Source organism: Actinotignum sanguinis (genome assembly GCF_003957255.1).
Taxonomy (GTDB): Bacteria; Actinomycetota; Actinomycetes; order Actinomycetales; family Actinomycetaceae; genus Actinotignum; species Actinotignum sanguinis.
In genome coordinates, this window is sequence record NZ_QDIE01000015.1 from 1 (window position 1) to 50,694 (window position 50,694).

Here is a 50,694-nt window from a genome sequence, read left to right on the forward strand (position 1 = left end):
CCTTACCGCCACACCATTCACGTGGGTAGCTGACGTGGATAGCCTCCTGGAGAAAATAGCACGCGCGAGAACAGTCTTAGAACAAACCCCCACCCCATAACCGGAAACCTAAATCGCGGACGGTGCACTAGTGCTCCTGTTTCCAGCGTTTCCCTCTCCGGCGTTTCGGGCTCCGCCGGTGCTTCGCCGGCACCTCTCATCTCCGCGATCCCCCGCGAACTCGTCTCCCTGACCTACCAGCATGAGGAGACGGTGCGCGAGGTGGAGGCCGTTACGGAATTGGCAGGAATACAGGTGGCGCGCGGCTCGCCGGGGGTAGCTCCGCCACCGGCCGTACTCGAATTAGAGGAACTCTCGGCGGCCCTGCCCACGGTCCGCGCGCGTTTCCACCCGGTCCTCGCCAGTTATTTTCCGCGCGGATCAGTGGTCGTGGAACTTCCGCGCCAGGCCGAAGATCTGCTCGAACTAGTTTTGGCGGCCGGGCAAACTCGGCGCGGGCGCATTATCGGGCTGGCCGGGGTGCGCGGCGGGGTCGGGGTATCGATGCTGACGGCCTGGCTTGCCTCGTTGAGCATCACGCGCACCGCCGTGGTAGATGCGGATCCGCTCTCGGCCGGGCTCGAACTTCTCATGGGATTTCAGGAAAAACGCGGGGCGCGCTGGGCTGATATCGCCCAAGCGGAAGGCATGCTCATACCGCAACGGCTCCGGGCGGCCCTGCCGGCACGCGGGCAACTGAGTCTTCTCAGCGCGGATGTGCGCGGCGGAGCGCCCGCGAATGGAGATGCGGTGCCCCATGCCATCGATGCGCTTTCCCAAGCTAGCGACACCACCTATGTGGATCTCCCGCGCAGCGCCTTGCTGCTCGGGAGCGAGCCGGCACGGTGGCGGGCCTGGTGCGATGCGGTGGTGCTCGTTACCGAGGTGACTGGCCGCGATGCCCAGGCCATCCCCAGAATCCTTCGTGATCTGGGGGAGACTACTCCGGTGGTGATCGCAGCGCGGTGCGCACACAAAGTGGAGGCACAAGCCTTCGGTGTAGATATCGGCCAGGAGGTGATCCCCGTGCGGCGCCTGCGCGGCTTGGATGAGGACCTCGCGCACGGAGTTGTTGTGGGCGAACAGCGGCGATCCGGGACCGCGCGTGACGTCACGCAGCTCGTCGCGCATCTCGATGCGGTGCTGGGAGGTGGCTCAGGGGTGAATCAATGGACAACACGAAGGAGTTAAATCTGGCCCGTACCCGTGGGAACTTGGCTCGTGCCCGCCGGGAGCTAGCCCGCGGCATCAGCGTGCCCGGGGTGCTCACCACCGTGGCACCACACGCCGTTGGGATAAAAAATGTGCTCGGAGCGGCGCGTGATCTAGACGCGGTGGCCCGTGGCTGGGGCCCGCAGCTGCGGCGCGTGATAGAGGACCCATCCGTCACAGATATTTTGATCAACGGTGGTACCGGGGTGTGGCTGGATCGCGGAAATGGACTGGAACGTGACGAAGAATTAAGCACCCTGCTTTCCGACGCGGGGGAAGTACGCGCGCTCGCGGTACGTTTAGCTGCCGGTGCCGGCCAGCGTCTGGACGACGCCGCGCCCATTGCCGATGGCACCTTCTCCAATGGAACGCGCCTGCATGCGGTCCTCGCTCCGCTGGCCGCGGAAGGAGCCGCGATCTCACTGCGTACCCAACGGGCCCGTACCTTTACGCTCGCTGAGCTTCAGGCCGCTGGCACGTTCCCCGCAGCGCTTATGCCGGTGTTGCGAGCCCTGGTGGAGCAGCGCGCTAACGTCATGGTGGCCGGCGCTACCGGATCGGGGAAAACCACATTATTAGCCTCGCTGCTCAGCTGCGTACCGGCCACGGAACGGCTCATCATAATTGAGGAAGCTTCGGAATTACGGCCCGCACATCCGCATGTGGTGCATCTGCAAATCCGCCGCCCCAATGTGGAAGGCCACGGTGAAATTACCATGAGCCAATTGGTGCGGGCCGCCTTACGGATGCGCCCGGATCGGATCGTGGTGGGGGAATGCCGCGGAGAAGAAGTGCGTGAAGTCCTCACCGCGCTCAATACCGGGCACGAAGGCGGATGGGCGACCATCCATGCAAATTCGGCGCGCGATGTTCCCGCCCGGCTCGTTGCTCTCGGGGCATTGGCAGGAATGTCCGCCGCGGTGGTTGCCGCTCAGGCGGTCGCGGCCCTCGATGCCGTTATTTCCATTGAACGCCACGGGCCACTCCGGCGCATTACCCGCGTGGCGATCCTCCACAGCCGAAATGGCGTTCTTGAAGCCCCGGATGCCTTGGCGATCAGTGCCGATGGCACTATTCGTGCCGGTCCCGGGTGGGCCACCCTGGGTTCACGTTTAGGGCTGGAGGAACCGTGGTAATTCTGGTGGTGCTCGGCGTTCTTCTGAGCGTCTGCACGTATGCTGGCGTGCCGCGGGGCCGCGCCAGCAAGACGGAGTTTCGCTCACTTTTCTCTCGGAGAAGTGACATATCCCGGCACGGGCGCGCGGAAGAACCGGGTGCCCGGCGCGGCAGGCGTGGCGGGTGTGGCAGGCGTGGCCCGCGCGTGCCACGGGGCCGGAGCAAGCGTGACCCCCTGCCCGGTTTTGACGCCGGCCTGCTCGCGGTGGAAGTCGCGGCCCGTATAGATTCGGGCGCTGATCACCGCCGCGCGTGGCTCACCGCGCTCGCCCGCTTCGAGCCGAATAGGGAAAGGTCAGGAGCCGGTGGGGACAGTGAGCTCCGGCGTGACCCTGCCGGTCAGATTGACGATGTCGGAGTCCCGGTACTCCTCCGGGAACTATGGGAACGGGCGCCCCGCAATCCGCGCCGCGCCCGCGGCCTCCTCGGTATCCCCGCACTCATAGCGGTGTGCCGACTCACCCACCACACCGGAGCATCTGCAGCCCGCATTCTCGAGAACTGCGCGGCGGCGCTCTCCGAATCCAGCGATGCGCTAGGCGAGCGCCGCATCGCGCTAGCCGGACCGCGTTCAGCCGTGAAAATGCTGGCCACCATGCCACTTTTCGGCATGTTATTGGGTTCATTCTTTGGAGGTAATCCCTTGACTTTCCTTGTCGGCACCGTGATCGGGCGATGCTGCCTCGCGCTGGCGCTCATATGCGAGGTGGCTGGAATCGTGTGGATGCGTCGCCTCGTACGGAAAGCCGAGCAATGGGGCTGATCCTGTGTCTCCTGGTTCTTCTTCTTGCCCGGGTGTGGATGCCCGTTGCCGGGCAGGGTGCGGGTAGGCAGGATGCCTCATCCCGGCCGGGTGCGGCGCGGCGATCCGGGCGGCGCTTACCGCCCTCCGACCCGGCGTTTCTGGCCGATCTCGCGCGGGTGGCTCTCTCCTCCGGGGCCTCACTTCCGGCCGCGCTCGAAGCGGTATCTTTCGCCGTTGCTGAAGAATATGCCCACCTTGATGTCGGTACGACGGCGCAGCTCCTTCTGCTGGGCGCCCCTTGGGCCGAAGCGTGGGACGGAATACATCCACGCGCCGAGTTGCTGCGCGAGGCCCTCCAGCCAGCTTGGGAAAATGGGGTAGCTCCGCTCACCCTGCTTGGCACAGCTGCCCGCAGCTACCGGCGTCGTCGTTCTAGAGAAGCGCGCCGCGCGGCGGCCGAACTTGGAAATAGCCTCGTGGTGCCTTTAGGTGTGTGTTTCCTACCGGCATTTATCCTCGTGGGAATTGTTCCGGCAGTGGCTGGCGCAGCCATCGGTCTCTTCCAATAAAAACAGGGCGAACGAAGCCGGCTAAAGAAAGCCATATGGACGAAGCTGGGGCGTGGTGGGGTGCCAGGCTCGTTCCCGCTTCATCCCCTGTATCCCCAGGATGCTCAGACGGGGCAATTATCCACAGGCACGCGGGCGCTGGATGTGGGAGGGAGCGCGGCGCGGGAGACTGACAGCGCCGGACCTAGCACGTTCCGAGCAGCCCGCAACCCACCCCCCGGGCGGCGGGCGGCGAGGTCCGGCACCACCTAGCCATAACCACGGCGTAGTACGTCACAAATAAGAAAGGCACCATTATGACCACGGCAGTTAGCACCCTCAGACCAGCTCTCCCCACCCACCCGGGCAGCATTTTCCTCGAGGGAAAATCCCATCCGGAAGCGGGGATGACCACCACCGAATACGCCGTCGGAACGCTCGGCGCCTGCGCTATTGCCGGCATCCTCTACTGGCTCTCCCAGCAGGACTGGATGCGTGAGCTTATCGCGGGGATTTTCCGGCGCGGACTCAATATCGCCTAAACCAAAGTCCCGGGTATCCACCGGTGCCGGTGGGAGGCCCGCGGCTCCACCGAAAAGAGAAAGATCCGTCATGATATCGAAGCAATTCCCCGAGCAATGCCAGGAGTTACCTTCTTTCCCGCGGGGCGGGGCAGGTGAGGGTGCTCTTATCGCCAACCAGCCCACCCAGCGGCCCCACCGGGGCTTCCGGTCCCACCGGTCGCGGGAACGCCGGCGTTTGTGTGCGCAATGCCATGAGGTCATCGAGGCACGCGGGCATATAGCAGTTCCCTGTGCTTGCCGCCGTCGGGAGATCCGTTCCCGCAAACTCTCCCGCATCTTGCGCCGGCCTTACGGGGCTGAGAACCGGGAAGCCGGCATGGTCACGGTAGAAGTGGCCCTCGGGATTGTCAGCACGCTTATTATCGTGCTGCTCGCGCTCGGGGCGCTGAGCGCCGGAGCCCAATACCTCTCTCTGCGCGGTGCCTCCCACGATATTGCAGTCCTTGCCGCACGCGGAGAAAGTGAAGAGGCCTTGCGCGCTCGCGAACTCCCACCCCGGGCCATGCTGCACGTGCAACGCGCGGAAGACCACGTGAACGTGGTGGTGCGGGCCCAGGCAGCCGGTCCGCTACGGGCCCTGGGTATCACCATGGAAGCACGTACCTCGGTGGATGTGGAACCCGGAGTACTGGGAACATGAGAGTCTCCTGGAGGGATAGCTGGCGGGAATGGCACCGGCTCTACCTGATGTGCCGGAGGGAAATCCGCGTCCGGCACCGGGATCCGCCCCGGGCCTCTGAGCGGGGAGCGGGAACGGTACTCGCGGTCGGGGCGATGGCTCTTGTGCTTGCCTTGACCGGGGTGGTGCTCACCGTTTTTACCGTGGTCATCGCACGAATGGAAGCCCGTGCCACGGCGGACGTTATTGCTCTGCAAACAGCCGAGCGGGTAATCAACCAGGGCTGGTCGTTAGCCGAAGCCTGCACCAAGAGCGAACGCAGTGCGCAGCGCAACGGCGCGGTTATCGAAGAATGCAGCGAATCCGAAGAAATATTTTCGATTCGGGTTCGCACCCGCGCTCGCGCGGTGCCGGTAGCGGTCCGGGTGACATCGCGCGCAGGCCCCATTGATCGGGGTCACGGTTCCGGCGCCGTGCCCTCCAGCTCATCGAGTGCGCAACTCAGGGCGCTGAGCACCAGCACCGCGCCCTCTTTCCACAGGGGCTCATTGTTATTACCGCATTTCGGGGACTGGACGCAGCGCGGGCATCCGCTCTGGCACGGGCAACCGGCCACGGCATCGCGTGTGGCGCGGATCCACTCCCGGCCGGCCCGGTATCCCCGCTCGGCACAGCCTGAACCGCCGGCCGCAGCATCGTGGACAATCACGGTGGCAGCTCCGGTATCCGGGTGGTACGCGGTGGACAGTCCTCCCACATCCCATCGGTCGCAGATCGCGAAGAGGGGAAGTATTCCAATTGCGGCATGCTCAGCAGCATGCAGAGCACCGGGAACATCCGCGGGAGGGATCCCGAGCGCCTCCAGATCCTGGGATGACATCGTCCACCATGTCCCGCACGTCTCCATACTGCGCTCGCGCGGAGTAATGGGGTGAAACCCGAGATACATGCCATCACGGGCCCGGCGCAGGTGGTATCCGACAACCCGATTGAATACCTCCACATCGCCCCAAGCCCAGGTCCCAAACCGAGTTGCGGTACTGGAGCGCGAATGGAGGATCTTCACGGTTGTCTCTTCGGAGGCAAAAGTCCGCAGATCATCCCGGGGGCGATGCCGCACGATAGCCACCTCGCCGTCACATGTTTGCACATCGAAAGGAACACCCTGATGTATATAGATAGCCCCCGGGTACACGGTGGTATCTGCCCGTGCGGCATCCACGGTCCCCAGAATGTTTCCGTCTTCCTCGTCAACAATGGACACGGTGCTTGCCTCGCCGCGCAGATCCACCAGGTCGTGGGCGCTCAGCCCCGCATGCCCCCAGAACCACCCGCCGGGACGGCGGCGCAAGAGCCCCTGTTCGCTCAATTCGTCGAAAAGCGACGTATTGGGGAGCCCAAAAATTGCGGCATCTGCCTCGCTAAGAGGATGCTCAGCGGCGGCCGCGCACACCTGCCCGGTCAAAACATTCGGATTGAGAGGATCGAAAACGCTGGCCTCCGCGCCCGCGCTCAGTACCGTATCCGGATGGGCCAGAAGATACTGATCCAAAGGATTCGAGGTTCCGATAAAAACAGCCAGCCCCGAACTTCCCGCCCGTCCGGCGCGCCCCGCCTGCTGGTTAAAAGAAGCCGTGGTTCCAGGCCACCCGGTGAGAATAACCGCGTCCAGCCCGGAAATATCGATACCCAACTCCAGGGCATTGGTTGTTGCCACGGCTCGCAACGCTCCGGACCGCAGTCGTTGCTCCACATCACGGCGTTCCTCAGGAAGATACCCGCCGCGGTAAGCCGCCACCGCCTGAGCCAGGGGATTGTGTTCCTCGCGCAAAAAATCTTGGGTCAGCTCGGCTACCCGTTCGGTTCCGGCCCGCGAACGCACGAAGGTGAGAACGCGCGCCCCTTCCGCCACGAAACGAGCGGTGAGAGCGGCCGCCTCCACATTGGCCGAGCGGCGCACGATATCTCTCTCACTTCCCTGTACTTCCCCGGAAAGAACGTGGCCGGTTTCGTCGTCGGCCACAGGAGAGCATTGCCACAGGGCCACGGTACATTCGCCGCGCGGAGAGGCGTCATCTGTTACCGCTTCGATAGGGCCAAAGGCTGTTCCGATGAATCTGGTGGCGGTTTCCTGGGGCTCGCCTGCGGTTGCCGACAGGAAAACAACGGTGGGTCGGGCGCCATACAGCGCCGCAATACGCAAAATCCGGCGCACCACATGGCCAACGTGCGCTCCGAACAATCCCTTATACGAATGAAATTCATCGACGACGATCATCCGCAGCCCGCGCCAGATCCGCTGCCAGCGGTCTTTCTGGGGCAGCATCGCGTGATGCACGAAATCAGGGTTGGTCAGCACAATGTCGGCATGGTCGCGCGCGAAGGTTTTTTCTTCCGCGTCGGCATCCCCGTCCGCGGTCGCCACCGTGATCCGGGAATCGACATCTCGCGCCAGGGCCCGCAGCGAGGTGTATTGGTCCGCGGCCAAAGCCTTGGTTGGGGAAAGGTAAAGCACGGTGGGAGGTGCGCTCAACCGCGCCAAACTCGTCGAGCTACGCGGAGCCAGCATCTCGGTGAGTGCAGGCACCCACGCCGCCAAAGATTTCCCCGAACCGGTTCCGGTTGCCACCACCGTGTGGGTACCCGCGTGAATGAGATTCGCAGCGCGGACCTGGTGTTCCCACAGGTGTGGCACGCCGTGGTTAGCGCAGGCACTCATCACCTGAGGGCTGACCCACGCGGGCCACCCGGCTACCTGCGCGGGGCGAGCATCTTGTTTGCGCAGCGCTACCAACTGTCCCGCGGTGGCGGATTCTTCAAGAACGGAAAGGAGGCGCATATGTGTAGTGTGCCCGATGGAGCACCCAAGACCAAAGAATTGAAGGCCAAAGAACTGAGATCCACGGAGCTGAGGGCCAGAGATCTAAGGACCAAAGAAAACCGCGCGAGTTCCCGTTTCCCTACCCGGGGCTTTCCTCAACGCGGCCGGGCAGTTTACTGTTATGGCATGGAGCTCTTTGTCCCGGGCGCCCCCGAGCGCCTCGCCACCACGTTACGTCAAGATCTCACAGGTTATACCACCGCGCATATCTCTCCCCTGCTCGGTCCCGAGGCTACCGCCGCCATGCGCCGTGAACAGCGCGTGTGCGCACTTCTCGCATGTGAAAAAGTGTGTCACCAGGGTGCTACGCCGCATACCGAAGCGGAAATCCTGGCCTGCCAAGTCCGCCTCCTTATTCTCGGGGATACCTTGAGCGCGGAGGAACTCGAGGGTGCCTTTCCCGCCACTTTCGGTGACCGGGTAACGCGCGATGCGCTGCTCGCGGTCAGCAACGCGGGATATCGAGCCCGTTTCCAAGTGGTTCCCGTTCCGCTAGACATTACTCGGAAGGGCACCCGCCGGATCACCCGCACCGAGGTGCTCATCGCCTCCGATTTTGGGGAACTAGCCGGCCGAGTCCCCGGAGCCCACCACGTTATGCCGGTGGGTGGGGCCACCCGCACTCTCGCAAATATCGTCACCTATACCGGGGGCCGGGTTCTAGATGTGGGAACCGGATGCGGAATCCATGCCATTAGCGCCGCGCTGCAAGGCTGCGAGGTGGTCGCCACCGATATTTCTGCGCGAGCTTTGCAATTCGCCGCCCTAAATATCGCGCTCGCGGCCGTGCGGGTCGAGTTGCTCCAGGGTTCCCTTTTCGATCCGGTGGAGGGGCGTTTCGACACCATCGTGTCCAATCCGCCTTTTGTTATCACCCCCGCTGCCGTCCGGCAGAAAGTCGATTTCGAGTACCGCGATGGTGGATTCGGTGGGGATACACTCCTGTCCGAACTCATCTCCGCACTTCCCGCCCACCTCACAGATACCGGCACTGCCTATATTTTGGGGAATTGGGAAGTGGAAGATGGCTGTTCCTGGGATACTCACCCGCAGGTGTGGGCCCGGGTGGCGGGCCTCGATGCCTGGTTCATTGCGCGCGATGAAGTCGATCCAGCCCACTATGTAGAGATGTGGCTCCGCGATGGTGGCCTGCGCCCGCGCGATACCGGATACGAGGATGCCTACCGCACCTGGCTCGATGATTTTGCCGCGCGGGGGATACGCGCGATCAGCCTGGGTTACGGGATCTTGTCACGCCCGGCTGCCGCTCGCGAACCCATGATCCGCACCGAGGAAATACCGGGCCGCCCCCAGGGTGATATCCGCCAGCATATTCAGCGGGTCTGGAAGAACCGGCACCTGGTGGCCGCCTCCGATGAGGACTTAGCACAGCGCACCCTGACTCGAACCGAGGTGATCGAACACCGTTTTTACGATCCGGGGGCGGCAGATCCGCTGCGCATTGTTCTCGCCCACACGGGTGGATTCCAGCAGACCCTCCCGGCCGATTCCCAAGTTGCGGCCTTCGTGGGCGCCTGCGATGGCGAGTTGAGCGTGGGTGCCCTATGCCAGGCGATTGCGCGTATTTACGGAGAGGAGAGCGCGTCGGTCCAAGCCCGTCTCCTTGAGACGGTGCGCGAGCTGATCGCCACCGGGCTATTGACCGAGGGAACGGGAACCGAGATCTAGGAGATAGGTTGAGAGCTCCCGTGACGAGCATCGGTTTTCGGCGCGGGCGTGCTACCGTGTGACAACAGGGCACAAAATATGTGTCGGAGGCGTGGTCTGGTCACGCCGTGAGTAGTGAGGGATGCAGTTGTGACGAAGCTGGTTATCGTGGAGTCTCCCGCCAAGGCGCGCACGATCGGCAGGTACCTGGGTGAAGATTTCGAGGTGCTGGCGTCCGTAGGGCACATTCGAGACCTGCCGCAGCCCTCGGAATTACCCGACAATATGAAGAAGGGCCCCTACGGGCGCTTCGCTGTTGATGTGGACGGTGATTTCTCGCCCTACTACGTTATTTCTGCCGGGAAGAATAAAACGGTTGCCGAGCTGAAGAAAGCTTTGAAGAACGCCGATGAACTCTTCCTGGCAACCGATGAGGACCGCGAGGGAGAAGCGATCGCCTGGCATCTCTACGAGGTGCTCAAGCCGAAAGTTCCCACCTCGCGCATGGTCTTCCATGAAATCACTCCCGAAGCGATCTCCCGTGCCCTGGAAACACCCCGCGCGCTCGATACCCAGTTGGTAGACGCCCAGGAATCGCGCCGTATCCTTGACCGCCTGGTCGGTTACGAAGTTTCGCCCCTGCTGTGGCGCAAGGTCGCCGCGGGGCTTTCCGCAGGTCGCGTCCAATCGGCCACCACTCGCCTTGTTGTGCAACGCGAACGCGAACGCATGGCTTTCGTTTCCGCATCGTATTGGGATGTGACCGCCACCTTTGGTTCCGCCGAACAATTCGAGGCAGCCCTCCATTCCCTCGACGGTGCGCGTATTGCGTCCGGTAAAGATTTTGGCGACGACGGCGCACTATCCGCCAAGGCGACCAAGGAAGGTGTACGGGCCCTCAACGCCGAGCTGGCTGGCCAGCTGGCAGAAACACTCGAAGGCGCGCGGGGTACGGTACGCACCCGCGAGGAAAAGCCGTATCGCCGTCGCCCTGCCGCACCTTTCACCACCTCGACTTTGCAGCAGGAAGCCGGGCGTAAACTACGCCTATCTTCGCGTCAAACAATGCGTATCGCCCAGTCGCTCTACGAATCGGGCTATATCACCTATATGCGTACCGATTCCACGAACCTGTCCGCGCAGGCAATCAGCGCGGCCCGTAGCCAAATCAAGGAATTGTACGGGCAGGCCAGCTTGCCGGAAAAGCCGCGTTTCTACGGTAAGAAGGCGAAGGGCGCGCAAGAAGCACACGAAGCTATCCGCCCGGCCGGCGATCATTTCCGCACTCCGCAGATGGTGGCCGGTGAACTCTCGGGGGCGGATTTTCGACTTTATGAACTTATTTGGAAACGTACCGTTGCGTCCCAGATGGAAGACGCGCGCGGGCAGACGGTCTCTCTGAAAATTGATGTGCCGGTCGGCGGTGCGGCCGGAGCGCACACCGCCACTTTCTCCGCGTCTGGCACGGTGATTACGTTCCCGGGGTTCCTTGCCGCGTACGAAGAAGGCCGGGATGCCAATCGTTACGAAGCCACGGATGCGGCCCGGCTCCCGGACGTGAAAGAAGGGGAGGAACTGCCGGTGAGCGCCCCGCAGGCCACCGGCCACGAAACTCTCCCTCCGCCGCGGTACACCGAAGCATCGCTGGTGAAGAAGATGGAAGAACTGGGTATCGGGCGTCCCTCAACCTACGCTTCCACGATTTCCACCATTACTGATCGCGGGTACGTGGAGCATCGCGGTCAGGCGCTTGTTCCTACCTGGACGGCTTTCTCCGTGGTGCGTCTCCTGGAAGAAAATCTCCCCGACCTGGTGGATTACGATTTCACCGCCCAGATGGAAACCGACCTCGACCGGATTGCGGAGGGCAGCGGGGATCGGGTGACCTACCTGTCGAAATTCTGGCGCGGAGATGGCGATAAGCCGGGCCTGGAAGGCCGGGTGGAATCCCTTGGCGATATCGATGCGCGTGCTATTAACTCCACCCCCATCGGGGAGGGCATCACCCTGCGCAATGGAAAATACGGGCCTTATCTGGAAGTGGAAGGCTCCGATAAGCGCGCCTCGGTGCCGGCAGGCATGGCACCCGATGAAATGACGGTGGAGGCCGCCCACGACATCCTGGAGAAAGCATCCTCCGATGGACGTGAACTGGGCGAGGATCCCGAAACCGGGCGCCGCGTCGTCGTAAAATCCGGGCGTTTCGGGCCGTACGTGACTGAAATTATTCGCGAGGGTGAAGTCGCGCTTACCCCCACCGGGAAAATCTCCAAAAAAGCACCTAAGCCGCGCACGGCGTCGCTTTTGAAATCTATGCAACCGGAAACTGTTACGCTCGAAGATGCCCTGCGTTTGCTGCATCTGCCGCGCGTGATTGGGCAGGGCGAAGACGGGGTGGATATCACTGCAACGAACGGGCGGTACGGTCCGTATATCACCCACGGGAAAGATACCCGCTCGCTGGAAACCGAGGAGCAGATTTTCACGATTACTCTGGAGGAAGCGCAGGCTTTGCTGGCCCAGCCCAAGCGGCGCCGCGGGCAGGCAGCAGCTAAGCCCCCGCTTAAGGAACTGGGAACCGATCCGGTGAGCGAAGCTCCGGTGGTGCTCAAGGAGGGGCGCTTCGGGCCCTACGTGACCGATGGGAAAACGAATGCCTCGCTGCGCAAGGGCGATGATGTAGAGAACATTACTCCCGAGCGTGCCTACGAGTTGCTCGCAGATCGGCGCGCGAAGGGCCCGGTGAAACGGCGTACAACGGCGAAGAAGAGCACGGCTAAGGCCCCCGCCGCGAAGAAAACGACGGCGAAGAAGAGCACGGCGAAAAAGTCCAGCTCGAAAAATTCCGCTTCCGGATCGACCACCGAGAAGGCATAAATGCGCGGGGTGTTCATTACCTTTGAAGGTGGGGATGGAGCTGGGAAAACAACCCAGTTGCAGCTGCTTGCCGCGGCGCTCTCCAAGCGGGGGTATACCGTTGTGCAAACCCGGGAGCCCGGGGGAACCATGCTCGGCACCCAGATTCGGGAGCTGCTCCTGCACGGGGGCGCGGTCAGCCCGCGCGCCGAAGCCCTTCTTTATGCCGCGGATCGCGCCCAGCACGTCGCATCTGTTATTCGCCCAGGCCTGGAGGCTGGGGCGGTGGTGCTCTCGGATCGCTATATTGATTCCTCCCTGGCCTACCAGGGTGGGGCGCGTGAGCTCGGCGCGGGCATCCGGGCGATGTCCGAGTGGGCTACCGAAGAACTCTGGCCGGACCTCACCGTGCTCCTCGATATCCCGGAAAACGAAGGTTTAGCGCGGGCGGACGACGGCCAGTATGACCGCATCGAGGCGGAAGGCCGCGAGTTCCACCGGGCGGTTCGTGAGAATTTCCTCGCGCTCGCGGAGGCTAATCCGGAGCGCTACCTGGTGCTCAATGCGCGCGAGACTGTTGCTGATCTTGCCGCGCAGATTATTGCGCGGGTGGAAACTCTGCTGGCAGGTCTGGAAGGTCGGGAACATCTGGCTGATTGCGGTGCGTGTCAGCCGGCCGCGGGAGAATCCTCATGAGCGTTTTCGATGCGCTTATTGGCCAGCGTCCGGTTGCCGAGCTCTTGCAACGGGCGGCCTGGGCCTCGCGGATCAGTGACCCGCAGCTGCCCGGTCCGGTAGTCGCCGCGGCCGATGCGAGCGGCGCAGCCAATTCGACCGCTGCTACCGATGCGAGCGGCGCTACCGATGCGACGAGCGCGGCGGATGCGGATACGGCTGCGGGTTTAACTACGGCACCGGATGTTAGTACGACGACGGATATCAGCAGCGCGGCGATGGCCCAAGCATGGTTGGTTACCGGGCCGCCCGGATCGGGGCGGTCGGTTGCGGCGCTGGCCTTCGCGGCTGCCGTGCAATGCACGGGTGCGGTGCCCGGCTGCGGGCACTGCCACGCCTGTACCACCACGCTGGGCGGTACCCATCCTGATGTGATCCGAATGGACCCGCGCTCGGTGACGATCTCGGTGGAAGAAACCCGGTCGCTGGTGGCCTCTTCCTATACGTTCCCCTCGGTGGGCCGGCGGCGCATCATCATTATTGAAGACGCGGACCGTATGCTGGAGCGCACCACGAATGTGCTTCTCAAAGCAATTGAGGAACCCCCGCGCGATACCGTGTGGATTCTTATTACCGCTTCGCCCGAGGACATGCTTCCCACGATTCGCTCCCGGTGCCGCCACGTGGCCCTCCAGGTTCCTAGCGTGGAGGCGGTTGCCCAGCTCCTGGCCGGAGAATTCGGGGTTGATGAACGCACGGCTCGCGCAACTGCACGCATTGCCCAATGCCATATTGGCCGTGCGCGTGCCTTACTACGGGACCCGCAGGTTGCGGCAGAGCGCGCGGCGTTGCTGCGGGAAACTCTCGATTTGGGTGGAACATCAGATGCGGTGCTCGCCGCTCAGCATCTCCTCGAGCACTACCCGGCCAGCGTGGGTGCGGCGTCGAAATCCGCAGGTTCTAGCACCGCGTCGAAAAAAGGGGCGAAGGTGGAAACTGAACCCGATACCGAGCTTGCGGAATTCCGGGCGAGTATTGGGTTGGGGGAGCGGGATAGCGGTTCGGCGTCGCAACGTGCCCAGATCCGCGCTTTTGAGGAACAGCGAAAAAAGCGGGCGGTGCGGGAGGATCGTGACTATCTGGACCGGGCCATGCTCGATGTGCTGGCGCTCTATCGTGATGTGCTAGCGGTGCAGGTCGATGCCGGCGTCGACCTCATTAATGCCGATTTCGAAACACAGATCATCGCGGCTGCGGCTGCCTCCACCCCGGAACTCTCGGTGGCGCGGATGGACGCGGTGGCGCGGGCGCGGCGGCGCCTGGCCGCGAACGTTGCTCCGCAGCTTGCCCTCGAAGCGATGTTTATCGAGCTCGCTTCGCCGTTGCTAGCGCAACCATCTCAAACAAACTAGCGGGCCGGCAGCAACCTTTCCTCATCTTCCTGTGAGAAGTCGGTTCTGTACCGGCCCGCCAGCTTGACGTTACCCTTATTTCATCGGGTTACTTCATTGAGACGAGGATTTTCACCTCGCCCGGGTTGCCCCGCAGGCGCTGGTAGCCATCCTCGACAATGCGATCAGCGGTGATCTTCGAGGTGATGAGCGGCTCCAGGTTGACCTTGCCTTCCTGCACCAGCTTGATGGCCGGTTCGTGATCATCACAGTAGCCAATGCACGCGCTGATGGAGCGTTCGGGCATCATAATGGCGCCCATAAGATCCAGCTCGAAGGGATGGACGTGCAGCGCCACCACTTCGAGGTGCCCGCCGGTGGTGAGCACACTGAGAAGCTGATCGGCCACCGCGGCAATGCCGGCGCAATCGAAAGCGAAGTCCGCGAGCACGCCGTCGGTAAATTCCTTCACCTTCTCCAGCAGATCCTCTTCCGCCGGGTTGACGATAAGATCAGCAACCCCCACTTCCGTGAGCTTCGCGCGGCGAATTTCGGAGGGCTCGGAAACGATGGTTTTCACGCCGTAGGCCTTGAGCACCGCGGCGGTGAGCAGCCCGATAGGTCCGGCCCCGCCCACCACGGCAACCTTGCCTGCAGCCTTCCCGAAAGCGGCGCCAGCGTGCGCGACCGCGTGATGGCCAACGGAGAGCGGTTCAATAAGAGCGGCCTGGTCCAGCGGAATATCACCAACGTTATGAACCCAGCGTTCTTCCACTACGATCTTCTCAGCCAGGCCACCGCCGCGCCCGGAAATTCCAATGAATCCCATCTTTTCGCAGAGGTTGTACATGCCCTTCTTACAGGCCGGGCATTCCCCGCACACCATAAAGGGTTCCACGGCAACGCGATCCCCGGCCTTCACCTTGGTCACACCCGCGCCGACTTCATCGACCACACCGGAAAATTCGTGACCGAAAACCACCGGGAGGGTTTCCCCGGAAAGGGGGTGCGGTTCATCGGCCGAGGGAGCCGGTGGCATGACTCCATCAAAATACAGATGCAGATCAGAGCCGCAAATACCGTTGTATGCCAGGGAAATCTTCACGGTTCCCGGCTGGAGTGCAGGTTCAGGAATATCCTCAAGCCGGACATCTTCCTTGCCGTAGTAGCGAATAGCCTTCATTCTTCCTCCTTTGTATGGGCACGCTTGCATAGCGCGCACGTGATACCCATCTACCTGCCGGGACGTTCCGGCACACCCCTTGCATCTGGGCCTTTCACGGCGGCGCCAGTGGACACCGTTCAGTGGCGTTGAAGATAAACGGCCGCGATACTCCGAAGGCGTGTAGTGAGCATCACATTCAGTGTGTCAGAGTGTGTGCACCCGCGCAATGCCTCGGACGCGAATATGCAGTAATTGCACGGCTAGCGAAATTACCGCGGCCTCCTGCCTATTACCAGCTTGCTCCCGTACGCTAGACACGTGAAAAGAACTCTTGCTGCTCTCGGCGCCGTGCTGCTTTTAGTCTCCGGGTGTGCCAATAATGCCCTGGTGCGTGGCGGCACCCCCGATACCTCCACCGGTGCGCTGCCGGAGTATCCGGCGCAGCTCGCCCGGTTCTATGAGCAGCGGGTGGAGTGGACCTCCTGCGGTAAAGACCAATGCGCTCGCGTCCAGGTTCCCATGAATTATGAGGATCCGGAGGGGGCGACCATCGAATTATCGATGCGTAAACAAGAGGCGAGCGGTAGCGCCGTCGGCTCTATTTTTATTAATCCTGGCGGCCCGGGTGGTTCGGGTCTTGATTTATTGCCCACGGCCTCGATTTCCCTGGGTGCGGATGTCGTCGAAAAATATAATGTCATTGGTTTTGATCCGCGCGGGGTGGGCGAGTCCACCCCGATTACCTGTTTTACGGATGCGGAATTGCAGCAGCTCGTGGATACCACCTACCCGGATTCTGATCCGGAGGCGGATGCTAAGCAAGCTGCGGATGCGCAGCGGGTGGCGCAGCGCTGTAAGGAGAAAAACGGCGAATACCTCAAGTATGTTGATACCCGGTCGGCGGCGCGGGATTTGGATGTGCTGCGCCACCTGGTGGGGGATCGTTCGCTCAACTACCTGGGCTACTCGTACGGCACGTTCCTCGGGGCGCAGTATGCGGATCTTTTCCCTGCTCAGGTAGGCCGCATGGTGCTCGACGGCGCCGTCGACACCACCCTGGGAACGGCCCGCCTCGCCACCGATCAAACGCGTGGTTTCGAAGAATCCGCGCGCCGTTTCGTGGAATGGTGTCAGCAGGAGCAGGGCTCGCGGTGCCCGTTGAAGGGGAGCGTGGATGAGGGCATCGCGCATATGCGCAGTATTATCGACGCCGCAATCGCCACTCCCATCCCCACCGGGAACCCGAGTATGCCGCTCACGGGAGCTCAGGCCCTATCAGCATTTACCATTCCGTTCTACAGCAAGATGCTGTGGCCGGTGCTGATGGAGGGCATTTCCGAGTTTGATAAGCAGAATAAGGGCACGGTTCTCCAGCTCATCGCCCTAACCGGGCAGAGCCGCGATCCGGGCGACGGGCATTTCCTGGATAATTCCACGGAGGCGAATTGGGCTATTAATTGTGCGGATTATCGGCCCGCCACGGATGCGGAGCTTGAGGAAGCTTCGCGGGCCACGAAGGGCGGCCCGTTGCTTGGGGATGCTTACGCGGGTTCGGATCTGTGCCAGGTGTGGCCAACCCAGGTGAAAGACAATCCGGGGCCTTTCCGTGCGGCAGGTGCGGCGCCCATTATCGTGATCGGTACGAAGTACGATCCGGCCACCCCGCAGGCATGGGCGAAGTCGCTCGCTGAGGATTTGGAATCCGGCGTGCTGGTGACCTGGGAAGGTGATGGGCATACCGCCTTCGGGACCGCGGGCCGGTGTATTGACGATCCGATTCGGCAGTTTTACCTCACCGGAACGGTTCCGGAAAATCTGAATTGCCCGGCGCGCTAGCGTGGTGATGATAGCCGGGGTAGGTGCGTAATATCGGCCTATCGTCCCAGGTCATCATGGAATTACTGCATATTTCACGATGTTACGGTGCCGTAGTGAAGTTGTACACATAAATAGGGAACGCAATTCTTTGCTCCCTTAGCAGCGGGGCGTTATGCTTGTATGTGCTGACGCGGCCGGGCTTGAATAGGCTTTCAAGCAGGGCTGATCGTCGAAAAACTTTATAGGCCTGAGCCGCCGGTTGTGGTGGTCGGTGTGCTCATTTGGGGATGTTGTAATCCCCATGTTGCTCCCCGAGGCGAGTTCATGTGACTCTCGCTCCGGGGAGCAACACTTTTCTTTCCGTTCCTTTACTTTTTACGACGACGCTGCTCCTGCCGCAGGGCGGCCCCACCCCGCTCTCAACGTTCGCTAGCTCACGGCGCCCGGGTTTGCGCGCCAGCGCACCGGCCGGGTAGTATGCATCTGTTGCCTTGTGAACTGGCCGCGCGCGTGGCTAGCCGCAGGTAGCGTGCCACCTTAGCTCAGTCGGCAGAGCGATTCACTCGTAATGAATAGGTCGAGAGTTCGATTCTCTCAGGTGGCTCTGGATGTAAGATACATTTTATCTCCCTTTATCTCCCTGCTTCGTGTTAGCTCGCAGTCGGGAAAGTAGCCCAGGCGGACTTTTTGGCATGGAGGGGCTTGTGACGACGTTGCTTGAAGGTTTCCCGCCGACCGTTGTAGAGAGGGCTCATGCGAGATTTTGTAGCGATAGACTTCGAGACGGCCAACGAGCAGCGTTGTTCTGCATGTGCCGTGGGTTTAACACTTTTTGACAGTGATGGGAATCCTGCAGACAGTTACTATCAGCTGCTAAAACCGCACCCGGAAGTTGCTTATTTTAATCCGGTAAATGTATGGGTTCATGGCATTACCGAGGCTGATGTACTGGACGCGCCTCAATGGTCGCAAGTGTCGGATCAGGTTGCGACTTTCGTCGGTGATAGGCCAATTATTGCTCACAATATGGCCTTTGACGGGTACGTTCTTTCCGATTTGGTAGATCTCTATGGTACCAAGCCGATTTTGAATAGACGGTTTTGTACTGCGCGGCTTGCCAGAAAGATTCTTGCAGGTAAGTTAGAACGAAAATCTCTTGATCAAGTTTTCTGCTATTACTTCCCGGATAAGTCTTTTGATCATCATCACGCTGGTTCAGACGCCCAAGCCGCGGGCATGATTTTCGCCAGGATGCAACAAGAATTCGGTTTCGAGAGACTTGAAGAATTATGCCCTCCAACCGGTGGCAACGGGAAGAATGGACGTGCTGGAGTGCTCGTTGATCAGCTCGTCCTTGATGATTTGCTAGAACGGTACGGAAAATCACGGGTCCTCGAAGGTGAACATGTGGCGTTCACGGGTACGTTGAGGCATGGGCAACGCGCTGCCGTGCAGCAACTTGTTTCGGCGGTAGGAGGTACTGCCGATAAAAACCTCACCAAGAAAACAACTTTGCTTGTTGTTGGAATTCCAAATCCCGGGGCTTGGACAGAAGGATCCTCGGCCTCGCGAAAGTTGCACAAAGCCAGGCAATTGCGTGAAAGCGGTTCGTCAATTGAGGTCATTAGCGAAGATGAATTCTTCAATCGATTAGCTGAAGGTTAGTGAGACTATCCCGTTTCCAAATTGCCTTTGTTAACACGCCAGTTGTGCAAGTTGGACCGTTTCTGTTGTGCAAGTTGGACCGCGGGGGCGAGAAAGGGAGGGGGCGGGAGCGGGCAGATTCCCGTGGCTCACTCCCGGAGCCAGCTACCCGACCCGCTAGCCACCCACCAGCGCGTCTATAATTTTGCATCAGTAACGTTATCGAGAATTTGAACGGTATCCGGAACCGGGAAACCCACGGGAAGGCGCTGGTGATATGGCACGGGGCAAAGCGATTGAGCTGTTCTTGGTGGATGGCACGCCCGGCGGGATTATGACGGCAAGCATCGCGGACTGGACGGGCGTCGTCGTTTCTGCGCGCCGCGACCAGTTATCCGAGCTGCTGCGGCGCGAGGACGCCCACGGTAACGGCGTCTACCTCCTCCTCGGCGCGGATCCGGACGCCATCGATAACACCTGGTGCTACATCGGCAAAACCGAGAATTTTGGCGAGCGGCTACGCACCCACGACCAGCGCAAACCGCAGTGGAACCGAGTTGTCATCATCGGCAGCATGCAAAAATCCTTCAACGAAGGGCATTGGGGTTACCTGGAATCGCGCCTCGTCGATATTGCTCAGGCCGCAGAACGCTGCTCTATGCCCGATAACAAGCAGGTCCCGCGGCTGCGCAAACTCTCAGAAGGTCAGCAGGCTTCGGCGGAATCTTTCCTCGATAATGTCAAGGTTATTCTCCCGATTCTCGGCGTGAATGTGCTGCGCTCACGCTCAACAATCGCCGCGGCTCCCGCTCCGGAAACGCCCGCGTCCACCTCCGCGCTTTTCCATCTGCGCCAAGCCAATAAAGGTGTCGATGCGACGATGCAGCTGGTTGACGGTGAGTATTTCGTTCTCAAAGGTTCGCACGTCGTCGCCGAATGGCACCTGCGTGGTGCCTCCGAATCGACCTTGCGTTCCTACACGTCCTACGCCGCGCTGCATAAAAAGCTCGTCGACGATGGCTCCATAAAAATTTCCGAAGGCGCCGCGGTTCTCACGCGCGATATTGCTTTCGGTTCGCCCTCCACCGCGGCCGCGGTGATCCTGGGGCGCTCCTCGAATGGCCGGCGCGAATGGCTCGCTGATGACGGCCGCACTTTCGGTGAATGGGAAGCGGATAACGCGTAGAAAGGCGCGGGGCGTGTTGTGATGGTACGACGACGCCGCACCTCCCACCCGGCGGGTCCGCTCGACTATCACCGCAACTCTCCGGTTCGGCAACCCTCCGGCTGCGCAACCCACCTCGCGCGTTTCTACAAGTTTTCTGCCGGGTCGTACACCGATAGGAACTTCACGATTCGCTCATTCTTCGAGGTAAAGAAATCTTCCGGGGCGCCTTCGTACTGGATGTGGCCCGCGTCCAAGAAAACCACCTGGTCCGCCACGCGCCTCGTGAAATTCATATCATGGCTCACCACGATGAGGCCCTGCCCCTGGCTGGCCAGTTCGGAAAGAACGTTGGAAACCTCAGCGGCGAGCTCCGGATCCAGCGCGGAGGTTGGCTCGTCGCACAAAAGATATTTCGGACGCATGGCTAGCGCCCTGGCGATTGCTGCCCGCTGGGCCTGGCCGCCAGAAAGCTCCGCGGGATAAGCATGCATCTTCGCGCTGAGTCCAACTCGCTCGAGCAATGACTCGCTGTCGATGCGCGCGGCTTTCTGGTCTTTTCCGTGCAGCCGTGGGGCAAGTTCAACGTTGTCGCGCACGGTCAGGTGCGGGAATAGATGAAAGCCCTGGAATACCATGGCTGAGTGCGAACGGATTTCTTCTTTGTCCGCCTTCGTTACTTGTGCTGGGAAGGCCAGGGAAAAATCCTCAACTTTGATGTGCCCGGAATCGGGAACTTCGAGCAGGTTGAGCGTGCGCAGCAGCGTGGATTTACCGGAACCGGAGGGGCCCACGATCACAGTTGTTTTGCCGGGTGAAAAGGCCGCGGTTACGCCCGCTAAGGCGTGGGTATCCCTGCCGAAGGTTTTAGTTAGGTCTTTTATCTCAATCATTTTTCACCACGTACTTAGAGGTTTTCTTTTCCAGATATGCCTGCAGCCACGCCAGCAGCGTGCAGATGGCCAGGTAAATAGCCGCGACTTCAACGTAAAGTATCAAGGGCTCATAGACGCGCGCTGTTATCTGCTGGCCGATCTGGAACACATCGGAAATGGTGATGACGGAGGCCAGGGACGTTGACTTCACCAGGTTCACGAATTCGTTACTGATGGAAGGCAGCGCGATTCGCCAGATCTGCGGGCCGATGACGTGGCGAAGCGTCTGCCAATGCGTCAGGCGCAACGTAGCGGCTGCCTCCCATTGGCCCGAGGGGATAGAGAGTTGCGCTCCGCGGATTCCCTCGGAGATATACGCGCCGGTGTTCAGCGAAAAGGTGATGATAGCGGCTAGCCAGGCTGAAAGCGTGATGCCGACCTTGGGCAGCCCGAAAAAGACGATGAAGAGCTGCACGAGAAGCGGGGTGCCGCGGAAAATCCACACATACAACCACGCTATGGCCCGAGCTATCCGACTCTTAGATAGCCTCAGTTGGGCAGTAATAATGCCCAAAACGAGCGCTATTGCGAAAGAAATCAGGGAAAGCGGAATCGTAACTTTTAACGTGGCCGCTAAGAGTTGCGGAAAAGACTCGAGCCATAGCGTGATCGTATTCATGACTTACCTTTTAGTTAGGCGAAATATCTTCGCCGATGTACTTCTCAAAGATCTTTGCGTAGGAGCCGTTGCTCAGGCCCTTGGCAATAGATTCGTTGAGTTTCTCCTTGAGTGGTTCAGAACCCTTGGCCAGCATGACCGAAATCTGCACCGGCTCGGCGCCGGGCACCTTGATGCCGTCCAGATCGGTAGCGGAGGTTTTCTTCAGGAAGTCAGAAACCGTCACGACGTCGTTAACCGTGCAGTCTGCCTGGCAGTTAATGACTAGCTGGGTTGATTCAGAAAAACCTTGGCTGGGCACGATATCGGCGCCAGCTGCGGCGGCAGTCTGGCCGTAGTCAGAAGACGGAGTCTGGGCGCACTTCTTGCCTTTAAGATCTTCCAGCTTGGTAATGCCGGAGCCCTTTTTAACCAGGATCTCTGAACGAGAAATAGCGTAAGGAGCGGTGAAATCATATTTCTTCCGGCGCTCCTCCGTCGGGTTGATGTTATTGATGACGATGTCATACTTGCCCGTGTCGAGGCCGGCAATGAGGGAATCCCATTTAGTCTCAACGAATTCGGGTTCAACGCCGAGGTCTTGGGCGATGAGCTGGGCGATCTCCACTTCAAAGCCCACCAGCTTGCCTGATTTGTCATGGTAGCCGTAGGGCACGAAGGTGCCCTCGATGCCTACTTTGAGTTTTCCGGTTTCTTCGATCTGGGCCAGCGAGTCTTTCTTGGCTCCGCAACCGCTCAAGACGGTCACAGCGGCAAGTCCGGCAGCCAGCACCTTAAATATTTTCTTCATTGCGGTTCCCTTAATTGATGGTTTGGGTACTTGATGGTTCGGATATTTGATGGTTCGGTTACTTGACGGTTCCCTTAGCTGATATGTGATAGGGCATTTTCTAGGTCGGCTTTGAGATCGTTGACGTCCTCGATGCCAACAGAGAGGCGCAGCAGACGGTCAGAGATTCCCGCCTTTTCGCGTTCTTCCGGGCTCAGATTTTCGTGGATCATGGTTGCCGGGTGGCAGATCAGGGTTTCCACGGAGCCCAAAGAAACCGCGAAGCGCATAAGCTTCAGATTCTTTGCGAAGGTATGGAAGTCGATGCCGTCAGCAAGTTCAAAGGCGAATAGTGCGCCGTCGCCCTTCGACTGGCGGGTGTGAATCTCCTTTTCTTTGGGTGAATACCAGCCGGGTGCTAATACCCGCGACACGGACGGGTGATTCTCGAGGTAGTTCCGGAGGATTGTGGCATTTTCTTGTTGGCGTTCGAGCCTGATAACAAGCGTCTTTAGCCCGCGCAGAATCGAATAAGAATCGAAAGGCGAGAGGGGATTGCCGAGTGCCTTGGAGGCTATCTTCAGGCTGGAATACCATTCGTCGTCATTGGTCAGTATAAAACCGGCTAAGACATCGGAATGTCCGCCAAAATATTTCGTGCCCGAGTAAACGACGGCATCTGCGCCCAGTTCCAAAGGCCGTTGCAGGTATGCGGTTGAGAAGGTGTTATCAACCACGACCTTGGCATTTACTTTTTTAGCCAAAGATACGACATGGGAAATATCGGTAACCCGGAGGGTGGGGTTGGTGGGCGATTCCAGGAATATCATCGCGGTATCTGCGGGAACTTCCGTCAACTCATTGAAGTCGTCTACGAACTCGGCGGTTATCCCGCGGCGGGTGAAAAATTCGTCGACCAGTAGGAAAGTGCCTCCGTAAACTGACGAGGTAAGTAATACGCGGTCGCCTGTTGTCAGAGAGGAAAAGACCGTCGCGGTGGCGGCCATCCCGGTGGCAAAAGCCAGCGCGTGCTTAGCGTTTTCCACGTACGCAACCGCGGATTCAACAGAGCCGCGGGTCGGGTTGGAGCTGCGCTGATACCCGTACGGCCCCGCGGAGCCGTCGGTGGGTTGCTCGAATGTGGATGCCAGATAAATAGGAGGTATGACAGCGCGGTATTGATCATCGGGGCGCGAGGCGGAGTAGTCGTTAACAACTCGGGTGGCAAAAGAATAGGGTTGAGGCATAGTTAATCCATTTTGGGTACGCGAAATTACGGATAGTGCTATCCGAAAAATAAGGGGGAATTGTGCCCGCTGCGGGCGATAAGAATGTGCTAGCTGAAATTAGCAGGACATGCACATAGGCATACACATGCACATGCAGGTACCCATAGCCATGGAGGCGGATACGAATGTGACGGTGTTATTAGCCATGGTTGAAAGGATAACGGCAAACTGCGTGAGACGCAAACCGGGTGAGGAAAGTCCGTTCGCGGCTTTCTACCGTGTTGAGCTGCGGTAATACGACGACGCCGCGCCTGCCGCCCCGCGCGGGTGCTTGGCTATCACCGCAATTCCCGCGCTTCCCGCACCTCTTGCGCCTCCCGCATCCATAGCTATACACTCAGTGACTAGCTGAACTAGTTACTGAGTGAATAGTTGGTGGTGGGATGGAAGTTCAGTACGCATTCCTCGGTTTGCTTACCCGCGAACCGAGTTACGGCTACGAGTTGAAAAAGCTCTATGACCGCTATTTCGCCGGGGATAAGCCGATTTTGGCCGGCCAGGTATACGCCACCCTCGCGCGGCTGGCCCGCGATGCCAAGGTGACGCAGGTGGATGATCATGAAAGCTCCGGCGGCCCGAGCCGCACCCGCTACGCACTCACAACTACCGGAGAGCACTCCTTACGCGAATGGCTGGCCACCCCGGAAGTCCCGGCGCTCGCGCTCCAGGAGGATCTCTATTTCAAAACGATTCTCGCGCTCCTCGTGACCGGGGATGCCTCCCGCTATCTCAAGGCGCAGCGAGCCACCCACCAGCAGCGTATGCGCGAGCTCACCACCCGCAAGCAGGGCGCCCCGCTGGCTGAAAAACTTCTTCTCGATAGCGCTATTTTCCATATCGAGGCGGATCTGCGCTGGATCCAACTGACTTCCTCGCGTCTCGACCAGCTCAAGGAGGAGCTATGAGCGATAATATTCTTTCCGCCCGGGATCTCAGGAAAAGCTACGGGAAAACGGCCGCGCTGCGCGGCGTGAGCCTGGAGATCCAGCGCGGGGAAATCCTGGCTATTATGGGGCCCTCCGGTTCGGGTAAATCTACTCTGCTCCACGCGCTGGCCGGTATCGAGCTTCCCGATAGCGGTACGGTCTCCTACTTCGGCCCGGTTCCGGCGGGTGCCGGAAACCAGCCGCGCGAACTCACCGCGCTGTCCGATAATGAACGCACTCGCTTGCGCCGCGAGGATTTCGGCTTCGTTTTCCAATTCAGCCAGCTCGTCCCGGAGCTCACCGCCCTGGATAATATCGCGGTGCCGCTTCTGCTGGGCGGCACCGCTAAGCGCACCGCCTACGCCACGGCGTATCACTGGCTCGAGCGCGTCGGTTTAGCGGACCACGCGAAGGCACTGCCTGGCGAAATGTCCGGTGGGGAAGCCCAGCGCATCGCCATCGCCCGGGCGCTGTGCCCCCGTCCCAGCATTCTTTTTGCCGACGAACCCACCGGCTCCCTCGATTCCCTCAACTCCGAATACGTGATGAGCGGCCTGGTGCGCCTGGCCCGCGAACACACCATGACCGTCGTCCTCGTCACCCACGAACCAACCATCGCCGCCTACGCGGACCGCGAGGTCATCGTCCACGACGGAATCCTGGAGGCCTAACCATGCACGTGGCCTGGATCGTGGTACGCCAATCCCTCACCCAAACCAAGGGACGCCTCGCTCTTATTACCGGCGCGGTTGCTTTCGGAACCGTCCTCTTGCTCGCTTTCGCCGCTTTCACCCACGCGACTTTCGACCGCACCGCCGAATCCTGGCAGGAGGCACTGCATAATGCACCGTATGTTGAGGATGTGCCCGCAGCTGCGGCGTCGTCGCATATAAAAATATATCGCCCCGGTATCGATGACCTCGCGGTGGTCGGTGGGGCGCAGGTGGAGGTTCTGTATGTGGACGCAGCCGGGGTGAGCGATCCGGCGCAGCTGCACGGTATCACCTGGCCGGGCCGCGGCGAATATCTGCTGTCGCGCGGGACCCGCACCCTGCTGGAAACCAGCGCGAATCCCGCGGTGGCCGGCCGCTTCGGAACCACCGATCGGGGCACGCTGCCGCAAGAATTCACCAACGGCCCGGACGACCTCCTCGCCGTGGTGGGTGCAGATCTGAGCGAGGTGGGTGTTGCGCACAGCGTGGCCTCGTTCGAGCCGGCCGGGTCGAGTGGCAGTGACCCGAATTTCATCCTGCTCCTCATCGGCCTGGTCGTCCTGCTTTTCCCGGTGCTTTTCCTTATTTCTATTTCGGCTGCGCTCGGCAGTGCCCAGCGCGAACAGCGTTACGCCACGTTGCGCCTAGTGGGGGCCACCACAGCGCAGGTGCGCGGGATTCTCATCCTCGAGGCGCTGGTAGGAGCGGCGGTCGGGTATGTGCTGGGTGTGGCCCTTTTCGTGGTAGCGCGGCCGCTGCTCGCGGAGATTCCGCTGGCGCGCGGGCGCTATTGGGCCGAGTCTCTCGCGGTCACGCCGCTGGCGTACGCCTTCGTCGCGCTCGCGATTATTGCGATGGTGGTGGGGGCGAATCTGTGGGGGCTGCGGCGTATTGATGCCACGCCCCTAGGGGTGGTACGACGCCGCCGTACCCCCAGCCGTCCCTCTCCTCTCAGTTTCGCCGGTATCGCGCTGGCCTGCGCGATCTTCGGCTATCTGTATGTCACCAGCGAAGCGGATAATGCCACGAACTCCGAACAAACTCTTTTCCTGGCGGCTGTGGTCATCATGATGTTTGGCCTGGTGGCGGCAGCGCGCTGGTTGATCTACGCGCTGGCTGGCCTGAGCGCGCGGTGGGCGCGGCGGGCTCCTATGATTATCGGCCAAAAATACGTGCGGGCGCATTCTGGGCGGATCGCCCGCTCGGTTTCCGGGGTGATCCTCGCGCTTTTCGCCGGTACCTTCTTTATTACGACGGTTTCCGAGGTGGATTTCCTGGGCGCGCAGGTTCCTACGGTGGCGGAGAAGATGCCGGCCACTACCGCGGTGCTGGCGAACCTCAGCCCGGAGCAGGCCGAAGCCGCGGCCCGGGCGATTCCCGCGAATGTCCCGGGCGCCCGAGCCCTTACGGTGCCCTATCTCGCGCGGTCCTGGGTGGTGCTTCCCTGCGATGGCACCGAGCGGTACGTGGGACTCACGTGCCAGGGCAGTGGGGTAGTGGGCGTGAATTTTTGGGACTTGGCCGATGCACCGGGCGCCGTCGTCGAAGCTCGTGATGCCACGCAATTAGCCGGAACCGTGCAAGAAGAGCACAGCGCGCATATTTCCGGGCAGGCCCGCGCGCTGCTGCTGTCCCTGCGCGAACCGGGCGATATTGAAGCGGTGCGCACGATCCTCATGAATGCGCAGCTGGGCGAGCCGGGCGATATCTATGTTTTCGCCGGTGGGAGGGGTATCGCGGTGGCGGTGGACAAGACCGTGGAAACGATGACCTACCTCGTCTACGCCGGAATTGCGCTGACGTTTGCAGTGGCGATTGTGTCGCTGCTGGTTTCTACGTACGCGGGGTTATTAGAACGACGCCGTTCTTTGCTGACCCTGCGCCTGAGCGGCATGCAGGTGCGCCAGCTGGCCGCGATGCTCGTGGTGGAGTCGGTGCTCCCGCTGGCGGTCATTGCCGCACTGACAACGGCGGCCGGTTTCGGCTCGGGCTGGCTGCTCATGGAGATGCGCTCGACCACCTTGGATGCCTCGTTCTCGCCTGTATTGCTGCTGGCCTTGCTGGCTGCGCTGGGCTTCTCCCTCCTCGCGATCCTGGCACTCGTACCCGCGCTGCGCCGGGTGAGCGAGCCGGCCAATAACGCGCGGGAGTAGCGGGCTCGGCGCTGTAGGTATTTCCTGGCTGAGCCCTGAGAAGAGATCGTCACGCTAAGACGGCTTCTCGAATCAGCTCGGAGCGTGTCACATTCCGCTCGCGTGCGCGGGCGTCAATAGCTTTAATTTCCTCGGGCGGAAGCTGTACTGCACACGTATTACATACGTAGTACAGGTGTGAAAACATATACCGCATCCTCTGGGAATGGTGCGGCTCTTGAGAAAAGCGAAACTTCACCCTGCTCGCCTCAACGTCTCCTGCCAGCGGTGCGGGGAGCCCCGCGAAACTCCACGCCGCCTTCCTGAGTGCCCCTTGCCAGGCTGGCGCCGTCGTGAAAAAAATAACTTTGCGCACGGCGAAGAAGGGGACATGAGTCCCGCGAAGTTGTCTGACTTTTACTTTTCGGGCTGGGCCGCGCGCGCAAACCGCGATTTTCTGAGGAATTTTCAGGGATTTTCAGCGCGGTTCCGGCGCGTAAAACCGCAGGTAACGGGCAGAAAGTCCCGAGTTTACCACCGGGAACCCCGCGGCGCGCCCGGTGCGAGCTGCGCTACAACGCAGGCATCTTTCATTCGCTAAAGTAAAGGCGCGAGCGACGATGGAGCCGGCAACCGGCATCACGGCTCGTACGGAAACGCGCATGGTTCGTCAAGAGCCGGCGTCGCTCCCGCACCGCGGGTCTCCCGCAGCGCGGGGCGCGCTATATGCCGAAGGTGACACAGGCGCGGATCCATTGGGAGAAAGCGAACTATGGCTACCACTCAGCAAACTGGTGACCGCACCAACGTTGGTGACATGATCGATCGCTTGGCATCGCAGGCAATATCCGCCCTCGAAGAATTCGATGCCTTCGATCAAGAAAAGATTAATGCGATTGTGCACGCGATGGCCCTTGCCGGGGTTGATCAGCACATGGTGCTCGCCAAGGCCGCCATTGAAGAAACAGGCCGCGGCCTCTACGAAGATAAGTGCGTCAAGAATCTTTTCGCCACGGAATATATTTGGAATTCCATCAAGTATGACCGCACTGTGGGCATTATCCGGCAGGATAAGCAGAAGGGCATTATCGAGATCGCTGAGCCCGTGGGTGTGATTGCCGGGGTGACGCCGGTGACCAACCCGACATCCACCACGATGTTTAAGTGCATTATCTCCATCATGACCCGTAACCCGATTATTTTTGCGTTCCACCCCAGCGCGCAAAAGTCCTCGGCGCTCGCCGCGCAGGTCATGCTGGACGCCGCGATTGCCGCCGGCGCCCCCGAACACTGCATCCAGTGGATTGAAACTCCCTCCCTGGAAGCCACGAAGACCCTGCTCAACCACGATTCCATCTCCCTGGCCCTGGCCACCGGGGGTGCGGGCATGGTGGCCTCCGCCTACTCCACCGGCAAGCCGGCCCTGGGCGTGGGCCCGGGTAACGCCCCGGTGTACGTGCACAAGACCGCCAAGGTCAAGCGCACCGTCAACGACCTCATCCTCTCGAAGACTTTCGACAACGGCATGATCTGCGCCTCCGAGCAGTCCCTCGTGATCGATGCCTCGATCCGCGAGGAACTCCTGGCCGAATTTGAGCGCATGGGGTGCCATATTGTCACGCCCGAAGAGAAGAAAGCCCTGGCCAAGTTCATGGTCAAGGAAGATGGCACGATCAGTGCCGACGTCGTCGGTATGAACGCGGACCGCATCGCGGAAGGTGCCGGCATTGACGTTCCCACCGGAACGAAGATCCTCCTCGTCGAGCTCGAAGGCCTCGGCCCTGAAGAACCCTTCTCGCGCGAAAAGCTGTGCCCGGTGCTCGGCTACACCACCGTGGAAAGCGATGCCGAAGGCTTCGACGTGGCCGAAAAGCTGCTGCGCTTCGGCGGTCTGGGCCACACCGCGGTCATCCACACGGAAGACAAGGACGTGGCGCGCGAATACGGCCTGCGTATGAAGGCCTGCCGCATTATCGTTAACGCTCCTTCCGCGCTGGGCGGCATCGGTGACGTCTACAACGGCCTCATCCCCTCCATGACGCTCGGCTGCGGCTCTTACGGGCGGAATTCCGTTTCGCATAACGTCAGCGCTACCGATCTCATTAATGTCAAGCGAATCGCGGAAAGGCGTAACAATATGCAGTGGTTCAAGGTTCCGCCGAAGACGTACTTCGAGCGGTACTCCACGCAGTACCTGCAGAAGATGCCCGCGATTTCGCGTGTCTTTATCGTCACCGACCCGGGCATGGTCATGAACGGCTACGTGGACGTTATTATCGATCACCTCAAGGCCCGCCGGGACGACGTCGCCTGGAACATCTTCCAGGACGTGGAACCCAACCCCTCCTCGACCACGGTGTTCCGCGGGGCGAAACTCATGGAAGAATTCCAGCCCGATTGCATTATCGCCCTGGGCGGCGGTTCTCCCATGGACGCCGCGAAGGCCATGTGGCTCTTCTACGAACACCCCGAATCCTCGTACTTCGGCATGAAGCAGAAGTTCATGGATATCCGCAAGCGCACCTACCGCTTCCCGAAGCTGGGGCGCAAGGCGCAGTTCGTGGCCATCCCGACCACGTCCGGTACCGGTTCGGAATGTACGCCGTTCGCGGTTATTACCGACGCCGAAACCCATGTCAAGTACCCCTTCGCCGATTACGCGATTACCCCGAACGTGGCGATTGTGGACGCGCAGTACGTGGACTCGGTGCCGGCCCGCACCGCGGCCGATTCCGGTATGGACGCGCTTACGCACGCCATCGAATCCTACGTCTCCACGATGGCTAGCGATTACACCCGCGGCCTGTCCATCCGCGCCGCCCAGCTCATCTTCGCCAACCTGCGCAAGTCCGTGCTGGAAGGCGATATGGAAGCCAAGGAAAAGGTGCACAACGCCTCGGCTATGGCCGGTATGGCCTTCGCCAATGCGTTCCTGGGCATTGTCCACTCGCTGTCGCACAAGGTTGGCGGTGAATTCGATATTGCGCACGGTCGCACCAACGCGATCTTCCTGCCGCATGTTATTCGCTACAATGCCACCAAGCCGTACAAGCACTCCATCTTCCCTGCTTACGAGCACTACCGCGCCGACGAAGACCTCGCGGAATTCGCGAGCTACATGGGCTTCCCGGCTTCGACCACCGAAGAGGGCGTGCAGTCCCTCATCGACGAGGTCACCAAGCTCGCCGAGGATCTCGGTATTGAGATGAGCCTCAAGGCGAACGGGGTGACTTGGGAAGCGCTCGAGCCCAAGCTTGACTGGCTCGCCGACCGCGCCCTCGAGGACCAGTGCACCCCGGCCAACCCGAAGGCCCCGCTCGTCTCCGAGCTGCGCACCCTCATCATCGACGCCTTCGAAGGCGAAGTCGGCTACACTGCCTCGCGCGGTGTGGACGTGCTCGCTGACCTCGGCACCGGTGAGGCGGCCCGTCGCAAGGCCGCGAAGGTGCGCAAGGATGAGTCCAGCCGGCCCTCTGCCTCGCAATCGGCCACGAACGCCCAGGTAGAGATCTACGATCACAAGGCCAAGGCCAGCCTCGAGCACGCCGAAGCCGATCAGGATGATCCCGCCGCTGAAGAACTCGTTGATACCCAGCTTGAGAGCGGCTCTTCCGCGAAGGCGTCCGCGAAGGGCGCCAAGGCTGAGAAGAAGAACGACGGCGCAGCTGAGGGCGCGGCGAACTAAGCCAGCAAAGCCAGCCTGGCAGGTGGCGGGCGTCGGGGACACGCAGTCCGGCGCCCGCCGCGCTGGGCCTCAAGGCTCGCCTCCGGCGGGTTTCCATCGGTAGAGTGGGTAAGGTGAAGAAGAAACTACTGACTGTGGCGGGAGCGCTGCTGTGCTCGCTAGCCCTGGCCTCATGTTCCTCATCCCCTTCGGATAACCCCAGTTCCGATCCGAGCTCCTCGGGTCCCGGATCCTGCTCGGTGGAATCGAACGCGCCGGGCTGCTAATCGGCTATCAAGCCGCTGGTGGCCCGGTCCGCGCGCGGCCGGCAGTGATGCCGGGCGCGGGCGCCGTCGTTCCCCTTTAAGTTCCTGGCAAAGAGCGTGGTAACCCGCGCCGTGACATGAAAGAATAACGATATGACCTACACACTGGTATTGCTCCGCCACGGCGAGAGCGATTGGAACGCAAAGAACCTGTTCACCGGTTGGGTTGATGTGCCGCTCTCGGAGAAGGGGCGTGCGGAAGCCGCTCACGGCGGCAAGCTCCTCAAGGAGAACAACATCCTCCCCGACCTCCTCTTCACCTCGCTGCTCCGGCGCGCGATCACCACGGCGAATATCGCCCTGGATGAATGTGATCGCCACTGGATCCCGGTGCAGCGCTCCTGGCACCTGAACGAACGCCACTACGGCGCGCTGCAGGGCAAGAACAAGAAGGAAATCCGCGACGAATACGGCGAAGAGCAGTTCATGCAGTGGCGCCGCTCCTATGATGTTCCGCCGCCGGCCATTGAGCTCGGTTCGGAATGGTCGCAGGATCAGGATCCTCGCTACGCCGGTGAGCCGATCCCGCGCTCGGAATGCCTCAAGGATGTGCTCGCGCGCGCGCTGCCCTACTGGGAATCCGATATCGTTCCCGCTATCAAGACCGGCAAAACGGTCATGATTGCGGCGCACGGCAACTCGCTGCGCGGCATCGTCAAGTACCTTGATGACATCTCCGATGATGACATCGTGGGCGTGAACATCCCCACCGGCATTCCGCTGGTGTACGAGCTTGATGAGGAAACCCTCAAGCCCGTCAAGAAGGGTGGTACCTACCTCGATCCCGAAGCGCAGAAGAAGATCGCGGAAGTTGCCAACCAGGGCAAGTAATTCGCATTCTCTAGCGCTAAGTTAGAGGGCTAAGAGTCAAGCAGGGCTCCGGTTATACCGGGGCCCTGCTGCTTGTTAACCACGGGCGCGCTGTGTGGCGGGGTTGCGGGCCCGCTGATCCGAGGCCGGCATGCACGCTAGCCGTACCGCTCAGGGCCATTGAAGCTCCGGGTGCCCGCCAGCACGGCCCGGCTATGAACTCAGTCACGGCTTCGCGGCCGGGCCTTGTCCAAGCTCGCCCCACCCCCTACCATTGAGCTGGTAATGATAACGGTTATCGTTACGGCTTATGGGCGGCTCGGCCGCTGCCTGTGAAGCGCCCGGTCGCATGCCGAGCGCAGCGCCGCCACCCGGCGGCCTGGATTCACGTATCCGGAGGTGTGTGTCCGAGCATGATGAAGCTGCTACCCGCCGTCGCGTCCATCCTCGCGATGGTCTGCCCCGCCGGTATCCCTTCCGGTGGGAGCCAGGAAGCGCTGGCGGGTAGTGTTTCGGCCGCGGGAGTGAGGACCCGCGCCGAAACTGGCGATCGGAACTCCGATGCGCCACGGGTAGTCGCCTCCACTCCGATACTCGCGGACCTCGCCCAGAACGTTCTGGGCGAGCGGGGTGAGGTGACCTCCCTTGTGCCGCCCGGGGCGGACCCGCATTCTTTTGAACCGTCACTGCGGTCATTGCGGGAACTGGCCCGGGCGGACATCGTCTTCTCCAACCAATTGCTGCTGGAAGACCAAGCGCTGCTCGCCACCATGGATGCTACCAGGCGCCCCGGCGTGAAGAACGTCGGTTTGGGTGAGGCGGCCGTCGCATACGGCGCGCGCCATATCGCACTTGTGGAGGATGCGGCGCTCAGCACCGTGTGGCTCGGTTTCCGGGCCGGTGCACCGGTTGCGTCCCAGTCGCAGGAGGGGAACGACGCCGCACCGTCCGCTCCCACCACCTCCGCTCCCATTGTTTCGCTGCGCGCGCTCTCGGTTACCGGCCCGGGCACCCTCGCCGCTTTCACCACCGGAACGTTCGGGCAGCCCAAGGTCTATATCGATTCCTCGCGTGACGAACTCGGGCACGTGGATCTTCCGGCCCAGGCCCATACCCATATGTCCTGGGCTTTTTCCGCCCCCGGTATCTACGAATTGCGCATGCGCGCCGAAGTGCAGGAAAACGGGCAGAGCCGCAGTCTCGGGGAAGAAACAGTGGTCTTTGCGGTCGGGGTGGACCCGGCCACAACCGGGCGTAGCCGCGTGATCGACGCCGGCCACGTGGATATCACCATGGCCGATAGCGGCGCCATTACCCTGCGCGGGGAAATCGAATCGGCCCGTACCACGGAGGTATCCCCGGATAGTGCGGTCATCGCGGTCCCGCACACCGTAGCCACCCATATTCCCGGTGATCCCGCCTGGCGTTTCCTGGGGCGAGCCGGGGATACCAGCTGGGTATTGGCCCAGGCGGTTCTGGGGGAACACGTGCACGGCGATGTTGATCCGCACCTCTGGCTGGATGCCTCCAATGCCGTTGCTTACGTGGAAACCATCGCCGCCGAGCTCAGCGCCCTGGATCCCGCCGGCGCCCCGACGTACGCGGCGAATGCGCAAGCCTATATCGCCAGATTGCAGGGGCTGGATGAGTGGCTGCGCGGCGTCGTCGCCTCGATCCCGGCGCGGCAACGCAAGCTCGTGACCGCGCACGATGGCTTCGGCTATCTGGCCCGCGCTTACGGCCTGGACACGGTCGGTTTCGTCACTCCGAATCCGGCGCTGGAACCCTCCGCGCGCCAGCTCGCCAATCTCACCCACACACTCATGGACCTGCGTGTTCCCGCTGTTTTCGGGGAACCGACCACGGCGTCGCACGCCGGAGAGCTGCGGGCGGTGGCGAGCGCGGCGGGCGTGGCGGTCTGCCAGCTCTATTCTGATTCTTTCGACGGCGCTGCCACCACCTACGAAGCCATGATGATTGCCAATGGCCGCGCCCTGAAAAACTGCCTCGACCCGGGCGCACTGCCGGCCTGGCCTCCCGATTATGAGGTGCCGCGTCTGCCCCTGGCAACCGCTGCCGACCAGCTTCCTGCCACCGAAACCACGAAGGATAACTCATGACTCGATTTGCCAACGTCCGCTCTGTTTGTGCACGCAGTCTCGCCGCGCTGGTTGTAGCTGCGCTCAGCTGTGCCCTGGTGCTGACGCTGCCCGCGCGCGCCTTCGCCCATCCGGATCCGGCACCCACCGCGCCCGGCTCCAGCACCGCGGTTGACCCGGCCCTCACTCAAACGGTGAGCGGGGATGAGCAGCTGGCCCCGGCCGGCACCCCGGTAGAGATCAGCTCCGGTCACGTGGATATGGGCCCGCGCCTGACGGATGCCGGTTGGGATTTCCTGGTGCGCGATGATTCGGGTGCCGCGCCGGTATGGCGTTCCGTGGATGACGTGGTCTTTCGGGTGGGGGATGCGGCCCGCATGGAGGTGCCCGCCACCGACGCCTACTCCTTTATTCATGCCTCCGGCCCCGCCTACGTCATCCCGCAGCAGCAGCTCGCTGACGTGGTGTGGTTGGGCTGGAATACCCAGGATCCCGGCGTGGTCAGCCGCGTCAACGGGGATGTGGCCCTCACCTACGGCGGGCACGCCGGTGAAGGCCAGTTCACCGCCTTCGTCGATTCGGGGAACTTCTCCGGACCCACCCTGCTGTGGAATTCCGAAGTGGCTACCTCGCAGCCGGTCCACGTTTCCCTCAATACCCACACCCACGCCAATTGGGTTTTCACCCAGCCCGGCGTACACCTGGTGCGCCTAACGGTATCCGCCCAGCTTACGGACGGTACCCAGGTGGAGAAAACCGTGACCTTGCGTTTCGCGGTGGGTGCGAATACTTCTGCCGACGCCGCCCGCGCGGCCCAGTGGCCCAGCGGCAGCGATGGTGCAGCTGCCACCGGCTCGGCCGCGGATAACGCCCGGGCGGGGCAATCCGGCGGCGGTCAATCCGGTACGGCGCAAGCGGGCGCGAACGGTGCTCAGAACCCCGCTGGCGGCGAAGCGGAGATCCCGCTGCGCTGGGTTGTTATCGGCTGCGCCGGTGCTGTGATTCTCATTGCCGCCGGCTTTATCGGGGCGCGTGCTTCACGCCGCCGCCACCAGGCCGCCGCGCTCGCGGCCCGTACCCAGACCCGCGATGGCGCGGAAGGGGAGGAATCGTGCCGGCATTAACGGTCCGTGACCTGGCGGTTGTGCTCGGGGGAGTGCGGGTGCTCCGCGATGTCAACCTCGAGGTGGCAGCCGGTGAACTCGTTGGCCTCATCGGCCCGAACGGCGCCGGGAAAACCACCCTCATGCGCAGCATTATGGGGCTGCTCACGCCGGCAGCGGGCACGATTGAGGTGCGCGGGGAGCGGGTCCGGCCCGGCCGCCCACACCGTGCCATCGGCTACGTGCCGCAGTCGCGCGCCACCCAATGGGGTTACCCCATGAGCGTGGAAGAACTGGTGGCCACCGGCCTGGAACGCCGCGGGCTGCTCGCCCGCACCCGCCTCGGGCGGAACGCGTGGGAAAAGGTCTATGCCGCGCTCGATAGGGTCGATTTATTCGAGATGCGGCGTCGGCCCATCGGGCAGCTTTCCGGCGGGCAGCAACAGCGCATCCTCATCGCGCGCGCCCTCGTACGCGACCCGGCCATCCTCCTCCTGGACGAGCCCTTCACCGGACTCGACCACCCCACCCAGGATTCCCTGGCCGATCTTTTCCTCTCGCTGCGCGCCGGCGGGGCCGGAATTATTATGTCCACCCACGACCTCACCCAGGCCGTCGATATTTCCACCCGGGTGGCCCTCCTCAATCGCACAATTATCGCGGCCGGTCCGCCCGCCGATATCCTCCGCGCCGACCTGTGGATGGAAACCTTCCAAGTGCGGGCTTCCTCGCCGCTGCTGCGCGTCCTCGGAATGGTGAAAGCATGAGTTTCTTCGATTTTCTAGCCGATTTATCCAATCCGGTGCTCGGCTTCCTCCCGCGCGCGCTCCTCGTTGCCATGCTCTCCGCGGTCGTGTGCGGGGCGGTGGGCGTACACGTGGTCCTGCGCGGCATGTCCTTCCTAGGAGATGCCCTCGCCCACGCCGTTTTCCCCGGTATCGTCATCGCTTTCGCGCTCCAGGGTTCCATACTGGTGGGCGGAGCGGTCGCGGGCGGCGTCGTCGCCCTTCTTATCGCGCTCGCCTCGCAAAACCGCAACCTGCGCGAAGACTCGATCATCGGCATCTTTATGGCCGCGGCTTTCGCTTTCGGCGTGGCGCTCATCGCGCGCATCCCCGGCTACACCGGGTCCCTCGAATCTTTCCTTTTCGGTTCGCTCACCGGTGTGGATAGCTCCGACGTGCTCACGTCCGCCATCGTGGCCGCGGCCGTGCTTCTTTTCCTCGCCGTGCTCCACCCGGCGCTGCTCTCCGTGAGCGTGGACCGCGATTTCGCGCGCGCCACCGGCACCCGCGTCCTGCTTGTGGACGTGTGCCTCTACCTCACCGTGGCGCTCGCGGTGGTCATTTCCGTACAGTCCATCGGCAATATTCTGGTGCTGGCGCTGCTCGTCACCCCGGCCGCCACCGCCCGCTTGCTGACCGACCGGGTGGGCACGATGATGCTGCTCGCCCCGCTCCTCGGGTGCGCCAGCGCTTTCGTGGGGGTGTGGCTTTCCTGGGCGGCGGATATCCCGGCGGGCGCGGCTATCGTGCTGGTCACGACGGCGCTTTTCGCCATCGTGTGGCTAAGTGTTCCGGTGCGCGGGAAACTGGTGCGGGCCCGCACCGCACGCGGTAGCGACCGCGCGTAGTACAGGCCCGTACGACGCCGCCGCAGCCAGCCGGCCGCCTGCCTAGCTGGCACGCGATCCTGGCCGGAGCGGCGGTAGTGCTGTATTAATCTTCCATATCCCCGGCGGAGAAACCTGCGGGGAAATCGCCACCGAGCATTTCTTCTTCGGTGCCCGGGGTGGATTCCACATCCACGCGCAAGCCGGTGACCAGGAAGTGCATACGGCGCGCCACGGTGACCCCGTGATCCCCGTAGCGTTCCAGGAAACGGCCCAGCAGCACCACGTCCACGATTTCCTGGTGGCTCATGCCGTTATCTTCGTCGAGAACCAGCTGGAAGGACTGGCGGTGCAGATCGTCAAGAACTTCATCGCGTTCGTCAATCTCGTCGGCGATGGCAAGATCCTGCTTGCGCACGAGCTCTTCCACCTGGCGGCCCACCCGCACGGCCTCATCGGCCATGCGTACGAGCAGGTCATAGCCGGGGCCGCCCACCACGCGTTCGGGGAAACGCCCGCGCGCGATATAGGCAACGTGCCGGGCCAGATCACCCATGCGCTCCAGGGTAATAGCGATGCGCATGGCAGTCACCACGGTCCGCAAATCCGAGGCAACCGGCGCCTGGCGCGCCAGCAGCGAAATAGCCATATCTTCAATCTGACGCTGCAGCTCATCAATATTCGCATCGGCATCGATAACCGATTCCGCCAGGGCCAGGTTGGCGTTCCGCAGCGAATCTGCGGCGTGTTCCATCGCCCGAGCGGCGCTGCGAGCCTGCTTGGCAAGCGTTTCCTCGAGCGTCTTCATTTCGTTGCGGAATTCTTGACGCATTAAAGCTCCTCATTTCTGTGCGCCCGCGGGCGCGTTTGTAGCGCACGGCGGCGCACCACAGGTCTTATTTCAGCAGTATGGGGTTAACACTAGCGGCATATTCCGTAAACAGTAGGTAAATAGCGGGCTTTCGGAGCCGTCGGGCGTGCCAGGCCGCGCTCGGACAGGCTAGTCTGGAACCATGGTTGAAGGAATCGCTGTGCTTGCCGCGGTCTGCGGGGGGATCGCCGTGGGCATTATCGCCTCCCTGGCTTTCGCCTATTCGCAGCGTTCGCTGCGCCCATTGCGGGTGACCGCGCCGGTAGAGCCGGTGGAGGACGCCGTGAAAGTCCTCGAGGCGATTCCGCAATTCTTTGTGCTGGTGTCCGCCCTTGACGTGGTGGAACGGGCCTCTACCCAAGCGTATAGTTTCGGGCTGGTGCGCGATGATCGCCTGGTGCGCCCGGAGTTCATCCAACTGGTGGCGCGGGTGCGCGATACCGGGGAGGTGCTCTCCCGCCCGCTCTCCATTAAACGATCCACGCTGAAAAATCAGAGCGATACCCGCCTGATGGTCTACGCCGCGCCGCTGTCCGGTGGGCGGGTGCTTGTGCTTTTCGAGGACAATACCGAGAAGCTCAAACTGGAAGAAACCCGGCGCGATTTCGTGGCGAATGTTTCCCATGAATTAAAGACCCCGGTGGGGGCAATTTCTTTGCTGGTGGAAACCCTGGAAAGCGCGGCGGATGATCCGCAAGCGGTCCGGCATTTCACCGCCCAGCTAGATACCGAAGTGGTGCGCTTGCGCGGCCTGGTGCAGGATATTATCGAGCTTTCGCGCCTCCAAGAGGGTAATGCCCTCACCACCACGGAACTTGTTGATGTGGATGCGGTGGTGGCCGAATCGGTGGCCCGCATGGATGTGGAAGCCGCTAATCGCGGGGTGAAAATTGTGAGCGGCGGGCAGCCGGGCCTCACGGTTTACGGCGATAGGCGCATGCTCGCCACCGCGATCCGCAATCTGCTGGATAATGCGGTGCGCTATACCCGGCCGCACGGGCGGGTCTCGGTAGCAACATCGCTGGCAGATGGGCAGGTGCTTATTTCCGTCGTCGACCAAGGAGAGGGAATTGACGCGGCGCAACGCGAACGTATTTTTGAGCGTTTCTACCGCGGGGATGCGGCCCGGGATCGTAATTCCGGCGGCTCCGGGATCGGCCTCGCCATCGTCAAACATGTGGTGCAAGACCACGGCGGGCGCATCAAATTATGGAGCAAGGTAGGCCAGGGCTCCACCTTCACCATCTGCCTACCCGAACCCTATATTCCCGAGGCGGCTCCCAGCCCTGAAACTAATGCGCTTGAGCATTCGGAGAGGAAGTAACAAAACACCATGACCACGATTCTTGTTGTTGATGACGAACCTACCTACCGTGACACCCTCGCATTCAACCTGGGCCGGGACGGTTACGAGGTGGTCACCGCCGCGGATGGCACCGCCGCCCTAGAACAATTCCGGGTGGCGCGCCCCGATGTGGTGCTTCTTGATCTCATGCTTCCGGGCATGTCCGGCGAGGAAGTGTGCCGCCGGATTCGAGCCACCTCGGATGTGCCCATCATTATGCTCACCGCCAAGGATTCAGAAATCGATAAGGTGGTCGGTTTGGAGGTAGGGGCGGATGACTATGTCACCAAGCCTTATTCCTACCGGGAACTGGTGGCGCGGGTGCGCGCGGTGCTGCGCCGGGCGAGTACCGGGGCCGCGGACGACGTGGACGAAGACGTGCTGCGCGTGGGCCGGGTAGAAATGGATACCGATAAGCACGAAGTGTATGTGGGCGGAGAACTCATCAGCATGCCGCTGCGGGAATTCGAGCTGCTTGAACTCTTCTTGCGTAATCCGGATCGGGTGCTTACCCGCCCCCAGATTCTTGACCGTATCTGGGGCCTTGATTATATGGGTGATACCAAGACCCTGGATGTGCACGTCAAGCGGATTCGCTCGAAGATTGAGGTGGATCCTTCCGCGCCCACCGCGCTGGTTACGGTGCGTGGGCTCGGTTATAAGCTGGTTTCTGAATAGCGAAGCTGTGGCCCGCACCGCAGCCCTTTGTGGCTTGCAGCGCAAAAAAGATCAGAGACTACACCGTCAATGGTAAAATGTCTATCGGATATGCGCATATTGCGCGAACGCGCAGCGGAGAAAGGGTTCTGATTCAATGCCGTTCAAGGTCGGAGAAACCGTTATTTACCCGCATCACGGGGCAGCGGAAATTACTGATATTTCGGACAAGATTATCAGGGGTGAAAAGCGCACCTACCTCACGCTTAACGTCATGCAGGGCGATATGGTCATTCAGGTTCCGGCCGAATCCATCGAGGAAGTTGGGGTCCGCGATGTCTCCAACGAAGATCAGCTTGAAGTGGTGTTCCGGGTTCTGCGCGAACAGGATGTGGAAGAACCTTCCAATTGGAGCCGGCGTTTCAAGGCGAATACCGAAAAGCTCACCTCGGGAGATGTTAATAAGGTAGCCGAAGTGGTGCGTGACCTCACGCGCCGGGATACGGATCGTCACCTCTCGGCGGGGGAGAAGCGGATGCTCCAGCGCGCGCGCCAGATCCTCTGCTCGGAAATCGCCCTCGCCCGCGAATTGAGCGAAGAAGAAGCCGGTGAGCTTCTTGATGCGATCCTGGCCGAAGGTAACGAAGGCCGGGAACCCAGCTCGGAAGAAGGCGCTGCGGCGTCCGCCTCATCCAACTAAAGAGCGGGGCCTCGCGCCCAGATACACGTGATTGAAGCGGCCTCGGGAATTTCCCGGGCCGCTTCAATCATGGTGGTACGACGCCGCGCCGCCCCCGGCCAGCTGCGACTCAGTCCATCACCGCCGGCCAGCGCGCAGCGAACCGTAGAAGGCAGCCAGCCCCACCGCAAGCACCGCGATGATACCGAGGATGCCGTAGTGGGCCGCGGCATCTCCGCTTACCCCGGCCAGCGCACCGAAGCTCATAATCGCAGCTGAGTAAAGCGCCGGGGTGAGGAAAGAAACCGCGCGGCCGGTGGTGGCATAGAGGCCGAAAAGCTCGCCGCTATTCTCGCGGCCGGCGCGGCGCGCCAGGTAGGTACGCGAAGAACTCTGGACCGGCCCCACGAAAATGCACAGGAGGGAGCCAAAGACCCAGAAGAGGGATTTGCCGGCGTCGTGCATCAAGAACAATACGCAGCCGCACGCGATCATAAGGGTGAGCGACATTAAAATAACGCGGCGCGCGCCGATAATATCTTCCAACCACCCGAAAGCGATGGTCGCAACCCCCGCGATCACATTCGCCGCGATGCCGAAAATCATGACTTCCCCGGGAGTGAAACCGAAAACGCGGGCCGCGAGCACCCCGCCGAAAGCGAAGACACCGGCCAGGCCGTCGCGGTAAATAGCGGAGGAAATCAGGAACCAGAACGTGGAGCGATCCGCGCGCCACAGCCGCGCGATGGAGCGGAAAATAGCCCGGTAGGCGGCGATGACGCCGCGGGATTGTTCCCCGCGCGGGGATTCATCGCGGGAGAGCACCATGAGCGGGGCGGAAAAAATCAGCGTCCACAGTGCGCAGGCGATCATGCAGACGCGAATATTCAAGCCGTTCGTGCTCGTCACTCCGAACCAGCCGGTATCCGGGCTGATGAAGCCAATAAAGAGGATGAGGAGGAGCACGATGCCACCCACGTATCCCATGCCCCAGCCGAAACCTGAGATGCGCCCCAGGGTGGCCGGTGTTGAAATATCGGTGACCATCGCGTTGTAGACTACCGAGCCAATTTCGAAAACGATATTGCCAACGGCCAGCAGCACCACCCCGAGCCACAGGTAGGAAGGCGAAGGCGCCACAAAGAACAGCAGCGCCATGGCACACAATGGTGACGAGGGTGGTGAGGGTGAGGAGGGAGTTTTTCTTCCCCGAACGGTCCGCCCATTGCCCCACCGCCGGGGCGATAAGTGCCACGAGCAGCCCGGCGAGTGCCAAGCCCCAGCCGATGAGCGCATTGGCCTGGTTCCCGAAGAACTTTTCGTTGGAAAGATACGGGGTGAAAACGAAGGTGGTCACAACGGCATTGAAGGCGGCCGAACCCCAGTCCCACAGCGCCCAGGGGAGAACCCGGCGGTTGAAAAGAACGGAACGCGCGGGTGTGCTAGCGCTCGGCGCGGCGGATGCGCCAGCCTGCGGGGCGGCCGGCGGGGTGCTGGCGCCCGGCATCGCGGCAGAAGTGTTATGCATGGCTTCATCGTAGGCGAGGAGGGTAACGGGGCGTTGAACGGCACTGCCCGGCGGGCGGGGAGCGGGTAAACTGGCCACGTGAGCTTCAAGATCTATGATTCGTCCGTCCGTGCCGTCCGGGATTTCGTTCCCCTGGAACCCGGGAAGGTCAGTGTGTACCTGTGCGGCGCCACGGTGCAGGGGTCCCCGCATATCGGGCATATTCGCTCCGCGCTGGCTTTCGATGTGCTGGTGCGGTGGTTGCGCCGCTGCGGCAATGAGGTGCGCCTGGTGCGCAATGTCACCGATATTGACGATAAGATCCTCGATAAATCCGCGCAGGCCGGTGCTCCGTGGTGGGCCTGGGCCTACCGTTTCGAAAAGGAATTCAGCGCCGCCTACCGTACCCTCGGGGTGCTCGATCCCACCTATGAGCCGCGGGCTACCGGGCATGTTCCGCAGATGATCACGCTTATCCAGGAAATCATTGACGCGGGCCACGCCTATGTGGGCAAGCCCGGCAATGTGTATTTCGACGTCGCATCGCTGCCCGATTACGGTTCCCTCACCCGCCAGAAGCTCGAAAATATGGTGGTGGATGAGGAAGGCGGGGAAGCCGATAAGCGCAATCCGCATGATTTCGCGCTGTGGAAGGCACCTAAGCCGGGTGAACCGGAAAGCGCCGCTTGGGATACCCCCTGGGGGCGCGGGCGGCCGGGATGGCACCTGGAGTGCACCGCCATGTCCACCCACTACCTGGGTAAGGAATTTGATATTCACGGTGGCGGCATCGATTTGCGTTTCCCGCACCACGAAAACGAGCAGGCGCAGGCCCACGCGGCGGGGCGGAATTTCGCGCGGTACTGGATGCATAACGCCTGGGTGACTATTAATGACGAAAAAATAAGTAAGTCGCTGGGGAATGTCGTCTCGTTGGAGGATGTTACCGCGCAGGTATCCCCGGCGGTGCTGCGTTTCGCGCTGGGAACGGTCCACTACCGCTCCACCGTGGACTACTCGCCGCAAAACCTGGCGGAAGCCGGGGCGGTGTGGGAGCGCTTGGCCGGATTCGTGGAACGCTCGGTTGCCGCCAGTGAAGAAGTACCGGCGGAAGAAATTGCGGCGGTGGGTCCGGCGGATCTACCCGAAGCATTCGTGCGGGCCCTCGATGACGATCTCAATGTTTCGAGCGGGCTGGCCGCGATCCATGAGGAGGTACGCCGCGGGAACGCCGCGCTCGCGGAGCGGGATAGCTCGGGCGTGCGCGCCGCCCAGGTGCGGGTGCGGGCCATGCTTGATGTGCTCGGGCTTGATCCCCTGGCTGCTCCCTGGCGTAATTCCACCGGGGCGGATAAAGCAACCGCGCGGGCGCTGGGCGCCGTCGTCGATACTATGCTGAAGGAACGCGCGGCCGCGCGCGCCGCGAAAGACTGGGCCCGCGCCGATGCGCTGCGCGATGCGTTGCACGCGGCCGGCATCGCCGTGGAAGATTCGGTGGACGGAGCCCACTGGCACCTGGACAACGCGCAAGAACCCGCCACCGGCGCGGAAAAGTCCGCCACCAACGTAGAAGAATCCGCCACCGGCGCGGAAGAAAAGTAGGAGAAATATGGGAGACGGACGCACCCGGCGCCCCAAGGGCAAGAAGCGCGCCACGGTCGGCTCGGGCGGGAATAACCGCCGGCGCCTGGAGGGCAAGGGCCCCACCCCGAAAGCGGAGGAACGGGTCTACCACAAGGCGTATAAAGAAAAGCAGGTGCGCGATGCTCGCAAGGCGCAAGCGGAGGCGCGCGAGCGTTCTAGCATGAAGCTGCGTCGCGATTTGCATACCGCGCCCGGGCACGAACTGATTTGCGGGCGCAATCCGGTGCGCGAAGCGGTCCGGGCTGGCGTGCCCCTGACCAGGGTCTTTATGCAGACCTCTGCGGTGGGTGATGAACGCCTGGCCGAGCTGGTGGCGCAGGCAACCGCGCTGGGTGCGCCGCTCGTGGAAGTTTCCCACGGCGAGCTCGACCGGATGACGGAGAACGCCGTGCACCAGGGCGTGGCCATTGAAGTGCCGCCCTACGAGTACGCGGATGCAATTGAAGAGGCGCGCGCGGCTCTGGAGCGCCACGAAGCGGGCGGGCCGCTGCCTCTTTTCGTGGCCCTCGATTCGGTGACCGACCCGCATAATCTGGGGGCGGTGCTGCGCAGCGCGGCCGCTTTCAACGCGGACGCGGTTATCGTGCCGGAGCGGCGCGCGGCCGGCGTGAATGCCACGGTGTGGAAAGTTTCGGCCGGGGCAGTGTCCATTGTGCCGACCGCGCGGGTGACGAATCTGGCGGCCACGCTCGATGAACTGAAGAAAATGGGATATTTCGTGGTCGGTTTGGACGGCGGCGGCTCCACCACGGTGGAGAACCTCAGCCTGGCCGATACCCCGCTGGTGCTGGTGACCGGCTCGGAGGGGCGCGGGCTGGCGCGGCTGATTCGCGATAAATGCGATGTGATTGCCTCGATTCCTATCGCCGCGCGCATGGAATCACTCAACGCTGCGGTCGCCACGGGAATTTCGCTCTACCAGGTCGATCGGATCCGGGCACGGATGAACGGAGGGGACAATGTATCAGTGGAGGCCGGTTCGCGGTGAGGTGCAGCGGCTCGACCAGAGCCTGACCAGCCCCGCCCAGTTGGAAGATTTCTTCGCGCGCGAAGGCGTGGTGGTCCGCGGGGATCACGACGGCGATATTTTCCGTTTTGAGATCGCGGTGACCGGGAAACGGCGCCGCGTGGCCACGATCCGGAGCGTGTTGGAGGCGGGTGCCGCCGCGGAGTCCGGAGCCGGGCTTGCGGGTGCCGCGGGCGAGGAGTATGCGGAGAGCGCGCCCACTCAGGAGGAACCGGAGGCGGGCGCGGAGGCGGAGGAGCCCGGGATTGTGCCCGGCCTCAACCTCGTGGATTTCGCTCAAAAAATGGATCATGAGCTGCGCAAAATTCACATTGAAGTGGATGGTTACGTCGTGTACCCGAATATTGATTTGGGTGAGGTGGATGTGACCGAAGCGGATCTCGCCTATGCGGATGCTCATCTTCACAACGACGACGCCGCCGCTGCCGCGGCGGATCCGGCCGCGGGGGAAACCGGCGAGAATGCGCCGGTCTCTGATTCCCCGCTGCTGCCCGGGGACGAAGGCAAAATCCCCACCATGCACAACGGTCCCATGGTCGCCATTTCCGATGTGCCTTTCGCGCGAGTGCCGGGCTTGGCGGCGCGGATCAAAAAGCCGGTGGCGGTTTTGGAACACGGGAACGCCAATGTGATGGTGACAGATGTCCCCCTGGCCCGCGATGCGGAGATCGGGCGGCGGCCCGGTTTCGTCATCGTGCTATCCACCGCGGGGGCGGCGCCGAGCTGGCGCAACCCTGTTCTGGTCATCCGGCAGAACTCCGGGATTACCTACTGGAAATGGCTTGATACCCTCCAGGATCTCCCGCACGTGGAGGCCAATAGCGCCGCCGCGGCTTTTTCCCGGGAAGAACTCGGCGCGGGTGCGCGGGTGCGGCGTATCCTCGATGATTTCCCCGAGGTAGATGCCGGGGATCTGACCGAGGCGCTTACCGCTCCGGTATCGGAAGCGGTGCCGCGTTTCCTCGAGGTGCTGGGCCTGCCGGCGGCGGTGGGCGAAGTGCTGCGCGGGGAGCGGGAAGCCGCGGATATTCCGGAGGCTACCGTTTTCACGCCGCAGGCTTTCCCGGAGCGCATGAAAGCATCCCTGGCGTATGAGGTATCCGGCTACGGTTCCGCCCCTGCCGGGATGTGGAAGGTATATCGGCGTCTCTACCTGGATCATCCGCGCCTGCTGGAGATTATTTCGTCGGCGCAGGCCGGGCTGGGCTTGGCGATGGTTATCGCCGGGGCGCGGCGCTGGAATAAACGCGGGTATCGTGCGCTGACCATCGCGGGCGGGGCACTGGGCGCGAATGCCCTGGTGCGCATTCTTACCACCCAGTGGCTCAACGCCGCCCTAGAGGCCGAAGGTCTCAACCCGAGCCTCGCCACACAAGCATCCGAACCTTCCGAGGAGGATCCCCATGAGTGAAAACACCCAGGTAGAAGGCTTCCTCGAAGCTTTTTGGGCCCGTGCTGTCACACGCGGGAAAATCAACCCGCTCGAAGTCATCACGGGCGGCGAATCGATTTCCGCTTTCCGGCCGCCAGCTTGTAGCTTCGGGCTCACCGCGGCGGAAGCCACCGAGATCGCGGAGCTTATCGTGGCGGGGAAGAAAACTGCGACGTCGAGCTGGGCGGATAGCTACCGCGCCGAAGAGGTGCCGCTTCCCGAAAAAGGTGATTTAGCGATTGTGCTGGATGGGGCGGAGCGCCCGCGTGCCCTTATCCGCACCGATAGCGTGGAAGTTATGCCCTTCGCGGAGGTGGGCGCGGATATCGCGCTGGCCGAAGGGGAAGGAGATGGCAGCTTAGAGAGCTGGCGCGCTGCCCACGCGGAGTTTTTCCGAACGGAAGCGGCAGCCACCGGGCTGGAATTCAATCCGGCGGGTGATGTGGTGGTGGAGCGCTTCACCGTGCTGTACTCGGACCGCGATGATCACCTCGGGCCGGGCGCGGTGGCCGGAAAATAACGCGGTGCGCGCAAACTAGCCTCGCGCAAAGCACACGCCGGCCGGGAGCCCTGCGGGAGCCGTGTAGGAGCCCTGCGCGAGCCGTGCCGGGCACCTAAAAGTGCCGCCTACTTCCGCGCTTCGCTGACCGGCACGCAGCTTTCCGGGGAGGTGAGTTGCCCGTCGGTGAGCTGGGCGGCCGCATCTTCCGGGCTGCGCAGCGCATCGAATTTCTCACCCAGGATCACCGTGACTGTTTGGCCCGTGGTGTCATTAGAGAACCCCACCACCGAATCAGGAATGTACGTGGCTAGGGTGTAGGCAGCAGCCAGGCCATCGGGGCCGGCCTGCACAATAGCACCATATTTATCTACACCGGCTGGCCAGTTCGCCGTCGTTCCTACGGTGACCCCCATTTCCGCGAGGTTATGCGCAACTTCCGCCGCAAGTCCGCTCGAGGACGTGGAGTTATACACATTCGCGTTAATTTTCGAGAGCTCCAGCGGGGCGGTGGGAGCACTCAGGCAGGGGATGGTGACTTCATCGGGATCCGGATCGGCGGCGAATTCCTTATTGAGCGGGGAAGGGATAATGCCGAGCCAGATGAGCAGGCAAAGGGCAAAAACAATCGCGAGCGCCCCGGACACGATGCTGAACACCACGGTCTGGCGCTGCTGGATCTTACGACGGTAGGCCTCGCGGGGCCCAAGATGCTGCTGGGTCACGGGTTTAACGCTAGTTCACCGGCCCCAAAAAAGCAGCTGCGCGCGCTGGGAGATAGCCCGCATTGCCGTGCGCGTGAGTGTGGTGGGGCAGGTGCCAGCACGCGGCGGCTAAGTGGTGTGGGTGCGCTGGCTACTCAGGTGTATGCTCATGCAGGCATTGTGACACATCCCATCTCCCCTCGTTTACGTAGTGTTTACCTAGTTTTTGAGCGGTAGCGGCGTCGTCGCACCTGTGAAGCGAGCCGCGCGGGACTTGCGGTGCCCACAAAAAGCCATACACTAATTCAGGTTCAAACGAGTGTGGACGGGCCGGTCGCCACGCGGTACCCCGGTCGCCACTGCGAGATTGCGAACCCATTCCTTCTGATGTGCGGGTAAACCCGCGCGAAGAGCAACGAGGAGAGCATTCATGGCACAAGTATGGAAACTTCACGGCGACGGTGTGCGCATCGCGCCGGGTGAGGTGGTTCAACCGGACGAACGGCTGGGGTGGCCAGCCACAATCGGCATTGGAATGCAGCACGTTGTTGCAATGTTTGGCGCAACGTTCCTCGTTCCCCTACTAACGGGTTTCGATCCTTCGACGACATTGTTCTTCACGGGATGCGGAACCCTTCTTTTTATCCTTATTACCGCCGGAAAATTGCCCAGTTACCTGGGCTCTTCTTTTGCCCTCATCGCGCCCATCGGTGCGGTGACCGGCTACACCCAGGGCGGCGGACCCATTGATTCGCACGGGATGGCGCTCGCGCAGGGTGGCATTATTTCGACGGGCGCGGCCCTGCTGGTGGTCGGCCTCATCGTCATGGTTTTCGGTGCGGGGTGGATCGATAAGCTCATGCCCCCGGTGGTGACCGGCACGATCGTGGCTCTTATCGGCTTCAACCTGGCTCCCGCGGCCTGGAATAACGTCAAGGCGGCGCCGGTGACGGCGGTCGTCACTATCGTGGCGGTGCTCGCGGTGACGGTGCTCTTCAAGGGCATTATCGGGCGCCTGTCCATCCTTATCGGCGTCATTATCGGCTACGTGTGCGCCTGCATCCGCGGCGAAGTGGACTTCAGCGCGATTGGCGATGCCAGCTGGGTGGGTATCCCCACCTTCCACGCCCCGGCTTTCGACGTGTCCACCCTCGGGTTGTTCGTACCGGTGGTGCTGGTGCTTATTGCGGAGAACGTGGGCCACGTGAAGTCGGTGTCCGCGATGACCGGGCGTAATCTGGACGGCGTGACCGGCCGCGCCCTGTTCGCTGACGGCCTGTCCACCGTCTTCGCCGGTGCCGGCGGGGGATCGGGTACCACAACGTACGCGGAAAACATCGGCGTGATGGCCGCGACCCGCGTCTACTCGACCGCGGCCTACATCGTTGCGGCGGTGACTGCCCTGCTGCTGTCCATGTTCCCGAAGTTCGGTGTGGTTGTTGCGACGATTCCTCCCGGGGTTCTTGGCGGGGCGGCCACGATTCTTTACGGCATGATCGGGATGCTCGGGGTGCGTATCTGGGTGCAGAATCGCGTGGACTTCTCCGACCCGGTCAATCTCAATACCGCCGCGGTGGCGATGGTGGTTGCGATCGCGAACTACACCTGGGTGGTGGGGGATATGGTCTTTGAGGGGATCGCGCTTGGTTCCTTCGGTGCCATTATCATCTACCACTGCATGCGCGCGGTATCGCGCCTGCGCGGTACGTCCCTCGAACCGGCGACGCCGGCCTCGGCCCCGGCAGGTACCGAAGTTGTGGAAGGTCACCTGGAGCGGTCCTGGGATGTGCAGCCTGATGGCAAGCTCGCGCGCACGCCGGCGAGCCAGCGGGTGCAGAGTGCCCCGGAGCTTGCGGATCTCGTGGAAATTGCGGGGATTGCGGAAGGTGCGAGCGGTGCCCGCGGTCCGGAGGCTGCGGATAGCGCGCGCGGCGCGGACGTTTCGCGCGATGCTTCGCACGGCGCTTCGCACGGCGCAGACGGTACGCACGCTAGCAACTAGTAGCAGCATGGTGTAGCACGACGGCGCAGCTAGGCGGCCCGGACTTTGCCACATAAGGTACGGGCCGGGGTGGGAGCTGGGTCGGCCTCAATAAATAAATGGATGGACGCGGGGCGGGAAGCTGAAGAAGTTTCCCGCCCCGCGGCGCTTATGCCGTGACGGCTGTGACGGCTGGTCTGAGAGTGAGCTGAGAGTGAGGCTGAAACCGCTATTTTCGACGTGCCCTAAGTTCCCAAATTTCGATGTACCCCACAAGTTCCCCACGAGTCACACGCGTCCCTGCGGGGGTGCTATGTGTTGTCAGAGCTGTACTGCATTTGTCGTACACGCGCAGTACACCTCGGAAAAACAACCCTGCCCTGCTGGTGGCCCGGTAGGTCGGAGTGTTTAGCGACTTGACACACTGGTGTTTAGTTACTAAATTTATGGGCGCGAAGGCGAGAGGAATCAACAAACGCATTGAGTGAGCGGGAGGCGAGTGTGTCCGGCAAGAAGGCTCACATCGCCGCTACAAGCTCACGCGCGACGGACGAACCGTTTTCGCAACCGTTCCACAACACGGAAGTTACGGCATTCGCATCGGAACCTTGAAAACTATCGAAAAACAACTCGCTCCAATACTTGGGAAAGGGTGGCTCACAACATGAGAACCTATCGCGTTACCGTAACCCGCGAAGAAAGCGACTGGCTTGGGCAGTGTGCTGAATATCCCGAAGCGGTAGACTTTGCCCCCACTCTCAAAAAACTGTGCGAAGGAATGGTGGACGCAATCGTTCTTGCTGCAGATTTACCCAGCGGAGCTAAATTTAATATCCAGTTGGAAGCTGGGGAAGGCCTGAGTCCGGAGCTCAACGTGGCGTTCGCAATCGCGAACAGGCGCCTTGAGCTCCGAGCTGAACAGGCGCGTCTGCAAGAAGCGACTTTGCATTCCATACATGTTTTGCGGGAGGAAGGGTACTCTACGCGGGACATTGCGTCGGCTCTCGGCATTACTGCGGGGCGTGTGAGCCAGCTTGCGGGTAAATAGACAGAAATGGTTGCTAATACCCAGACTTTCCCTCGCTATACCAACACAAAGTCCGGGTCGTTGAGCTTTCCGGCCTCAATAGCCTTGCATACTTGACAAACACCGGGATATCCACAT

The 50,694-nt window shown here is 61.8% G+C and carries 42 protein-coding genes, 1 tRNA gene and 2 pseudogenes; 35 read left to right on the forward strand and 10 right to left on the reverse strand.

Translation table 11 applies throughout. The annotated features are described in order from the left end of the window. The first annotated feature begins 252 nt into the window (after positions 1-252). The 7 genes and pseudogenes from DDD64_RS04965 to DDD64_RS09180 all read left to right on the forward strand — a co-directional run. Positions 253-1,230: a CpaE-like family protein gene (locus DDD64_RS04965; protein WP_126135310.1), complete on the forward strand. Its 978-nt coding sequence runs from the start codon at positions 253-255 to the stop codon at positions 1,228-1,230. Further along, on the forward strand, positions 1,209-2,387 hold the full coding sequence (locus DDD64_RS04970) for a TadA family conjugal transfer-associated ATPase (protein WP_126135311.1): 1,179 nt from the start codon (positions 1,209-1,211) through the stop codon (positions 2,385-2,387). Before DDD64_RS04965 ends, DDD64_RS04970 begins: the two co-directional genes overlap by 22 nt. Before the next feature lie 185 nt (positions 2,388-2,572). Next, entirely contained in the window at positions 2,573-3,190 is a 618-nt protein-coding gene (locus tag DDD64_RS04975) for a type II secretion system F family protein (RefSeq protein WP_126135312.1), read from the forward strand. Beyond that, positions 3,181-3,741: a type II secretion system F family protein gene (locus DDD64_RS04980; protein ID WP_126135313.1), complete on the forward strand. Its 561-nt coding sequence runs from the start codon at positions 3,181-3,183 to the stop codon at positions 3,739-3,741. Before DDD64_RS04975 ends, DDD64_RS04980 begins: the two co-directional genes overlap by 10 nt. 296 nt (positions 3,742-4,037) lie before the next feature. Continuing rightward, entirely contained in the window at positions 4,038-4,262 is a 225-nt protein-coding gene (locus DDD64_RS04985) for a DUF4244 domain-containing protein (RefSeq protein WP_126135314.1), read from the forward strand. A 70-nt stretch (positions 4,263-4,332) separates the two neighbouring features. Then, entirely contained in the window at positions 4,333-4,944 is a 612-nt protein-coding gene (locus DDD64_RS04990) for a hypothetical protein (RefSeq protein WP_126135315.1), read from the forward strand. 47 nt (positions 4,945-4,991) lie between these two features. Then, a pseudogene (locus tag DDD64_RS09180) lies at positions 4,992-5,357 on the forward strand (Rv3654c family TadE-like protein); the annotation flags it as partial. A gap of 23 nt (positions 5,358-5,380) precedes the next feature. On the opposite strand, the gene DDD64_RS05000 reads toward DDD64_RS09180, so the two are convergent. Beyond that, positions 5,381-7,762 (reverse strand): DEAD/DEAH box helicase, encoded by a 2,382-nt coding sequence (locus DDD64_RS05000; protein ID WP_126135316.1) that lies wholly within the window; start codon positions 7,760-7,762, stop codon positions 5,381-5,383. A 168-nt stretch (positions 7,763-7,930) separates the two neighbouring features. Here DDD64_RS05000 and DDD64_RS05005 point away from each other — a divergent pair, with 168 nt between their 5' ends. From DDD64_RS05005 to DDD64_RS05020, 4 genes are all read left to right on the forward strand, one after another. Next, entirely contained in the window at positions 7,931-9,493 is a 1,563-nt protein-coding gene (locus DDD64_RS05005; protein ID WP_241227413.1) for a methyltransferase, read from the forward strand. Positions 9,494-9,622: 129 nt separating this feature from the next. Then, positions 9,623-12,349, forward strand: a complete 2,727-nt coding sequence (gene topA / locus DDD64_RS05010; RefSeq protein WP_126135318.1) for a type I DNA topoisomerase — start codon at positions 9,623-9,625, stop codon at positions 12,347-12,349. After that, complete coding sequence (gene tmk, locus DDD64_RS05015) at positions 12,350-13,024, forward strand: dTMP kinase (RefSeq protein ID WP_126135319.1); 675 nt, start codon at positions 12,350-12,352, stop codon at positions 13,022-13,024. After that, on the forward strand, positions 13,021-14,415 hold the full coding sequence (locus tag DDD64_RS05020; RefSeq protein ID WP_126135320.1) for a DNA polymerase III subunit delta': 1,395 nt from the start codon (positions 13,021-13,023) through the stop codon (positions 14,413-14,415). Before tmk ends, DDD64_RS05020 begins: the two co-directional genes overlap by 4 nt. Before the next feature lie 88 nt (positions 14,416-14,503). On the opposite strand, the gene DDD64_RS05025 is transcribed toward DDD64_RS05020, so the two are convergent. Further along, a complete protein-coding gene (locus tag DDD64_RS05025) occupies positions 14,504-15,577 on the reverse strand; it encodes a 2,3-butanediol dehydrogenase (RefSeq protein WP_126135321.1) in 1,074 nt (357 codons plus the stop codon). Positions 15,578-15,877: 300 nt separating this feature from the next. Between DDD64_RS05025 and DDD64_RS05030 the strand changes: the two genes are divergently transcribed. The 4 genes from DDD64_RS05030 to DDD64_RS05045 all read left to right on the forward strand — a co-directional run bounded on the left by DDD64_RS05030 (position 15,878) and on the right by DDD64_RS05045 (position 20,207). Beyond that, positions 15,878-17,395, forward strand: a complete 1,518-nt coding sequence (locus DDD64_RS05030; RefSeq protein ID WP_126135322.1) for an alpha/beta hydrolase — start codon at positions 15,878-15,880, stop codon at positions 17,393-17,395. A gap of 513 nt (positions 17,396-17,908) precedes the next feature. Continuing rightward, positions 17,909-17,981: transfer RNA gene (locus DDD64_RS05035), tRNA-Thr, on the forward strand. A gap of 149 nt (positions 17,982-18,130) precedes the next feature. Further along, positions 18,131-19,042 (forward strand): exonuclease domain-containing protein, encoded by a 912-nt coding sequence (locus DDD64_RS05040; protein ID WP_126135323.1) that lies wholly within the window; start codon positions 18,131-18,133, stop codon positions 19,040-19,042. Between the two features lie 256 nt (positions 19,043-19,298). Continuing rightward, positions 19,299-20,207, forward strand: a complete 909-nt coding sequence (locus DDD64_RS05045) for a GIY-YIG nuclease family protein (protein WP_126135324.1) — start codon at positions 19,299-19,301, stop codon at positions 20,205-20,207. Positions 20,208-20,332: 125 nt separating this feature from the next. Here the strand turns inward: DDD64_RS05045 and DDD64_RS05050 are convergent, their stop codons facing one another. The 4 genes from DDD64_RS05050 to DDD64_RS05065 all read right to left on the reverse strand — a co-directional run bounded on the left by DDD64_RS05050 (position 20,333) and on the right by DDD64_RS05065 (position 23,756). Then, the gene (locus DDD64_RS05050; RefSeq protein ID WP_126135325.1) at positions 20,333-21,079 is read right to left on the reverse strand and encodes an amino acid ABC transporter ATP-binding protein; all 747 of its coding nucleotides are present in this window, start codon (positions 21,077-21,079) and stop codon (positions 20,333-20,335) included. Beyond that, entirely contained in the window at positions 21,072-21,740 is a 669-nt protein-coding gene (locus DDD64_RS05055) for an amino acid ABC transporter permease (RefSeq protein WP_126135326.1), read from the reverse strand. Before DDD64_RS05055 ends, DDD64_RS05050 begins: the two co-directional genes overlap by 8 nt. A gap of 10 nt (positions 21,741-21,750) precedes the next feature. Continuing rightward, entirely contained in the window at positions 21,751-22,530 is a 780-nt protein-coding gene (locus DDD64_RS05060; protein WP_126135327.1) for a transporter substrate-binding domain-containing protein, read from the reverse strand. Between the two features lie 74 nt (positions 22,531-22,604). Further along, positions 22,605-23,756, reverse strand: coding sequence for a trans-sulfuration enzyme family protein (locus DDD64_RS05065; RefSeq protein WP_126135328.1), 1,152 nt, complete (start codon positions 23,754-23,756; stop codon positions 22,605-22,607). Between the two features lie 425 nt (positions 23,757-24,181). On the opposite strand from DDD64_RS05065, the gene DDD64_RS05070 reads away from it, so the two are divergent. From DDD64_RS05070 to DDD64_RS05080, 3 genes are read left to right on the forward strand one after another with little or no spacing between them, the layout of a single operon-like run. Beyond that, positions 24,182-24,703 (forward strand): PadR family transcriptional regulator, encoded by a 522-nt coding sequence (locus DDD64_RS05070; protein ID WP_126135329.1) that lies wholly within the window; start codon positions 24,182-24,184, stop codon positions 24,701-24,703. Further along, positions 24,700-25,395, forward strand: coding sequence for an ABC transporter ATP-binding protein (locus DDD64_RS05075; RefSeq protein WP_126135330.1), 696 nt, complete (start codon positions 24,700-24,702; stop codon positions 25,393-25,395). Before DDD64_RS05070 ends, DDD64_RS05075 begins: the two co-directional genes overlap by 4 nt. A gap of 8 nt (positions 25,396-25,403) precedes the next feature. Then, positions 25,404-27,590, forward strand: a complete 2,187-nt coding sequence (locus DDD64_RS05080) for an FtsX-like permease family protein (protein ID WP_164545923.1) — start codon at positions 25,404-25,406, stop codon at positions 27,588-27,590. 49 nt (positions 27,591-27,639) lie between these two features. Here DDD64_RS05080 and DDD64_RS09105 read toward each other — a convergent pair whose 3' ends face one another. After that, on the reverse strand, positions 27,640-27,786 hold the full coding sequence (locus DDD64_RS09105) for a ribbon-helix-helix domain-containing protein (protein ID WP_126135345.1): 147 nt from the start codon (positions 27,784-27,786) through the stop codon (positions 27,640-27,642). A gap of 555 nt (positions 27,787-28,341) precedes the next feature. Between DDD64_RS09105 and adhE the strand changes: the two genes are divergently transcribed. The 7 genes from adhE to DDD64_RS05115 all read left to right on the forward strand — a co-directional run bounded on the left by adhE (position 28,342) and on the right by DDD64_RS05115 (position 37,204). Next, positions 28,342-31,254 (forward strand): bifunctional acetaldehyde-CoA/alcohol dehydrogenase, encoded by a 2,913-nt coding sequence (adhE, locus tag DDD64_RS05090; protein WP_126135332.1) that lies wholly within the window; start codon positions 28,342-28,344, stop codon positions 31,252-31,254. Positions 31,255-31,367: 113 nt separating this feature from the next. Further along, the gene (locus DDD64_RS08760; RefSeq protein WP_154653577.1) at positions 31,368-31,520 is read left to right on the forward strand and encodes a hypothetical protein; all 153 of its coding nucleotides are present in this window, start codon (positions 31,368-31,370) and stop codon (positions 31,518-31,520) included. Positions 31,521-31,652: 132 nt separating this feature from the next. Then, positions 31,653-32,390: a phosphoglyceromutase gene (locus DDD64_RS05095; protein ID WP_016443345.1), complete on the forward strand. Its 738-nt coding sequence runs from the start codon at positions 31,653-31,655 to the stop codon at positions 32,388-32,390. A 392-nt stretch (positions 32,391-32,782) separates the two neighbouring features. Continuing rightward, positions 32,783-34,489, forward strand: a complete 1,707-nt coding sequence (locus DDD64_RS05100) for an anchored repeat ABC transporter, substrate-binding protein (protein WP_126135333.1) — start codon at positions 32,783-32,785, stop codon at positions 34,487-34,489. Next, positions 34,486-35,592: a choice-of-anchor M domain-containing protein gene (locus DDD64_RS05105; protein ID WP_126135334.1), complete on the forward strand. Its 1,107-nt coding sequence runs from the start codon at positions 34,486-34,488 to the stop codon at positions 35,590-35,592. The genes DDD64_RS05100 and DDD64_RS05105 overlap by 4 nt, the downstream gene beginning before the upstream one ends. Further along, positions 35,580-36,338 (forward strand): anchored repeat-type ABC transporter ATP-binding subunit, encoded by a 759-nt coding sequence (locus DDD64_RS05110; RefSeq protein ID WP_016443348.1) that lies wholly within the window; start codon positions 35,580-35,582, stop codon positions 36,336-36,338. The genes DDD64_RS05105 and DDD64_RS05110 overlap by 13 nt, the downstream gene beginning before the upstream one ends. Next, on the forward strand, positions 36,335-37,204 hold the full coding sequence (locus DDD64_RS05115) for an anchored repeat-type ABC transporter permease subunit (RefSeq protein WP_126135336.1): 870 nt from the start codon (positions 36,335-36,337) through the stop codon (positions 37,202-37,204). The genes DDD64_RS05110 and DDD64_RS05115 overlap by 4 nt, the downstream gene beginning before the upstream one ends. Positions 37,205-37,289: 85 nt before the next feature. Here the strand turns inward: DDD64_RS05115 and phoU are convergent, their stop codons facing one another. Continuing rightward, positions 37,290-38,015 (reverse strand): phosphate signaling complex protein PhoU, encoded by a 726-nt coding sequence (phoU, locus tag DDD64_RS05120; protein ID WP_016443350.1) that lies wholly within the window; start codon positions 38,013-38,015, stop codon positions 37,290-37,292. Positions 38,016-38,196: 181 nt separating this feature from the next. Between phoU and DDD64_RS05125 the strand changes: the two genes are divergently transcribed. The 3 genes from DDD64_RS05125 to DDD64_RS05135 all read left to right on the forward strand — a co-directional run bounded on the left by DDD64_RS05125 (position 38,197) and on the right by DDD64_RS05135 (position 40,756). Then, positions 38,197-39,378 (forward strand): sensor histidine kinase, encoded by a 1,182-nt coding sequence (locus DDD64_RS05125; protein ID WP_241227416.1) that lies wholly within the window; start codon positions 38,197-38,199, stop codon positions 39,376-39,378. 9 nt (positions 39,379-39,387) lie between these two features. Further along, complete coding sequence (locus tag DDD64_RS05130) at positions 39,388-40,077, forward strand: response regulator (RefSeq protein ID WP_016443352.1); 690 nt, start codon at positions 39,388-39,390, stop codon at positions 40,075-40,077. A gap of 136 nt (positions 40,078-40,213) precedes the next feature. After that, positions 40,214-40,756: a CarD family transcriptional regulator gene (locus DDD64_RS05135; protein ID WP_126135337.1), complete on the forward strand. Its 543-nt coding sequence runs from the start codon at positions 40,214-40,216 to the stop codon at positions 40,754-40,756. A 117-nt stretch (positions 40,757-40,873) separates the two neighbouring features. Here DDD64_RS05135 and DDD64_RS05140 read toward each other — a convergent pair whose 3' ends face one another. Continuing rightward, entirely contained in the window at positions 40,874-41,893 is a 1,020-nt protein-coding gene (locus DDD64_RS05140; protein WP_241227418.1) for an MFS transporter, read from the reverse strand. A gap of 448 nt (positions 41,894-42,341) precedes the next feature. On the opposite strand from DDD64_RS05140, the gene cysS reads away from it, so the two are divergent. The 4 genes from cysS to DDD64_RS05160 are packed head-to-tail and all read left to right on the forward strand — an operon-like array spanning position 42,342 to position 46,865. Then, positions 42,342-43,844 carry a cysteine--tRNA ligase gene (gene cysS / locus DDD64_RS05145; RefSeq protein ID WP_126135338.1) on the forward strand — a complete coding sequence of 501 codons (1,503 nt, stop codon included), beginning with the start codon at positions 42,342-42,344 and terminating at the stop codon, positions 43,842-43,844. 7 nt (positions 43,845-43,851) lie between these two features. Then, entirely contained in the window at positions 43,852-44,874 is a 1,023-nt protein-coding gene (rlmB, locus tag DDD64_RS05150) for a 23S rRNA (guanosine(2251)-2'-O)-methyltransferase RlmB (protein WP_126135339.1), read from the forward strand. Further along, on the forward strand, positions 44,846-46,324 hold the full coding sequence (locus tag DDD64_RS05155) for a hypothetical protein (protein WP_126135340.1): 1,479 nt from the start codon (positions 44,846-44,848) through the stop codon (positions 46,322-46,324). The genes rlmB and DDD64_RS05155 overlap by 29 nt, the downstream gene beginning before the upstream one ends. Beyond that, the gene (locus DDD64_RS05160) at positions 46,317-46,865 is read left to right on the forward strand and encodes an ASCH domain-containing protein (protein ID WP_126135341.1); all 549 of its coding nucleotides are present in this window, start codon (positions 46,317-46,319) and stop codon (positions 46,863-46,865) included. The genes DDD64_RS05155 and DDD64_RS05160 overlap by 8 nt, the downstream gene beginning before the upstream one ends. A 107-nt stretch (positions 46,866-46,972) precedes the next feature. Here the strand turns inward: DDD64_RS05160 and DDD64_RS05165 are convergent, their stop codons facing one another. Beyond that, positions 46,973-47,569: a LytR C-terminal domain-containing protein gene (locus tag DDD64_RS05165; protein WP_126135342.1), complete on the reverse strand. Its 597-nt coding sequence runs from the start codon at positions 47,567-47,569 to the stop codon at positions 46,973-46,975. A 409-nt stretch (positions 47,570-47,978) separates the two neighbouring features. Between DDD64_RS05165 and DDD64_RS05170 the strand changes: the two genes are divergently transcribed. The 3 genes and pseudogenes from DDD64_RS05170 to DDD64_RS05180 all read left to right on the forward strand — a co-directional run bounded on the left by DDD64_RS05170 (position 47,979) and on the right by DDD64_RS05180 (position 50,577). Then, positions 47,979-49,550, forward strand: a complete 1,572-nt coding sequence (locus DDD64_RS05170; protein WP_126135343.1) for a uracil-xanthine permease family protein — start codon at positions 47,979-47,981, stop codon at positions 49,548-49,550. A 482-nt stretch (positions 49,551-50,032) separates the two neighbouring features. Then, positions 50,033-50,197, forward strand: a pseudogene (locus tag DDD64_RS09045) (type II toxin-antitoxin system HicA family toxin); the annotation flags it as partial. Continuing rightward, complete coding sequence (locus DDD64_RS05180) at positions 50,194-50,577, forward strand: hypothetical protein (protein WP_126135344.1); 384 nt, start codon at positions 50,194-50,196, stop codon at positions 50,575-50,577. The pseudogene DDD64_RS09045 and the gene DDD64_RS05180, both read left to right, overlap by 4 nt. The last annotated feature ends 117 nt before the right edge of the window (positions 50,578-50,694 follow it).

Excerpts from the sequence above, each read along its gene's own strand:
- adhE (WP_126135332.1), top strand. The coding sequence starts at position 28,342 with ATGGCTACCACTCAGCAAACTGGTGACCGCACCAACGTTGGTGACATG.
- rlmB (WP_126135339.1), top strand. The coding sequence starts at position 43,852 with ATGGGAGACGGACGCACCCGGCGCCCCAAGGGCAAGAAGCGCGCCACG.
- DDD64_RS09105 (WP_126135345.1), bottom strand. The coding sequence starts at position 27,786 with ATGCGGTATATGTTTTCACACCTGTACTACGTATGTAATACGTGTGCA.
- DDD64_RS04985 (WP_126135314.1), top strand. The coding sequence starts at position 4,038 with ATGACCACGGCAGTTAGCACCCTCAGACCAGCTCTCCCCACCCACCCG.
- DDD64_RS05000 (WP_126135316.1), bottom strand. The coding sequence starts at position 7,762 with ATGCGCCTCCTTTCCGTTCTTGAAGAATCCGCCACCGCGGGACAGTTG.
- DDD64_RS04990 (WP_126135315.1), top strand. The coding sequence starts at position 4,333 with ATGATATCGAAGCAATTCCCCGAGCAATGCCAGGAGTTACCTTCTTTC.
- DDD64_RS05005 (WP_241227413.1), top strand. The coding sequence starts at position 7,931 with ATGGAGCTCTTTGTCCCGGGCGCCCCCGAGCGCCTCGCCACCACGTTA.
- DDD64_RS05050 (WP_126135325.1), bottom strand. The coding sequence starts at position 21,079 with ATGATTGAGATAAAAGACCTAACTAAAACCTTCGGCAGGGATACCCAC.
- DDD64_RS05160 (WP_126135341.1), top strand. The coding sequence starts at position 46,317 with ATGAGTGAAAACACCCAGGTAGAAGGCTTCCTCGAAGCTTTTTGGGCC.
- DDD64_RS05055 (WP_126135326.1), bottom strand. The coding sequence starts at position 21,740 with ATGAATACGATCACGCTATGGCTCGAGTCTTTTCCGCAACTCTTAGCG.
- DDD64_RS05170 (WP_126135343.1), top strand. The coding sequence starts at position 47,979 with ATGGCACAAGTATGGAAACTTCACGGCGACGGTGTGCGCATCGCGCCG.
- DDD64_RS05100 (WP_126135333.1), top strand. The coding sequence starts at position 32,783 with ATGATGAAGCTGCTACCCGCCGTCGCGTCCATCCTCGCGATGGTCTGC.
- DDD64_RS05155 (WP_126135340.1), top strand. The coding sequence starts at position 44,846 with ATGTATCAGTGGAGGCCGGTTCGCGGTGAGGTGCAGCGGCTCGACCAG.
- phoU (WP_016443350.1), bottom strand. The coding sequence starts at position 38,015 with ATGCGTCAAGAATTCCGCAACGAAATGAAGACGCTCGAGGAAACGCTT.
- DDD64_RS04970 (WP_126135311.1), top strand. The coding sequence starts at position 1,209 with ATGGACAACACGAAGGAGTTAAATCTGGCCCGTACCCGTGGGAACTTG.
- DDD64_RS05025 (WP_126135321.1), bottom strand. The coding sequence starts at position 15,577 with ATGAAGGCTATTCGCTACTACGGCAAGGAAGATGTCCGGCTTGAGGAT.
- DDD64_RS05105 (WP_126135334.1), top strand. The coding sequence starts at position 34,486 with ATGACTCGATTTGCCAACGTCCGCTCTGTTTGTGCACGCAGTCTCGCC.
- DDD64_RS05075 (WP_126135330.1), top strand. The coding sequence starts at position 24,700 with ATGAGCGATAATATTCTTTCCGCCCGGGATCTCAGGAAAAGCTACGGG.
- DDD64_RS05130 (WP_016443352.1), top strand. The coding sequence starts at position 39,388 with ATGACCACGATTCTTGTTGTTGATGACGAACCTACCTACCGTGACACC.
- DDD64_RS05180 (WP_126135344.1), top strand. The coding sequence starts at position 50,194 with ATGAGAACCTATCGCGTTACCGTAACCCGCGAAGAAAGCGACTGGCTT.
- DDD64_RS05125 (WP_241227416.1), top strand. The coding sequence starts at position 38,197 with ATGGTTGAAGGAATCGCTGTGCTTGCCGCGGTCTGCGGGGGGATCGCC.
- DDD64_RS05045 (WP_126135324.1), top strand. The coding sequence starts at position 19,299 with ATGGCACGGGGCAAAGCGATTGAGCTGTTCTTGGTGGATGGCACGCCC.
- DDD64_RS05070 (WP_126135329.1), top strand. The coding sequence starts at position 24,182 with ATGGAAGTTCAGTACGCATTCCTCGGTTTGCTTACCCGCGAACCGAGT.
- DDD64_RS05140 (WP_241227418.1), bottom strand. The coding sequence starts at position 41,893 with ATGGCGCTGCTGTTCTTTGTGGCGCCTTCGCCTTCCTACCTGTGGCTC.
- DDD64_RS05135 (WP_126135337.1), top strand. The coding sequence starts at position 40,214 with ATGCCGTTCAAGGTCGGAGAAACCGTTATTTACCCGCATCACGGGGCA.
- DDD64_RS05040 (WP_126135323.1), top strand. The coding sequence starts at position 18,131 with ATGCGAGATTTTGTAGCGATAGACTTCGAGACGGCCAACGAGCAGCGT.
- DDD64_RS05115 (WP_126135336.1), top strand. The coding sequence starts at position 36,335 with ATGAGTTTCTTCGATTTTCTAGCCGATTTATCCAATCCGGTGCTCGGC.
- DDD64_RS05060 (WP_126135327.1), bottom strand. The coding sequence starts at position 22,530 with ATGAAGAAAATATTTAAGGTGCTGGCTGCCGGACTTGCCGCTGTGACC.
- DDD64_RS05020 (WP_126135320.1), top strand. The coding sequence starts at position 13,021 with ATGAGCGTTTTCGATGCGCTTATTGGCCAGCGTCCGGTTGCCGAGCTC.
- DDD64_RS04980 (WP_126135313.1), top strand. The coding sequence starts at position 3,181 with ATGGGGCTGATCCTGTGTCTCCTGGTTCTTCTTCTTGCCCGGGTGTGG.
- DDD64_RS05095 (WP_016443345.1), top strand. The coding sequence starts at position 31,653 with ATGACCTACACACTGGTATTGCTCCGCCACGGCGAGAGCGATTGGAAC.
- DDD64_RS05065 (WP_126135328.1), bottom strand. The coding sequence starts at position 23,756 with ATGCCTCAACCCTATTCTTTTGCCACCCGAGTTGTTAACGACTACTCC.
- tmk (WP_126135319.1), top strand. The coding sequence starts at position 12,350 with ATGCGCGGGGTGTTCATTACCTTTGAAGGTGGGGATGGAGCTGGGAAA.